The organism is Duganella sp. AC237 (genome assembly GCF_979254035.1).
On record NZ_CEEDEW010000003.1, the window covers coordinates 3,258,737 to 3,316,407 of the forward strand.

Here is a 57,671-nt window from a genome sequence, read left to right on the forward strand (position 1 = left end):
GCTTTCCGCACAGTTGAACGCTATGGGATCAGTTCAAACAGCAGCAGTTGCGTAACCTGGTCCTTGCCGAAATTGTCGTCCGAGACCAGCACCAGGCTGGCGTGGCCGTTCGGCAGCACCGGGCCGAGGGAGATGCCCTCCAGGTTGTCCACCCGCGGCAGATTGAGCGCATTCACGTCCAATACCAAACGCTTTTTCAGCGGCGTGTAGGTGGCGCCGTTGATGCTCGCGAGGTTCTGGATATCGCTGGCGCCATCGGTGGTGATCTCGTAGATGCGGACGAAATCCTGAAAGGTGCCGTCGTCGGCCTGCACGCCGGAGCGCTCCATCACCAGCACCCGGTTGTCGCTGAGGGCGAGGATTTCCGAGATGCCGTTGTCGGCGAACTTGCCCTTGCCCGGCGCGGCGGGAATCGCCTCGAGCGGGTAGGCGAACTGCCCGAGTACCTTGCCGTCGCGGGCGAAGTGGGTGATGCGGTTGACGGCGCCGGTGCGCGGGTCCGGCAGCGCGCCATCCTGGATCATCGGTCCCTCCATCGACACCCACAGCGTATTGCCGTCCGGCGCGAAGCTCAAGCCTTCGAAGCTCTGGTTGTTGCGCGGTCCGGCCTTGCCGTCTTCGGGCACGTCGAACATGGCCGGCAAGGGCAGCTCCGCCAGGAAGCTGCCGTCGGCTTTGGCCTGACGCACGAACGGCGGCAGGCCGGCGGGCACGTCGCCTTCGCTGGTGTACCAGATGCTGCCGTCGCGGGGATCGACGCGGGCCGACTCCAGGTCGGGCACCACGCCGCCGTGCCGTTTGAAGTTTTCCTTCGACGGATAGGCTTTGCCGTCCGGTTGCAGCAGTGTGACGACGCTGGTCAGCTCGACGGACTTGAACGCTTTGTCATCGTACGCGAGCCGCGCGCGGTAGTAGCGCGCCGGATTGTGTTCGGAGCGGTCGTCGCAGATCATCACCCAATCGCCACGGGCGGCGTCGTAGTCGATGCCGGACAGGCCGCCCACCATCGTGCCGTGGAATTGCGCGCGCCACGGCAGCCGCTGCTCGCCGATGAAGCGCAGCGCCGATACCGTGTCGGGCGTGGTTTTGGCCGTCGGCAGCTGGGCGCAGCCGCCGAGCGCCAGAAGCAGGGAGAGCGCGCCGGCGAGGGGCCGGACGGAGCGGCGGGATGGGTGGTGAGCCTTCATATTCTCTTGTCGTGAGCAGAAAATGCAGCAGTATAACGGAGCCGGCGTCAGCCTCGCCGAATGCGCACCATCAAGCCTGCCGCGATGGCCAGCAGCGCGGCGATCCACACCGGCAGCGCCGCCAGTTGCGGCGGTGCGTCCGGCACCTGAGCCAACGCCGTGGAGGCGCCAAAGCGCGGTACCTGGTCGAAGTCTCGGAAGCCGTAGCCGCCAAGGCAGGCGGCGGGGCAGGGCTTGCGTTCGTCGCCCAGCGCCGCCAGCTGGATCGCGCGCTGGAAGTAGTCGCGCAGCCGTACCTGATGGCGCTGCACCTCCTCCATGAACTGTCGGTGACGCTCGCCGTCATTGCCGGCGATGGCCGACAAGGTTTGATACACCAAGGTCACCGGGCTGAAGACGATCGCCTGGTCGAACAGGTGTTGCTGGCGCATCCGCGCCTGTTCGAACTGGTGGTCGACGCCGGCCATGATGCGTTCCAGCTCCTGCGCGCGCTGCAGCCGCGACGCGCTGGACGAGACCTTGGAAAGCGGAGTGACGGTGGGCTTCCATTCCGGGTGGCTGTCGTAGAAGCGCGCCAGGCTGCCCAGTTTATCGGCGTTGACCTGGTCGCCGGCGTCGCGCAGCGCCTGGATGTAGCGTTCCCGCACCGGCACCGGCGCGCCCATTTGAATGGCGGCCGTCATCGCGCCCGGCAGTAGCACCGCCAGCATCAGCCATGCGCCGAAGCCGGCGAAAGCGGCCGTCATGCGGTTGCCGCACACGGCGCAAATGACGACGGTGACCGCCGCCCAGAACATCGAATACAGCAGCACCACCCCGGCCCACGACGCCAGAGCGGTCATGCCGGCGCCATCGGGCGGTATGGTGCCGGCGGCGAGCGACGCGATGCCGACGGCCAGCACCAGCACCAGGCTGGCGGACAGCGCGCGCGCCGCGACTTGTGCCGCCAGCATGCGGCCGAGTCGCACGCCTTGCAGTTGCAGGGCGCGCAAGCGGTGGCTCTCGCGGTCCTGCGTCAGCACGGAAGTGCATAGCGCGAGCAGGATCAGCGGCCAAAGATAGACCACGAAGAACATCAGATCGAAACGTCCGACCGCCAGCCGACCCGGATGCTCGATCTCCAGCGCCGTTCGCGCCAGTTCCATCGATTCCGCGCGCACGCGGACGTAGGCCGGCAGCAGGTCGGCCTGGCCGATCGCCAGCGCGGCGCCTGGAATCTCCGGTTTGCCGGCGAAGCCGACATGTGCGCGGAAGGCGTAGCCGCGCACGTCCACCGGCGTCTTGTACCATTGCAGCGACTTGAACTCGGGCGCCGCCGGATCGGCGAAATAGCGCGTGGCCAGCGCGTTGGCTTCGGCGCGCGCGGCGGCTTCCTGCGCGGCGGCGTCGGCAACCGCCCGCCGCTGGTCGCGCTCGAAGCGGGCGCCTTCGAACAATCCGAATCCCGCCAGGGCGAGGGCGACCAGCACCAGGGCGATCGTGCCGCGCTCGCGCAACTGGCTGCGCAAGTCGTAGGCGATCAGTGTGAACATCTGTGTCATCGTAAGTTTCCGCTACGTAGGTGGCGCAAGCCGGCGCCGCACAGCAGCAGGCTTGCGATGAAGAGGGCAACCAGGGGCAGGCCCTGGCGCAGCGCCAGCGCCTTCAGGTCGAGCGCCTCGAAGGTGAATTTGAACGGCGGGATCTGGTCCCATAGCGCCCGGTCGCCGTCGTGGCGCACGCCATCCTGTTCCGGATGATCGGTGATCGCCTGGTTCAACACCTGCTGCATGCGGCGCCGCTGGCGCTCGGCGCCGTCGATGAATTGCAGGTGGTGGTGGGTGTCGCTGCCCGCCGCCGCGCTGGAAAGACCGGCTATCGCGACCGCCGGCGAGAGCCACCCGGCCAGCGCCGAGGCGTCGCTTTGCCGCCGCATCGCGTCGAACAGGCGGCCGTAATGGTCGTCGAAAATGCGGTCGCCGTGCTGTTCGCCGCGTTGCAGGCTGATGCCGGCCCAGTTGACCGGCAGGTCCTTGACGTCCTTGACGCCATATTCGCGCAGCAGTTGCTGTTTGTCGCGTTCCGCCTGTTCGGGATCGTCCGGCATGCCGAGTTCCGCGTCCATGCCGGCGCGGAACTGCTGCATGGTCGGCAGCGGCGCGGCCATCCGCGACAGTTCCACCGCCGCGCGCGGAACCACCAGTGTGGTCGCGGCCCACAAGCCGATCAACACCGCCAGGCTGGCGCGCAGCGTGGCGGCGCGCGCCGACACCGCCGCGATCAAGGCGGCCCAGGTGCACAGGTAGACCAGATAGCCGGCGCCGAACAGCAATGCGCGCGGCAAGCCGTCGCTGAACGGACTGCGGGTCCATTCGAGCACGCCGACCGCGATGCAGGCCGGCAGCGCGAGCACCATCGCCAGGCAAAGCAGCACCGCGCTGCGCGCCAGCGCCAATGCGCCCAGCGGCGCGGCGTTGATGCGCAGCGCGGCCAGCGTGCCGCGTTCGCGCTCCGCCGCGAACATGCCGAAGCCGAGGAAGATCATCGCCATCGGCGCCAGCACTTGCAGCACGAAGGCCGGATTCAACCGGAACTGGCGCGTGACACCCGGTTCATCGTTGGCCGGACGGTACACCAGCTCATTCTGTTTGTGCGCCTCCAGCCACACGCTGGCGCCGACGTAGTGCTCGACGCCGGGATCGAGCGCCGCCAGCGCCGATAGCGGCTTGAAAACATACACGCCGTAGTGGGCCGCCGAATGCGGATACTTTTTACCCTGCTGCGACCAGCGCTGTTGCTCCGCCTGCTGAGCGATGGCGCGGCCCTCCAGTGTGGCGCGCAGCTCCATCGACGACAACAGCGCCGCGCATACGGCCAGTGCCAGGCCGACGCCCACCACCAGCCATACGCGCCAGTCGCGCCGGCGTTCGCGCCAGTCGGCTTGCCAGGCGCCGTGCAGCGCGCGCAGCCACCGTTGGCGATTTGATTGTGCGTCTCGGGCGACCACGTCAGGCGCGGCCGGCGAGGATGCCAAGGTAGTTGCGTTCAAGTTCGCCTGCATTCAAATCTCCCAATTTCCATTCACCGGCCAGACGGCCGCCCACCAGCATGCCGCAGCGGTCGGCCAGCTCCTGCGCGCGAAACAGATCGTGCGTCGCCATCAGGACGGCGGCGCCGTCGTCGGCCAGTGTCCGCACCAGTTCACCGAAGGTCACGCTGGCTTCCGGATCGAGGCCGGACGTGGGCTCGTCGAGCACCAGCACCTGCGCGCCCTTGGCCAGCGCCATGACGATGCCGACTTTTTGACGCATGCCTTTCGAATAGCCGGAGGCCATGCGGTGCCACGCGTGTTCCGGCAGGCCGGCGCGTTCCAGCAGCGCTTCGATCTCCTCGCGGCGCGGCTTCCTGCCTAATAGCCGCATGAAGAATTCGACGTTCTCGACGCCGGTCAGGCGTTCATAGAGCGCGACGTTTTCCGCGATATAGGCCGCGTGCTGGACGGCGGCGCGCGCCGGCGGCAGGTTGGAGCCGGCCAGGCGGATGTTGCCGGCGTCGGCGTCGACGAATCCCAGCAGGCAGCCGATGGTGGTGGATTTTCCGGCGCCGTTGGGGCCGAGCAGCGCGTAGATCTCGCCGCCTTGCACATGCAGGTCGAGGCCATCGACCACGGTTCTGCCTTCGTAGCTTTTGCTTAGTTTTTCAATGTGTATCATCCGTGCTCCGTGCTGGATACTAAAAAACGTAACGCATCTCCGCAAACAGCGTGCGGCCCGGGTAGGGATGCATCTGGTAAGCGTGATCGTTATTGAGGTTGTCGATGCCGACAGCGAGTTCCGTGCCGGCGACAGGCTTGAATAGCAGCCGCATATCGACTTGACTGACGCGCGATATGGCGCCATAGACGTCGGTGTTGTAGTCCGAGTTGTTCATCTCGTTGAACTGGCGTCCCGAATAACGGTAGGTCGCCGAGGCGCTCCATTTCACGCCGGGGGCATAGGTCAGCGTGGTGGACCCGCGCACGCGCGGCACGCGGGTCCAGTTCTTGCCAACGGACGGCTGATAGTTGGCGTTTTCCAGCACCGTCGATTTGCTGAAGGCGATGTTGGCATCGGCGCTCAGCCCCCGAATGCCCAACTGGTCGATTTGCGCCACCAGCTCCAGGCCGCGCGTGCGCACCCGGCCCACGTTGGTGACATTGGTCACGTTGGGGAAGACGTTCAGATTAAGCTGGCTCCAGATCGCGTCGCGCACATCGTCCTGAAACAGCGAGGCGCGCAAGGTGCCGAACGATTCCCGTTGTTCGGCCATCAGCTCGAGCGCGTTGGAGCGTTCCGGCTTCAGATCTGGATCGTTGACGACGATGCTGCTGCCGACAGCCGTGCCTTGAAACAGTTCGGCAACGGTGGCGAAGCGCGTGCCGCGTCCCGCCGACAGGCGCAAGGTGGTATCGGCAGCCGCGTCCCATCCCAGCGACAGCTTGGGCGACCATGCCTGTTCGCTGCGGCGTGGGTAGTTTCGGGTCGTGCCTGGGATGCGTTGCGCGCCGTTCCTGGCCTCCCACGACTCCGCCCGCAGGCCGAGGGTGGCTTGCCATTGGGGCGCTAAGCGCCATGCATCCTGGCCGTAGAGCGCCACGATGCGCGTCTGGCCGCCGATGAACTGCGTCTCCGGCCCGACGGCGTTGCGCCAGTCGGCGGTGGCGCGGGTGGTTTGTTCGAGTTTGTAGTCGTCCGCGTGCAGGCCGATGGTCAGCGCGTGGGCGCCACCGGTCCAGTCGCCTGCGGCGGGCGCGTAGGTGGTTTGCACGTCGAGCGAATTGAAGCCGCTGCCGTCGCGCAGCACGGCGTTGCCGGCGCCGCCGCTGGCCGCGAACGGATCGGCGCTGCCGGCGTTGCGCTGCACGTCCTCCAAAATGCGGTAGGCGCTGGCCGATACGCTGGCGTTCCAGCCGTTGCCGTTGCGGCTCTTGACGGCCACGCCGGTTTGCGCGTGGCGTTCATCCCGCGTGTACGGCGCGAAGGCGGCAACCGGGATGACGAAGACGTTGGCCCCGTCGCCGACCCGCCCGGACCAGACGGTGTTGCCGGCGACGTCGCGCAGGAAGCTTTGATTGCGGGTCACGCTCTCGTTGCTCCACCACGCCACAAAGCCCTCCGCGCTCACGCTGCGATTGAAGTCGTAGCCGAAGGTGGCTTTGACGGTGTTCTGTTTTGTATGGTCGATGGCGCCGGTGTTGGCGCCGAAAATCGCCCGGGTCGTGCCGAACGGTCCCGTGTCGTAGCGGATGCCGGTGACCGGGGTCGCGGCACCGGCGCCGGCCGGCGTCGGGAAGGCGCCGGCGGTGTTGGCGGTCGCGGTGTAGTAGCCCATCGGCTGGCTGGTCGAGTCCTGATGGTTGACCATTAGCTTGTACCACAGGCCCGACGCCAGCTTGTCGCCGATCAGCGCGGAGCCCTGGTAGTTGCCTTAATGGTCTTTCAGGCCGTACTGGTCGAAGGTCTGATCCTGCATCGCCACCCGCACCGACCCTTCGAATTTGGTCGGGCGGCTGGTGGTGACGGCGATCGTGGTGCCGATGGAGTTGCCGGGGTAGAGCGCCGAGAAGGGACCGTACAGCACATCGACCCGCGTCATTTCTTCCGGCGCGATCATGTTCCAGCGGGGCGCGTCGAAGCGGCCGAGGAAGTTCGACAGCAGGTAGCCGTCCATCGTGACCAGCGCGCGCGGCGCCTGCGTGGTGGAGAAACTGCGTCCGCCCACCAGCGCGTTGCGGTCGCCGCTATAGCGTTTGCGGATGGTCATGCTGGGCATATTGCGCAGCGCATCCTCCGGATTGAAGATGTTCTGTTGCTGCCGCAGTGCTTCCTGGCTCTTGGTGACGCTGGTGGTCGGCAAATCGGGATCGAGCGCGCTGCGGGTGCTGTTGATGGTTACGCTCTGCATGGCCGCGTCGGCGGCCGTGTCGTCGGCGTAGGCGTAAGGACAGGTGGTCAGGGCGAGCGAAATCGCCGCAACCAGCGGCCGTGTCGTTGTTTTCATGGTCGGGAATCGTAAAAAAGGAATCAGGCGTGCGCGGGTTCTTCTGCTTCTTCGTCTTCCCGGCTCCAGTCCGGGAAAGGATCGCTGTAGCCGCGCCACGTCAGCATGCCGGCGGCGAATTCGACGTCGGTCAGCACGCAGGCGTTGAAGGCGGATTCGATCGCCGCGCGGTCCATGCCGCTGCCGATGAATACGAGTTCGTTGAGACGGTCGCCGTACGGCTCCTCCCAGACCGCCTCGATCGCCTGCCGATCCGGATCGCCCGGGGAAGGCCATTGCTCCCTGCCGCTGGCAGCCCACCATTGGCCGACCGGTTCCACGGCGGCGATGCGGCCGGCGCGCGAATACGCCACCGCCCAATCGGGGCGGCTGGCGAGCCAGATGTAGCCTTTGGCGCGGATCAGGCCAGGCAGCGCCTCGTCGAGGAAGGCGTTGAAGCGCTCCGGGTGCAGCGGTTTTCGCTGGCGCAGCACGAAGCTGTCGATGCCGTATTCCTCGGTCTCCGGCATGTGTTCGCCGGCCAGCTCGCGCGCCCAGCCGGCCATCTGGCTGGCCTGCTCCAGATCGAATTTGCCGGTACCCAGTATCGTATGCAGCGGCACGTTGCCTTTTTCGGCAAGGACGATGGTGGCCGTCGGATTGAGCGCCTTGATGACGGCGCGCACTTCGGCCAGTTGCGCGGGGCCGACCAGGTCCGATTTGCTGACCACGATGACGTTGGCGAATTCGATTTGCTCTGACAGCAGTGCCGCCAGGGTGCGGTCGTCGCCCTCGCCGGCGGTCTCGCCGCGCTGGGCCAGGAAGTCGGTGCTGTGGTAGTCCTTCAGCAGGTTGAGCGCGTCGACCACGGTGACCATCGTGTCGATACGGGAGACGTGGTTCAGCGAGTCGCCGTTTTCATCCTCGAAATCGAAGGTGGCCGCCACCGGCATCGGTTCGCCGACGCCGGTCGACTCGATCAGCAGGTAGTCGAAGCGGTTTTCGGCGGCCAGCTTGCGCACCTCCAGCAACAGGTCCTCGCGCAACGTGCAGCAGATGCAGCCGTTGCTCATCTCGACCATCTTCTCCTCGGTGCGGGACAGCGCGGCGCCGGCGTTTTCCGCGCCCTTGCGCAACAGCGACGCATCGATATTCACCTCGCTCATGTCGTTGACGATCACGGCCACACGCAGCCCTTCACGATTGGCCAGCACGTGATTGAGCAGGGTGGTTTTGCCGGCGCCGAGGAAGCCGGAAAGGACTGTGACGGGTAGACGGTAGTCCGGATTGGCGGAGGGAGAGGTGATAGACATGGGACGGCTCACTGAAAAGGGCGCGGGGGCGCAAAATTTATTAATGCAATTGAGTTGCATAATAAGTCCGATCAGCCGTTAATGCAACTATGTTGCGTTAACTATTTTGTCGTCTTGTTATTTTTTAGGCGCGCAGTGCGGGCAGGTGCCCTTGATCAGGAAGTCGATTTCCTGGCTTTGAAAGCCGTCCGGCAGCTTGATTTTGCGGGGCAGGGCGACATCGGTGAAACACGTCACTTCCTCGCACTTGGTGCACTGGAAATGCGCATGTTCGTGCGAATGGTGGCCGGCCCCCGCGCTGAAGCGCCAGACCTGGTCGGCGCCGGCGATGCGGTGCACCAGTTCATTTTCGGTCAGCCATTCGAGCACGCGGTACAGCGTGACCGAATCGAGCGCCTCGTCCGACAGGTGGTCCTGGATCTCATGGTGGGTCAGCGACTTTTCCTGGCCCAGCAAGAAGTCGAGCACCGTCACGCGCTGTCGCGTGACGCGCGCGCCGGTGGCGCGGATCAGCGTTTCTGCCTGGTCTGTGGTGGAGGTTTGCATCATGAGCGCGATTTTACCAGTTCTGACGGCGCGTCGCACATCCGGCGAGTGGTGACTTTTTGATCAGATGGCGTGCACCGCGTGCAATCGATCGATGATGGAGGACTTCAATGTGGCCAGCACGACATCGCCACGTCCGCGTGGCCGGGGTGGCGGCTGGAACTCCGTCACGGCCGGCGACCCCACGCCATCCAGCAGGAGGATCCTGTCGCTCAGATACAGCGCCTCGTCGATATCGTGCGTCACCAGCAGCACGGTCAGTTCGCGCTGGCGTGCCACCTTGAGCAGCAGATCCTGCAATTTCATGCGCGTGAAGGCATCGACGGCGGAAAATGGCTCGTCGAGCAGCAGCACCTGTGGATGGCTGAACAGCCCGCGCGCGATCGCGGCGCGTTGCGCCTGGCCGCCGGACAGCTGTTTGGGCAGCGACTGCGCTTGCTGGTGCAAGCCAACTTCCGTCAACAGGCGGGTGGACAGCTTTTGGGCGGCGGCGTCGTTGCCGCTGTCGAAAGCGACGTTTTGCGCCACCGTCAGCCAGGGAAACAGGCGCGGTTCCTGAAAAATGAAGCCGATGTCGCGGTGCACGCCATCGAGCGGCTGGCCGTGCAGCTTGATCCCGCCTTGAAAATCCCGATCCAGGCCGGAGGCGATCGACAGCAGACTGCTTTTGCCGCAGCCGCTGGCGCCGATCAGGCTGACCACTTCTCCCTGACGCAGGCCGATGTGAACGTCGCGCAGCACCGTGCGGGCGCCATAGCGCTTTTCGGCGATGTGGATGTCAAGTGCGGGTCTCGTGTTTTTCATGCCCCACCCGCGCTGGAAAAGCTGTCGCGCCAGGCCAGGCCGCGCCGTTCGATGGCCGCCATCAGGCTGTCGCTGATTTTTCCGAGTATCGCCAACAGCACGATCGCCGCCAGCACGATGTCGGCGCGGCTGGTTTCGCGGCCGTCGGACAGCAGGTACCCCAGTCCCTGGCTGGCGGCGATCAGTTCCGCCGCCACCATGAACATCCACGCCAGACTCAAACCGTTGCGCAGGCCTGTGAGGATGGACGGCATGGCGGCCGGCAGCAGCACGCGCCGGGTCAGCGCCACGCCGCCCAGGCGATACAGACGCGCCACTTCGATCAGCTTGCGGTCCACGCCGCGTATGCCGGAAGACACGCCCATATAGACGGGGAAGAAGGCGCCGATGGCGATCAGCACCACCTTGGGTGCCTCGTCGATGCCCAGCCACAGGAGCAGCAGCGGCACCCAGGCCAGCGAGGGAATGGCGCGCAGCGCCTGGAAGGTCGGATCGAGGATCGCCTCGGCGCGCCGGTTCAAGCCGACGGCGGCGCCCAGCAGCACCGCCAGCGCGGCGCCAATGCCGAAGCCCGCCGCCACGCGCAGGGTGCTGGCGCCGATGTGGCCCAGCAGGCCGCGCGCGCCGAGATCGGCCAGCGTTTCCAGTATCTGCGTCGGCGCGGGCAGCAAGTTGGATGGAATCCAGCCGGCGCGCGCGCCAACTTCCGCGCCGATCAACACCGCCGATGGCAGCAACAATCCAAGCAGGCGACGCGGGATGAGTCCCGGGCGCCGCTCGCGACGCGTGCGCGGGGAGGGCGCCGCAGCGTCACCATCAAAATCGGTTTGCGCACCCACCGCCAGTTGACTGCTCATATCCGGTCGGCTCCTAAGCGCGGGCGATGAACGGTTGCGCGAAGCGCGTGTCCACCAGGTCGAGGATGGCGCGGTTCAGATCCGTGCCGCTCTTGACCAGCGCCTCGTCGCGCAGGATGGGCGCGGCGACCTGCAAGGCTTTCACATGCTCGCTACCCGGCTGCGGGTTGGTGAAATCCGTGCGCAGCTTGATCTGCAAAAGCGCCACCGGCAGCGACACCTTCGCTTCCTCCGACAGTATCCTGGCCGCTTCCGACGGATTGGCGCGTATCCACGCGCGTGCCTTCTCGTAGGCTTTGATCACGCGCCCCAGTTCCGCCGGATGCGCGGCCAGGAAGTCCTCGCGCACGTTGAGAAAACCGTAGGTGTTGAAGGCGACGTTGCGGTAGATCAGCCGCGAGCCGCTTTCCAGCTCACTGGCGGCCATATGCGGGTCCAGGCCCGCCCACGCATCGACCTTGCCTTGCTCCAGCGCCGCGCGTCCGTCCGCGTGTTGCAAGCCGACGTGTTCGATATCGCTGCGTTTCAATCCAGCCGTTTGCAAGGACCGGAGCAGGAATAGATAGGGATCGGTGCCCTTGGTGGCGGCGATCTTCTTTCCCTTCAAATCCGCCAGCGTACGCACGGGAGAATCCTTGCGCACCACCAGCGCCGTCCATTCCGGACGGGAGAATATATAGGGTGTTTTGATGGGATTGCCGTTGGCCTTGGCCAGCAACGCGGCCAGGCCGGCGCTGGAGCCGATGTCGATGCTGTTGGCGTTCAGGTATTCGAGCGCGCGATTGCTGCCGGCGCTGAGCACCCAGCGCACGCTGGTGCCGTCGGCCTTGAATTCCTCTTCCAGCCAGCCGAAGCGGCGCAGCACCAGGCTGGCCGGCGAATAGTAGGCGTAGTCCAGGCGCAGCTCCTTGAGCGGGGCGGCGCCGAACACCAGCGGCGAGACCCCGCCAAGGGTGGCAAGGGCGGCGCCGTTGGCCGCCAGTTTCAATACAGTCCTGCGCTTCATGGTTTCCTTCGGATAGGCGTGATGCAAGCAGTATTGCATCGGTGCCCTCCGTCGTACACGAAGATATCCGGCTTTACATATCCGGAAAACGCATCAGGCCAGCGCCTCGGTCGGGCCGAAGAACTCGTAGTGCGTCTGCGCCCGCGGCACGCCCAATTCCAGCAGATGCGATTTGACGGCCTTCATGAACGGCGTCGGTCCGAGGAAGTAGGCGTCGACATCGCGCGTCGCCGGCAGCCACTCGCCGAGGCGCTGCCGATCCAGGTAGCCGGTGGCATGCGGCTGCGGGCCGGTGTCGCTGGCCATCTCGTAGCAGTAAAAGCGCTGGAGCTGCGGATACTCGCGCGCCAGCGTATCGATTTGGTCGCGGAAGGCGTGTACCCCGCTGTGGCGGGCCGCGTGGATGAAGTGGATGGCGCGGCCGGTCGACAGGGCGGACGTCAGCATCGCCAGCGTTGGCGTGATGCCGACGCCGCCGCTGATCAGCACCAGCGGTTTGTCGCCGTCTTTCAGCACGAATTCTCCCGACGGCGGAAACAGCTGGATGCTGTCGCCGACATTGACCCGATCGTGCAGGAAGTTCGACACCACGCCACCGGCCTCGCGCTTGACGCTGATGCGGTAGTTGGCGCCATTGGCGGCGGCCGACAGCGAATACTGGCGGCGCGCCTCTTCGCCATCGATTTTTACGGACATGCCGATGTATTGGCCCGGCTTGTGGGCCACAACGGCGCGGCCGTCGGCCGGCTCCAGCACGAAGGAAGTGATCTCGTCGCTTTCCGCCCTCCTGGAGGCGACCTTGAATGCGCGGGCGCCGCTCCAGCCGCCGGCGGCGCGGGCGTTTTCATCGTAGACGTTTTGTTCGGCGCCGGCCAGGATATCGGCAAGTTGACCGTAGGCCGCCGCCCAGGCGTTGATCACAAAGTCGGTCGCGGTATCGGCGCCGAGCACTTCGCGTATCGCCTTGAGCAGCGAGGCACCCACCAGCGGATAGTGCTCGCGCTGGATTTGCAGCGAGACGTGCTTGTTGACGATGGTCGACACCAGCGGTCCGAGTTGTTCCAGACGATCGATATTGCGGGCGTACATCAGCACCGCGTTGGCCAGGGCGCGCTGTTGGTTGCCGTCCTGCTGGTTGGCCTGGTTGAAGAATGGCTTCACCTGCGGGAAGTCGCGGAACAGCGTCAGGTAGAAATGGCGCGTCAACGCTTCGCCGCCTTGTTCCAGCAGGGGTACGGTGGCGGTGATGATGGCTTTTTGTCCTACGCTCAGCATGATGGTCTCTCGTCGTTGGGAAATGGTGATGTAAAGAAGTATAGCGGATACATCTTTAAAGGCGGTAGAGGCATTTTGTCCCAGTGCCCGCTGGTCGATGAGAATGAGAAGTGTTATCATCTTGCGCTTTAACGCCAACCAGATCACATCCATGTCCGAATTCGCCTTGTCCGCGCCGCGCCCTGCGCATATCCCCCTGACCGCGATGGCCGCCGCCATCTCCCTGCTGCTGGCGCCGTCCGCGCTGCACGCCCAGGAGAGCGGCGCCGCCGCGACTATCGAATCGATCCAGGTGACGGGAAGCTGGCTCGGCTCGGGCTTGCAGAACAGCGTGAAGAATTTTCCCGGCGCGCGCACCGTCGTCGGCAAGGAGGAGATCGAGAATTCCGGCGCGCTGGACATCGGCGACGTCCTGCGCCGCATTCCGGGCGTGCAGGCGACCGACAACTCGGGCACGGCGGGCAGCGCCATCTCGCTCAACATCGGCGTGCGCGGGCTGACCGGACGCTACTCGCCGCGCTCGACCATCCTGCTCGACGGCATCCCGCTGGCGGTCGCGCCGTACGGCCAGCCGCAGCTGTCGTTCGCCCCCGTCAGCCTGAACAACATCGAATCGATCGACGTCGTGCGCGGCGGCGGCGCGGTGCGCTACGGCCCGCAGAACGTCGGCGGCATCATCAACTTCCGCAGCCGCGCCATTCCCGACGGCCCCGGCATCAGCGGCGACGTCTCGGTGCGCTACAACGACTTCAGCGAAACCGGCCACAGCCGCCAGTACAGCGCCTTCGTCGGCAGCACGCTCGACAACGGCCTGGGCCTGGCGCTGATGTATTCGGGCATGGACGGCTCGGGCTGGCGCGTGGGCAGCGATGAAAAGGTCAACGACGTCGCGCTCAAGTTCCGTTACAAAATCGATCCGCAAAGCGAGGTGTACGGCAAGCTGACGTACTTCGACGTCAACTCGCGCACGCCCGGCGGCCTGACGGTGGCGCAGTACAACGCCAACCCGTTCCAGAACACCCGTCCGACCGACTTCTGGAGCGGCGACCGCAAGGGCGCCGACGTCGGCTACCTGAACACCTTGTCGGCCACGCAGGAAGTCGAGATCAAGGCCTACTACAACGAAAGCTTCCGCCAGAGCGCGCTGATCAACGCTGCGCGCGCGCAGCTAACCTACCAGCCGCGCAACTATCAGGTGCTGGGCATCGAGCCGCGCTATACGCAGCGCTTCGCCGCGTCCGGCATGACGCATGACGTCACCGTCGGCTACCGCTTCCTGCGCGAGCGGGGCGACGACAACAATTATGTGCAAAACGTCGCCACCGGCGTCAACGGCGCCACCGCCACCTTCGTCAACAGCACCGACGCGCACTCCGTCTACATCGACGACCGCATCGCGCTGGGCGCCTGGCGCATCACGCCGGGCGTGCGCTACGAGCGCATCCGCTCCGAGCGCGACGACATCGTCGGCCGCAACACCTTCGAATCGAACAACAACAAGGCGCTGCCATCGCTCAACGTCGCCTATCTGGTGAACAAGGCGCTGACCGTGTTCGCCAACTACACGACCTCGTTCGGGCCGGTGCAGAACACGCAGCTGAACTCGCAGACACCATCGAATCCGCTCAAGCCCGAGCTGGCCAAGACGGCCGAAGTGGGCGCGCGCTGGAAGACCGGCGCCGTCAGCGCCGAGCTGACCGCGTTCAAGCTCAAGTTCGACAACCAGATCATCCAGGTGCCGGGCATCACGCCGGCGACGTTCCAGAACATCGGCGCCACCGACCACGAAGGCATCGAAACGGCGGCCGATTACACCTTCGGCGACGACAGCGCGCTGGCCGGGCTGAACGTCTACGCCAACTATACGTACACCAAGGCGATCCAGGAATCGGGCGTCACGTCGGGCATGGACGTGCCGTTCTACTCGCGCAACACGGACACGGTCGGCGCGCGCTACCGGGTTGGCGCCTTCACTGCCAATTTATCGAGCACGCATCAAGGCAAGCAATACTCGGACGCCGCCAACACCGTGGCCGAGTCCGCCAACGGCGGCGTAGGGCAGATCCCCGGCTTCCGCCTGTGGAACGCGCAGCTGGGCTGGAAGCTGCCCGGCAAGCCGGGCTACGAGGTAATGGCGGGCATCAACAACCTGTCGGACAAGCGCTACTACACGCGCAACGTCGACGGCAATGCCGGCCGCATGGTCGGCGCCCCGCGCACCGCCTACGTCCAGCTGCGCGCAACGTATTAACGCAGCTCCGGGGTCACGCAGCTCCGGGGTCAGGTCCACTTTTTCTACACGACCTTGGCTGTATTGCCGTCTGGCCGGCGCTCGTTCCAGCTTTTGACGGCGCGGCTCACCGTTGTAGGTGAGATATTGAAGTGATGCGCTATTTCTTTGAACGAATAGGCATTCGTGGCGTACGCGCGAGCGATGGCTTCGTCGCGCTCCGCGTACTGATGTTGATATGCATGCAGCGGCAATGCCTGCGTTCCACGCTGGCAGCGCGCGATATCGTTCATTGCTTTTGCGGGATTGATTTCCTGAATTCGCTCGACAAAATCGTCGTCGCCCAGCAGCAGCTGACTTCGGGCACGCGACAATGGACTTGTTACGCCGACGCCGTCCACGACAAATTGTCGATATGCCTCGGTGGCGTCGGTGGAATTGTCGCCGAATTTCTTCAAGGTAAAGTCCGTGTCTAACCATGTGGGCGGAGATGCGGTACCCAAGGTCAAAGCGAAGCTACTCCAAGGCCAGTCCAAGGCATCTGCTACCAGCTTCGCGCGTACCGGGTTGAGCACGATATATCGCGCTAGCTCCAGCAGATAGCTTTCCTTTTGAACCAGGATCGCTTTATATCGTCCCTGAAACACGTGGCCGACCAAGTCATGACGACGATTGAAATATTGCGAGTAAATGCCGTTCAACTGCCGCATGCCTTGCGATAGATTGCCATCGACTGTTTCCAGTAGTAAATGGTAGTGATTGGTCATCTGGCAAAACGCGTGCACCATATAGTTCGACTTTGCACAGACCTCGGCCAAGGTTTGAATCCACACTGCTCGGTCTGTGTCGTCCAAGTATATGTCCACCTTACGATCACCCCGAGAAGTGATGTGGTAAAGCGCGCCAGGAAATTCGATTCTCAACGGACGGGTCATATTTCGACGATAGCTGGTGATGCGCCGACGGGTTTGTGAAGGATCAGTTGGCAGTCGGTTTTCTGTCGTACTGGCGATGAAACGGGCGGTAGCGCTGAGACCGTGTAGAAAAAGTGGACCTGACCCCGGAGTGGTCTGCTAAAGCAAGTCGGGCAATTGCACATCCTTTTTTTTGACCCGGATGTGCGCTGAACCGCTTTGCGTAGGACAAAGATGACATTTTGCAATGTTCACAGCCTACATAGGACTACAAGGTGGTCCTATACCGCAGAGTTAGCCCGCTGGATATAGTGTCATCAACGGTGCAGCACAAAGAGGCCACCGCGATCCACACGACATTATTCGAAGGATCAACACGATTTCCAGGGGCATAAACCATGAACGCTTTCGATACCACCACCTCCGCAACTCGCTCGATCAACGTCGGCGCTGCCGCGCAACCGATCAGCTTGATTGGCGCGCAGCAGAACGATTTGCTGCGCGCCTTGTCGCGTGACGATCTGCTGGCCCTGTTCAGCGATCTGGAGTTGGTGGCGTTGCCGGCCGGTAAGCATTTGTTCGACTATGGCGACAAGGTCGAGTACACCTACTTCCCGACCAATGCGATTGTTTCGCTGCAGTATGTGATGGAAGACGGCGCGACCACCGAGATCGCCGTCGTCGGCCGCGAAGGCGTGGTAGGCGTTGCCCTCTATCCAACCGAGCGCGCCAGCTACTCGGCGGTCGTCGAGGCCGATGGCTACGGCTATCGCCTGCGCACCGAAGTGCTGCGGGAAGCATTCTACGCCGGCGGCCCGTTGGCCCAGCAGTTGATGCGTTACACGAGCGCGATGTTCGCCCAACTGGCGCAGAGCGTCGCCGGCAGCCGTCACACCAGCATCGAGCAGAAACTGTGCCGCTGGTTGCTGGAACGTCTGGACCGCTCCGTGACCAGCGAACTGAAGGTCACTCAGGAAATGATCGCCAACATGCTGGGCGTGCGCCGCGAGAGCGTGACCGGCGCCGCAGGCAAGCTGGCGGAAGAGGGGTTGATCATGTACCGCCGCGGTTGCGTGACGGTGCTGGATCGTGCGGGAATGGAACGCCGCGCGGGCAGCTGCTACCAAGCCAGCCGCAACAAGGCGGCGATGCTCGAACAGCGCGCGGCGTAAAAGAGGGGATTAGTGCAGAACGCGGGAGGCCGGCGGCGTCACGATGAAGCCGCTGAAGTCCACCCGCGAAGCAGGACGGGCAGCCATATTATCCAACTTGCGCTGCACCAACTTATGCCAGGCGCTGGCCCAACGCGCGGCCAATTGCGATTCCTCGGCTGAACGCGCGTACAGCGTCCGTTCCACGGCAATTTTCTGGCGGTTCAGGGCGCGGGTAGCGGATATCAGAGTAGTCATGGCGATATGTCTTGCGGGAAAGTGGTTAAGAAGTTCGCAAGGGTATTTTGCCGCGCTCGCTGCGTTTTGAATGTGCGCCAGTTCACCCATACCGATGAGAAAACAAACGCGGCCGTGTAAAATACGCGGACTGTTGCGTTTTTACCTCGCTGACGGCGGCTTTGCCGCACGGCGTGGGCGTGTTTTCACCTCTCTTTCTCTCCTATGTGGTCATCCAATCTTTCTAAAAATGCATTAGCCGGCCTGACCACGTCCTTTGCTTTAGTTCCCGAGTGCATCGCTTTCGCGCTGGTTGCGCACCTCAATCCGCTGACCGGCCTGTATGGCGCATTCTTTATATGTACGTTGACAGCCATTTTCGGTGGGCGTCCCGGCATGATTTCCGGCGCCGCCGGCTCGATGGCCGTGGTCATCGTCGCCCTGGTGGCGCAGCACGGCTTGCAATATTTTTTGGCGACTGTTGTGTTGAGCGGTCTCATCATGCTGTTGTTTGGCGTGCTCCGGATGGGCAAGCTGGTCAGCATGGTGCCCCATCCGGTGATGCTCGGCTTCGTCAACGGCCTGGCCATCGTCATCGCCTGGTCGCAGTTGCAGCACTTCCGGGCCAACGGCCGTTGGTTGCAGGACGCCGCGCTTGTGTGGATGTGCGCGCTGGTGGCGTTGACGATGTCGATTGTCTATTTGCTTCCCCGTTTGACCAAAGCCGTGCCGCCCGCGCTCGTGGCGATCGTCGGCGTCGGCCTGTTGTCCGAGGGGCTGCGACTGCCCGCGCGCACCCTGGGCGACATGGCGCAAATCGCCGGCGGCCTGCCGGTGTTCCACATTCCCGAATTGCCGATGACGATGGAGACCGTGCGGATCGTGCTGCCGTACGCGCTGCTGATGGCGGTGGTGGGCCTTCTCGAGACGCTTCTCACCTTCAATCTGACCGACGAAATTACCGAAACGCGCGGCTTGCCGAACCGCGAATGTGTCGCCCTCGGCGCCGCCAACGTGACATCGGGCCTGTTCGGCGGCATGGGCGGCTGCGCGATGATCGGCCAGACCATGATCAACCTGAGTTCCGGCGGCCGCACGCGGGTTTCCGGCGCCGTCAGCGGCATCATGATTTTACTGTTTATACTGTTTCTGTCGCCGCTGATCGAACGCATTCCGCTGGCCGCGCTGGTCGGCGTGATGTTCGTGGTGGCGCAGCAGACCTTCGCCTGGGGTTCGCTGAGGGTGCTGGGCAAGGTGCCCAGGCATGACGCGCTGCTCATCGTGGTCGTCACCTGCATCACCGTGGCGACCGACCTGGCGGTGGCGGTTCTGTGCGGGATCGTCATCGCGGCGCTCAGTTTCGCATGGCGCCACGCCCGCGAAATCCGTGCCGACGTGACGCAGGGCGCCGACGGCGTCAAACACTACACGCCGCATGGCACGCTGTTTTTCGCGTCCATCGCCCACTTTAACGATTTGTTCGATCCGCAGGGCGATCCGCAGGAGGTGGTGCTCGATTGCCGGTATCTTCGATTGGCCGACCATTCGGCGGTGGTCGCGGTGTCGACCCTGAGCGAACGCTATGCCAAAGCCGGCAAGACGCTCCAGGTTCAACATCTGTCCAAACGTTGCGAACAACTGTTGATGCGCGCTGGCGTGACGGTCACCGCGTAGTCCTATAGCCGCTTAAGCGCCGCATCTCGCGATAAAAAGCCGCAGGCCGGAATCTCTCCGCCCTGCGGTTTTTATTTACTTCGCTTCCAGCGCGTTGATCGCCGCCGCAACTCCTGCGCCATAGGCTGGATCGGCCTGGGTACAGTTGAAGATGTGACGTTCCTGCACCGGCTTCGATACGCCATGGATCGCGCGCGCCGTGTTCTCGAACAGCAGCTGCTTCTTTTCGTCCGTCAGCAAACGGAACAGGTTGCCGGGCTGCGAGTAGTAGTCGGTGTCGACCCGGTGGTCCCAGTGCGCGGCCGCGCCTTCGAGCGACAGCGGCGGCTCGGCGAATTGCGGTTGCTGCACCCATTCGCCACGGCTGTTCGGTTCATACGAGGTGCCGGCGCCGTGGTTGCCGTCGGTGCGCATGGCGCCGTCGCGGTGGTAGCTGTGGAACGGGCATTTCGGCGCGTTGACGGGAATCGCGTGGTGATTGACGCCCAAGCGGTAGCGGGCCGCGTCGCCATACGAGAACAGGCGCGATTGCAGCATCTTATCCGGCGAGAAGCTGACGCCGGGGACCACGTTGGCCGGCGAGAAGGCCGACTGCTCGACGTCCGCGAAGTAGTTCTCGGCGTTGCGGTTCAATTCGAGGATGCCGACGTCGATCAGCGGGTAGTCCTTGTGCGGCCAGACCTTGGTCAGGTCGAACGGATTGTACGGCACCTTGGACGCCTCGTTCTCCGGCATGATCTGCACCGCCAGCTTCCAGCGCGGGAAGTCGCCGTTTTCGATGGCGTCGAACAGGTCGCGCTGCGAGCTTTCACGGTCGTTGGCGACGACGGCGGCCGCCTCGGCGTCGCTGAAATTGGCGATGCCCTGCTGGCAGACGAAGTGGAACTTGACCCAGAAGCGCTCATTGGTCGGGCTGATGAAGCTGAAGGTGTGGCTGCCGAAACCGTGCATGTGGCGGTAGCCCTTCGGGATGCCGCGATCGCTCATGACGATGGTGATCTGGTGCAGGGCTTCCGGCAGCAGGGTCCAGAAGTCCCAGTTGTTCTCGGCGCTGCGCAAGTTGGTCTTGGGGTCGCGCTTGACGACGTGGTTCAGGTCCGGGAACTTGAGCGGGTCGCGGAAGAAGAACACCGGGGTGTTGTTGCCGACCACGTCCCAGTTGCCTTGCTCGGTGTAGAACTTGACGGCGAAGCCGCGGATATCGCGTTCGGCGTCGGCCGCGCCACGCTCGCCGGCGACGGTGGAAAAGCGCATGAAGATCTCGGTCTTCTTGCCGATTTCGGAGAACAGCGCCGCGCGCGTGTACTTGCTGATGTCGTGCGTGACGGTGAAGGTGCCGAAGGCGCCCGAGCCTTTGGCGTGCATGCGGCGCTCCGGGATCACTTCGCGCGCGAAGTGGGCCAGCTTTTCAAGGTGCCAGACATCCTGCAGCAGCACCGGGCCGTGCGGGCCGGCGGTCTGGGTGTTCTGGTTGTCGACGACCGGCGCGCCGGCGGCCGTGGTAAGGTTTTTCATGGAAGTCCTTCAGTGATTTGAAGTTGAATGGAAACTTCCAGCATAACTAACACGTTGCCCCGGCGCAGCTCTCTTTCGGGAGAGCCCGCGGCAAAAAAAAAGCCCGGCTGCGAAGCCGGGCTTTCATCACGCTACCGCTACTGCTACCGCTAGCAAATTACTTGCTTGGGTAGGCCAGGTCGGCGCGGCGGTTCTGGGCGCGCGAGTCCGCGTCGGTGCCCGATGCTTTTGGCTTCTCTTTACCGAAGCTGACGGCTTCCATCTGGCTGTCTTGCACGCCTTGGGTTTTCAGGGCGGTGATGACGGCTTGGGCGCGCTTCTGGCCCAGGGCCAGGTTGTACTCGGCGCTGCCCTGGTCATCGGTGTTGCCTTCGACTTTGATCGACACGTTCGGGTTTGCGGCCAGGAATTTACCGTGGTCGGCGACAACGGCGTCGAACTCTGGCTTGACGGTGTACTTGTCGAAGTCGAAGTAGACGCTACGGTTTTTGTAGATCGAGCTGTTTGGGTCCAGGTACGCTGGCAGGGTGGCAGCGGCTGGAGCGGCAACTGGTGCGGCCGCTGGAGCTGGTGCCGCCGCTGGTGCCGGCGCAGGCGCTGGTGCAGGTGCCGGGGCTGGAGCAGGGGTCGAGCAAGCGCTCAGCAGGGCTACGGTGCAGGCTGCCAGCAGGGTGTTGATTTTTGCGTTCATGGAAATACTCCCGAATTGTATTTTGTTATTGACACATTGGTGTAGTGAGGCTGTTCAGCCAGCCGCGAGCGACATTATATAAGCATTTCTCTATTATTAATTGGCGCACTGCATTATTTTTTCAGCCAGCGTGAGAATGGTGACATATCGCGTCCCGATTCCACGTACCACGCGCGCCGGGCGATGTCGAATTGCGCGCCCAGCGCCTTGACTTCGTCCTTTTCGTGGAAGGTTGCGGTCAGATATTGACGGCCGGGCGCCTCCGCCGGCTTGGCCTGGTTGCGGGCGATGGCGGCCTCGGCGGCGGCGGCCGATTGCTGCAAACGCATATTGGCGATGAAGCCGCTGCGCAGCGCCGGATCGGCCGGCGACAGCATGGTCAGACGGGCGCGGGCGCGGGTGACGCCGACGTAGAACAGGTTTTCCTCGTCGCGCTTGGGCTGCATCGGGTGCGGGAACTCATCGGCCTGCAAAAACGGCAGGATCACGTGGTCGAACTCCTTGCCCTTGGCGTTGGCCACGCATTCGATCAGCACCGCCTTGCGTTCGCGCTTGCGGCGGATGCAGGCTTCGCGGGCGTTCATCGCCGTCCAGAACTCGCGCAGGCTCTGGCCGGAGGCGGCGGCTGAATCCAGCAGGCCAGCCACCGATTTATTGACCACGCCGGCCTCGTACGGGCGCACGAAGATGCGGCGCGCGGTCGCCACCAGCTTGACGCGCTCGCACAGCTCCGTCAGCACGGCGGCCGCCGGCATGGCCGGATCGAGCGCGGTCAGCCAGGCGATGGCGTCGATCACGGCCTTCTTGGTGGCCTGGCTGGCGACGTCGCGGTAGCTGATTTGCTCGCCGTCGCGGCGGTCGTCCTCGATCATGAACAATTCGCCCAGCAGCGCCGGGTCCTTGCTGATCTGGGCCTTGAAGTTGTCCATGCGCCGCGCCGAGAACTTCATTTCGCTGAAGGCCGTCATGGCGTCGACGATGGCCGCGCGCACCTGTTCCGATTTGACCGCGGCGAAGTCCTTCAATCCGATGGCCAGCATGCCGCGCAAGAACAGGATCTCGTCGCGCTGCAGGTAGCCTGCCATGGCAGGCGTGCGGTAGTCGATGTCGGCCTCGATCAGGGCGTTCTCGATCGCCATCGACTGGTGCCGGTCCCGGATCAGGATGGCGCAGCCGTCGTAGGCGTTGCCGTCGGCCTTCCACTGGCGGATCGCGGCGATGGCCTGTTGCGCGCATTCGGCCGGCGTGGCGTAGTGCGCCTGGCGGATCTGGGTGTGCACCGGCAGGCTCGATTCGACCGCCTTATGTTTGAATTCGGCCATCGCGTAGGCCAGGTGCGGGCCGTGGCGGTAACTGTAGGTCAGGGGATAGCGCACCAGCTTGGGATGGCGTTCGGCGAAGCGGCGGTTCAGGTACTCCTCGCTGGCGCCCAGTTTCGCGTGAATCACCTGGTCCTTGTCGCCGGCGCCGACAAAAAAGCACTGCGGGCGGCTGATCAAGGCGTCGAGGATGCGGAACGCCGCCTCGTTCAGATCGTGCAGCTCGTCGCACAGCACCAGCCGGTAGTCGGGAAAGTGCTCGGCCAGGCGCGCGCCGGTGTCCAGGTTGCAGGCCAGGTCGTAGGTGGCGTCGAACGGGCCGCGGAACACCGCGCCGGCGCCGCCGTCCAGCCGCAGCGTTTCGTATTCCACCGTGGTCAGGTAGTCGGCCAGCGGCACGCCGAGCAGCTCGGCGATCTCCTCCAACCCCATGAAGTCGACGTCGGCGGCCAGCGCCATCGTCGCTTTCAAGCCCAGTTGGACATCGAGGAACTGGCTTAGCGCGATGCTGTGGGTGTTCAGTTCCAGCGCCTCCAGCCGGCCGGCGTAGCGCGCGCCGACCCGGTCGACGGCGGCCAGCGCGTATTCCTTCAGCTGGCGCGCCTCGGCGCAGCGGCGCAGGTTGTCGCCGTCGATTGTGTCCAGCCGCCAGGCGGCGAAGTCCTCGAACGTCATCACGGCCAGGCGCGCCACCAGCGCCTGCGGCACGCCGACATCGATCAGGCGCTGGCGCATGACGTCGCGCGCCTCCGGCGTGAAGGTCAGCGCGAGGATCTGTTCGGGAGGGAGCTTGCGGGCCAGCGCCTCGCCGATGCGGATCGCCAGGGTGGTGGTTTTGGCCGCGCCGGCGTTGGCGTCGACCAGCACCACTTTGCTCTGCGACAGCTGGATGGCTGTTTGTTCCGGCGTCGGGATCAGGCCTTGCGGCGTAAATCGGATGGGATTTGGAGGTTGGGCTGCGTTCATCCGCTACATTATAGCGACCGGCGTGCGCATGCCGGTCGCCAATGTGCCGCCGAGCGCCGGCATCGGCGTCAATCGGGCCGTCGCGCCTTCGATGAACTGGGCGCTGAAGACGCGCCGCTGCGGCTGCGAATCGGAAGGGTGCTCGTGGCCGTCGATGACGGCGCACAGCAGGTCGGCCGCCGACGCCGCCATTTTGGGCATCGGCTGGCGCAAGGTGGTGAGGTTGTAGCTCAACCAGTTGGACGGCTCGACGGCGTCGAAGCCGGCCACCGACAGCTGTCCCGGCACGTCGATGCCCAGTTCGTGGCGGGCGTAATCGAGGCAGCCGATAGCCATCACGTCGCTGCCGCAGATGATCGCATCGGGCACGTCGCCCAGTTGCGCGATGATGGCTTTGAGGCCGGCGCCGCCGCTGCGATAGTCGGATTGGCCGGGGACCACCACCGGCGGCGGCAGGCCCAGTTCGGCAAGGCGTTCGCAGGCGCCGCGCCGGCGTTCGTTGGCGACCGAGGAGTCCTCGGTGCCGGCGATGATGCCGAAGCGGCGATGGCCGGCGGCGGCCAGGCGCGCAACCAGCATGCGGCCCGCTTCCAGGTGATCGCAGGTGACGGTGTTGACGACGCGGTTGCGCAAGGCGCGGTTGAACAGCACCAGCGGCATGTGGCGGCGCTCGAATTCGGCGATGTGCTCGTCGCTGAGGCGGGCGGCGGCGATCACGCCGTCGACCTGGAATTGCCAGACGTCGGTCAGCACGCGGTCGACATCGGTCTCGCGCGCCAAGGTGAACAGCAGAACGCGCTTGCCGCGCGCGGTGATCTGCTGGCTCAGCTCGGCAAGCAGCTCGGGATAATAGAGATTGGCCTGGTTGGTGATGATCACGGCCACCATGTTGGAGCGGCGGGTGATCAGGCTGCGGGCGGCGGCGTTGGGAATGTAATCGAGCAGCGAGGCCGCTTTCATGACGCGGGCGTAAGTTGCCTTGGAGACGCTGGCGCCCGGCTTGAAGCAGCGCGAGACGGCCGATTGGGACACGCCGGCGACGATCGCCACGTCGTACGAGGTGACGCGGCGCGCTTCGCGGGCGATGGTGGCTTTGTGTTCCGTGGCGCTGATCTCAACTGTCGGCTTGGATGTCGTCATTATCTCGTTATCGTCGTGGGGACCCGGGCAGTTTCCATGGGTCATGTCGAGGATAATCAAAAGCTTACTCTAGGGCAATACTTATTGTGTTTCTATGTGGAAATTACGTATTCGGTGTGGTGGCACAGCAATTTTCCCTGATGAGGGCGTTTTTCTGATAGCATAACGCCCCTTTATTACGTGTGAAGGGTCGACATGGCCAATGCTTGCGGCGTCGATTTCGGCACGTCAAATTCCACGGTCGGCTGGGTGCGTCCCGGCCAGTCCGTGATGTTGGGGCTTGAGGACGGCAAGACCACCTTGCCGTCGGTCGTCTTCTTCAACGCGGAAGACGAACAGGTCACCTTTGGACGTGCGGCGCTGGCCGAATATCTGGCCGGCTATGAGGGGCGCTTGATGCGCTCGCTGAAGAGTTTGCTCGGGACCAGTCTGATCGACGGTCAGACCGAGGTGGGCGGCCGCGCGCTGCCGTTCCGGATGTTGCTGGCCCAGTTCATCGGCGAGGTCAAGCTGCGCGCAGAGCAGTCGGCCGGGCGCGAATTCACGTCGGCGGTGTTCGGCCGGCCGGTGCATTTCATCGACGACAGCAAGGAAAACGACCGGTTGGCCGAGGATACCTTGGCCGAGGTCGCCCGTTCGGTCGGCTTCAAGGACATCGCCTTCCAGTTCGAGCCGATCGCCGCCGCGTTCGACTACGAGTCGCAGATCGACCGCGAGGAACTGGTGTTGATCGCCGACATCGGCGGCGGGACGTCGGACTTTTCGCTGGTGCGCCTGTCGCCCGCGCGCGCCAAAAAGACCGAGCGGCGCGACGACATCCTCGCCAACGGCGGCGTGCACATCGGCGGTACCGACTTCGATAAATACCTGAGCCTGTCCGCGGTGATGCCGTTGCTGGGCTACGGCAGCCGCCTGCGCAACAACAGCGAAGTGCCGTCGAGCTATTTCTTCAACCTGGCCACCTGGCACACGATCAACCAGGCCTACACCAAGAAGATGTGGACCCAGTTGTCTGACCTGTTGCGCGATTCGGCCGAGCAGGAAAAGCTGGGCCGCCTGCAGCGCCTGATCGACGAGCGCGCCGGCCATTGGCTGGCGATGAAGGTGGAGGAGGGCAAGATCGCCTTGTCCGGCGACGTCAAGGTGCGGCTCGAGCTGGACCGCTTGTCGCCGGCGGTCAACCTGGAGCTCGACCGCGCGCAGTTCGACGCGTCGATCGACCATCTGGTGGGCTCGGTTGAAAATACCGTGCTGAGCTTGCTGCGCGACGCCGGCGTCGGACCGGCCGATGTCGACACCGTCTTCTTCACCGGCGGTTCGAGCGGCGTGCGCATGCTGCGCGAGCGCATCGGCGCGCTGGTGCCGGCCGCGCGCAAGGTCGAAGGCGACCTGTTCGGCAGCATCGGCGCCGGGCTGGCGCTCGACGCCGTGCGCAAATTCGGCTAACTAGATAGACAGGGACGCAAATGCTCGACAAATCCATCGTCATGCTCGACTTCGAGACCACCGGCCTGTCGCCCGACATGGGCGACCGCATCACCGAGGTGGCGGCGTTGCGCATCGTCGGCGGACGCATCGTCGAGCGCTACGTGTCCCTGATCAACTGCAACGTGCGCATTCCCTCGTTTATCACCGGCCTGACCGGCATCACCCAGTCCATGGTCGACAACGCGCCGCCGGTCTCGCGCGTGGTCCCCGACCTGCTCGACTTTATCGGCGGCGACGCGCTGTCGGCCCACAACGCCAGCTTCGACGAGAAGTTCCTGCGCGCCGAGGCGGCCCGGCTGAACCTGACGCCCGGCCATCAAGCGCTGGTCTGCTCGCTCAAGCTGTCGCGCCGGGTGTTCCCGAACCTGGCCAGCTACAAGCTCGGCAATCTGTCGGGGCAGTTGGGCATCCGTTTCAAAAGCGCGGCCCACCGGGCCGAGTCCGACGCCGAAGTGGCGGCCGAAGTGCTGATACACATCGGTAAACACATCGGTTCGACCTATGGCATCGCCGGCGTCGATCCGGCCCTGCTCGTCTCGGTAAACAAGCTGGCGGCCGCCAAAGTCCACCAATTCCTTCAAAAACAGTCCCCTCAGTAAGTTTAGGCTTAAACGATAGCATTTCATCATCACTCGTTTGACGACGCTCAAATCTGAAGTCACTATCGAGCTTACACTTTAGCCAACATAGTTGCAGTGTTGGCAAGGGGTGCGCGATGAAAAACCAGAGCTCCGCCAGAGATGGCTACGACAGTTATGTGTGGTACAAGGAGGCGGCCGAGCGAGGTAATCCCTACGCGCAATTCAATCTTGCCATGGTCTATAAAAAAGGCCAGGGGGTGGCGCGGGAAGACAATCGGGCCTTCCATTGGATGCACAAGGCTGCGGAGCAGGGGCTGGCGTTCGCCCAGAATCATCTCGGTGTGATGTACTACAACGGCCGGGGCGTCCCCAATAACGACAAGGAGGCGGTGCGCTGGTTTCGCGCCGCCGCCCAGCAAGGCGACGCCTCGGCCCAGCAAAATCTCGGGCAAATGTATAAAAGGGGGCGCGGCGTCGCGCGCAGCGACGAGATCGCGCTGTCCTGGTTCTACCGCGCGGCGGAGCAGGGCATCGCCAGCGCGCAAACCTTGCTGGGCGAGGCCTATGTGCACGGCACCGGCGTGCGCCGCAACTATCCGTTGGCGCTGGCGTGGTTCCGCAAGGCCGCGCTGCAAAACGACGCCAACGCCCAGCTCAATCTCGGACTGATGTACAAGCATGGACACGGCGTGGCGCGCAACGATACGCAGGCGCTGGCGTGGTTCCGGCAAGCCGCCGCGCAAGGCGACGCGGTGGCGCAGCGCCTGGTCGGGGTCGCGTATTCGGAGGGCTTGGGCGTGCCGGCCGACCAGTTGCGGGCTTATGCATGGTTGACGCGCGCGGCCGAGCAGGAGGACGCCGACGCCCAGTTCAATCTGGGCATCATGTTGGCCAACGGCAAGGGCGTCGACCGCGACGACGAGCTGGCTTTTTCGTGGTATCGGCGCGCGGCCGAGTCCGGCCATGTGCTGGCGCAGTACAACCTGGGCGGCATGTATGCGCGCGGACGCGGCGTCTGCCGCGACGAGCAGCGCGCGCTGGAGTGGTACCGGATGGCGGCCGAGCAGGGCGCGCCGAACGCGCAGTTCAATGTCGGCGTGATGTACGCCAATGGTCATGGCGTGGCCAAGGACGAGGCGCGCGCGGTGGCCTGGTATCGCAGCGCGGCCGACCAGGGCGACGCCAGCGCCCAGAACAACCTGGGCGTAATGTACGCCAACGGCCTGGGGGTGGCCCAGGACGATGTGCACGCCGTCAAATGGTATGGCAAGGCGGCCGAGCAGGGTCACGCGTTGGCGCAGTTCAATCTGGGCGGCATGTATGGCAGCGGGCGCGGCGTCAAACGCGACGCGTCGCGCTCGTTCATGTGGCTGACGTTGGCGGCCGACGCCGGCGATGTCGCGGCAGCCAGCAACCGCAAGAAGGTGGCGCTCGACATGACGCCGGAAGCGATCGTCGAAGCGCAGGAGCTGGTGCGCCGCTGGCGCGCGCAGCACCGCAGGGCCGTGCCGGTGCGCGAGCGACCGCGATGATGCAACCGTTTAGCTAACCCTGCGGCTGCTGCCGGCGGTCGAGGAACAGGCTGTTGCCGTGGATTTTCTTGGCTTGGCGCTTGGATTCGGCCGCTGCCGTGGCGATCTGGTGGTGCGTGTAATACTGGCGCGGATCGACGCGGATCACGCCGATTGACAGACTCATCAACGAATAGAACACTTTCTTTCCCTGCCGGTCCTCGCTCAGGTAGCCGCCGCGCTCGCGGTCCTCGAGGCTGTAGAACGCCTGCACATTCTGCTCGAAATCCGCCAGGATGCCCTGGCAGCGCGTCTCCCAGTCTTCGCTCTGGAACAACACCATGAAATCGTCGCCGCCGATATGGCCGACGAAGTCGCGGTTGGCGTCGCAGCGCTCGCTGAGCATGTTGCCAGTCAGCTGGATGACGTCGTCGCCCCGCCGGTAGCCGTAGACATCGTTGAACGGTTTGAAATGGTCGAGGTCGACATAACAGGCCCAGAAACGCGTGCCGCTCTCCAGCAGCCGGTCGATGTGTTCGTTGATCGGCACATTGCCCGGCAGTTGGGTCAGCGGATTGGCGTAGCGCGCCGCGTTGATCTGCATCTGCGTGATCTCGCGCATCAGGTCGTGGCCGGTGCCCAAGCCCAGGTAGCGGCCCCGGTCGGTGATGATGAAGCCGTTGAACAGGTGGTGGGCGTCGGCCTGCACCATGCGGAAGCTCAGCTCTTGCAAGGTGGTGTCCTGCTCGGCGATCAAGGACGTGGCGTCCATGAACTGCCGGCACGACTTCTTGCCGTACAGCTCGCGCTGGTAGGGCCGGGCGAAGTGGTCGATCATCTCGAAGCGGCTGATCAGTCCCTGCGGCTCATCGCCGTCGACCACCGGAATGATCAGCAGCTTGGGTTCCTTCAAGAAGATCTCGTAGACCTCGTTGTTGGTCATGCTCGACGGAACGGTCTGGACTTCGTTGAGCAGTTTGAGGATGGTGGCGGCGTTCTTTTCGGCGCCGCGCCGGGGATACACGGCGACACCGGTGCGCGCCAGCGCCTTGACCACCTCGGCCGGGGCCGAGCGCGCCGGTTGCGGGTGCGGCCGTCCCAGATGATAGCCCTGGCCGTTGGCGACGCCGACATCGCGGATCACCAGCAGTTCGGCCTGGGTTTCGATGCCTTCGGCGATGACCAGGGTGTTCGACTTCTCGGCGATCTCCTGGATCGAGCGCACGAATTGCAGCTTCACCGGATCGTTATTGATCCCCTGGATGAAATGCATGTCGATCTTGACATACTCCGGCCGCAACTCGGACCACAGGCGCAGGCTGGAGAACCCTTCGCCCAGATCGTCGATGGCGATCTGGAAGCCCATGTCGCGGTAGTGCCGCACCGCCTCGCGCATCAGCTCATAGTCGTAGGTCGGCTGGTTCTCGGTCAGCTCGATGATCACGCGCTCGGGGTTGATGCCGATGTGATGGATGTATTCCAGCGTCTCGCCGGGGCGCGCGTCGCGCTGCAGCAGGCATTCCGGGCTCACGTTGAGAAACAGCTTGCCCGGCAGTTCCAGCTCGGCAAAGCGCTCCAGGATCACCTGGCGGCACAGGTGTTCGACCTGCACCGTCAGCCCGCTGGCGCGCGCCACCTTGAACAGGCTCATCGGCGAGTGCAGGGGGCTGTCGGAGGGGCCCCGTATCAACCCCTCGTAGGCGATGATGTCGCCGTTCTGCAGGTTGACGATCGGTTGGAACAGCGCGTTGAGCTGGCGGCGCGCGAGGATATCGTATAAATGGGCGCGCAACACTGCCTCCTCGTCCTCGAGTTCGGGCCTGATGTAGGTCACCACGGCGGGTGAGGCGTTGCTACGATGCAGCGGTTTGCTGGCGGTTTTCACGATTAGCGCTTGCGAAATGTGGGTTTAACTGTACGATTCTATGATGTGTTTGTGACGGCCTCATGAATTTTGTCCTGTGGCGCAATAAGTATTTCCATGTCACATTGTTGTCGCGCTACAATAGTCAGACCAAGTGCTCCCCGGGCCTACCATGTACAGTCTTAATAGCCGTCGCCTCGTTTTTAGTCTGATGTTCTTGAGCACCGCTTCGGCGGGGGCGACCGGCGTCACCGTGCAGGTACAGGACGCGGCTGGCAATCCGCTAGCCGATACGGTGGTCTATATCGAGGCGGAGACCGCCCCGGCCGCCGGCAAGGCGCCAGCCAGCGGGCAGATCGAGCAAAAGAGTTTGAAGTTCATGCCGCTGGTCACCGTCGTGCAGACCGGCAGCAAAGTATCCTTTCCGAATAACGACAAGGTCCGCCACCACATCTATTCGTTTTCGGCCGCCCACAAGTTCGACCAGAAACTGTATTCGGGCGAGTCGGCGGCGCCGCAGGTGTTCGATAAGGCCGGCACCGTGGTCCTGGGCTGTAACATCCACGACAAGATGCTCGCCTACGTCAAGATCGTCGACACGCCATACTTCGCCAAGACCGACGCCGCCGGCGCGGCGCGCATCGCGCTGCCGGCCGGCGGCAAGTACGTGGTCAAGGCCTGGCACTACAACACCGTCGGCGGCGCCACACCCGAGCAGGTGTTGACTGTGAAGGCGGGCGACGCGATGTCGACGGCCACGTTCAAGCTGCCGATGAAGCCTCCGGCTGCCGACGCCACGTCGTCGGCCTACTAAAGGATCGCCCCGAGCATGCGTATGCGTTTTCGCAGCCTGGAAAGCCGGATCGTCGCGCTGTTCCTGGTCCTGATCGTCGCCGTGCAGCTGGTCGGCCTGGTGGTGATCCAGCGCGGCATCGACAACAACGCGCGCCTGGCCATCGCCGGGGAACTCAATAACGGCACCAAGGTGTTCCGGCGCCTGCTCGATCAAAACGCCCAGAGCCTGCGCTTCGGCGCCCGCCTGCTGGCGCGCGACACCGCGTTCCTGGCCGCCATCGGCAACAACGACGAAGGCGACCGCGCCACCATCGAATCGGCGCTGGCCAACAGCGGCCGCCGCATCAAGGCTTCGTTGACGATGCTGATCAGCGCCGAGCGCAAGATCAGCGTATCGACCAATACCACGCAGGCAGCGGGCCTGGAGAAAATGGCCGTCAGCATGCTCGACGCGGCCGAAGCGGCCGACGGCGCCAACGGCATCGCCATCATCGAGCGCCGCCCGTACCAGATCGTCGTCATGCCGGTCAAGGCGCCGGTCACCATTGGCTGGATCGTGATGACATTCCCGATCGACCGCCAACTGGCCAGCGAGATGCGCGAGGTCAGCTCCCTGCACACCACCGTGCTAACGCGCGACCCGCAGGGCAAATGGATGTCGGCAGGATCCACCTACGTCGGCGCTTCGGCGCAATCGGTGGTCGACCAGTTGCAGGCCTTGCCGGCCGCGCCCACCGGACCGTTCGACATCGAGGTGGAAACCGGCCGCTATAGCGCGCGCCTGATGTCGATCGGCCAGGACGGCGGGCAGACCGCCAGCGTGCTGCTGGCGCGCTCGATCGACGAGGCGACCGCCGAATACGCGCGCCTGGAGCGCTGGCTGATCCTCCTCACCGCCGGCGGCATCGCCATCTCGGCGCTGGCCATCATCTTCACCGCCAAGCGCATCGCCCAGCCGATCAGCGAGTTGGCCGACACCGCCAAGCGCCTGGAGCGGGGCGATTACAAGGGCCAGATCGACACCAGCCGCGAAGACGAAATCGGCGCACTGGCGCAGGCCTTCGATGCGATGCGCGAGGGGATCGCCAAGCGCGAACAGGAAATCCGGCGGCTGGCGTATTGGGACACCTTGACCAATCTGCCCAACCGCGCCCAGTTCCTGCTGCTGCTGAACGACGCGATGGAGGATGCCCGCAAACGCGAGGAAGCCGTGTTCGTGCTGATGATGGACCTGGACCGCTTCAAGCACGTCAACGATGTCATGGGCCACAGTTTCGGCGATGCGCTGCTGCGCCAGGTGGCAGGCCGGCTACAACTGCTGCTGGCGAACCGGCGGCAATCGTCGGCGCAGGTGGCGCGGCTGGGCGGCGACGAATTCGCGGTGCTGCTGCCGGCGTCCGACGTCGACGCGGCGCAGCGCATGGCGGCCGATATCCTGCAGGCGCTGGAGACGCCGCTGTCGCTGGAGGAGCAGATGGTCGACATCGGCGCCGGCTTGGGGATCGCCGGTTATCCCATGCACGGCAGCGACGGCGAGGCCTTGCTCAGCATGGCCGAGGTGGCGATGTACACGGCCAAGCAGCGCAACGACGGCGCCGTGGTCTACGACGCGGCGATGGACAAATCCAGCGAAAAGAGCCTGTCGCTGCTGACGGAGCTGCGCAACGCCATCGAGCGCAACGAGTTCCGCCTGCACGTGCAGCCCAAGATCATGCTCGATACCGGCAAGGTGGTCGGCATGGAGGCGCTGGTGCGCTGGGTGCATCCGGAACGCGGCAACGTGTTTCCGGACGAGTTCATTCCGTTCGCCGAGCAGACCGGCTTTATCCGCGTGCTCACGCGCTGGGTGATGGAGCGCTCGGCGGAGCTGTGCCAGGAACTGGCGGCCAAGGGCCATCATCTGAAGATATCGGTCAACCTGTCCACGCGCGATTTGCTGGACCAGGACCTGCCGGCCAAATTCGCCGACCTGCTGGTGCGCCACAAACTGGCCCCCGGCTCGTTCTGCCTCGAGATCACCGAAAGCGCCATCATGGACGATCCGGTGCGGGCGCAAACCACGCTGGAGCGCCTCAGCGCCATGGGTTTCGATCTGTCGATCGACGATTTCGGCACCGGCTATTCGTCGCTGGCGTACCTGAAACGGCTGCCGGTCAATGAGCTCAAGATCGACAAATCGTTCGTGCTCAATATGGAGCACGATGAAGGCGACACCAAGATCGTGCGCTCGACCATCGACCTGGGTCACAACATGGGCTTGCGCGTGGTGGCCGAGGGTATCGAGAGCGAAGCGGTGTGGCGACTGCTGGCGGGCCTCGGTTGCGACCAGGGGCAGGGCTACTTCATGAGCCGCCCGATCCCTGGCGACCAGTTGATCGCGTGGCTCGAGAAGTGGCAGGCGCCGGCTGTGTCGGCGGCCCCGAACCACGTGTTCATCTAAGTCACGCTTTCGGCCTGTCGCCGATATTTGCATTTCATGCAAGCGATTTTGCCGTGCGTCGCAAGCCCTGCCTCGACGCAGCCGTCTCTCGCATACACTGCCCGAATCCCATTTCAGGAGCCTGTATGCACCGTCTATTCACGACCGTATTGATCGCCGCCGCCTGCCACGCCCCGGTCTTCGCCGCCAACACCGCGCCGCCGTTCGCGCCGGGTACCCACAAGCTGAAAAACGGCCGGCCCAACGAGGTGATGGTGCTTGGCTCGCCGCACCTGTCCCAGATGACCAAGACCGTCGACATGACCAGGTTCGGATTATTGACAGACAGGCTGACGGAATGGAAACCGCAAGCCGTGGCGATCGAATCGCTGTCCGGCATGCAGTGCGCGTATCTGCGCAGCTATCCGCAACGCTATGCCGATTCGGTCAAGACCTATTGCTGGGACCCGGCGCCTGCCAACGCCGCGACCGGCGTGAATGTGCCGGAAGCGAATGCCCAAGCCGAACGCCTGCTGTTGGCATGGCCGGCGGCGCCGTCGCCGGCGCAGCGGCGCAAGCTGGCCGCCTTGTTCCTCGCGGGCGGCGAGCGGGCCTCCGCCCTGGTGCAGTGGTTGCGTCTTCCGGACGCGGAGCGCCATGCCGGCGACGGCCTGCCGGAAAGCCTGGTGCCGATGTTGAATGGGCTGTCGGAACGGCGCGATGAGAGCTATCGGATCGCCGCCGTGGTGGCCGCGCGCAGCGGGCTGGAACGCGTCTGGGCGATGGACGACCACACGGCGGATGGTCCGACTGAAGATGAAAAAGCCGCCGGCGAGGCGATTTCCAAGGCGTGGGACAACCCCTATACCGCCGCCCGTGGAAAGCAATCGGATCAACTTGAAAGCCGACTCAATACCCCCGGGGATATATTGACCATGTATCGCGCCTATAACGACGCCGCTTACCCGGAGCAGGCCTTCCGCAGCGACTTCGGCGCGGCGCTGGAGGAACCCTCACCGCGGCACTATGGGCGCGGCTACGTCGCCTACTGGGAGACGCGCAACCTGCGCATGGCGTCCAACATCCGCGATGCGATGAGCATGCGTCCCGGCGTGCGCATGCTGGTGGTGGTCGGCGCCTCCCACAAAGCGTATCTGGAAGCTTACCTCGACCAGATGCACGACGTCCGCATCGTCACCACGGACCGGGTGCTGCGCGCCGAATAAAACACGATGAGATCGCCTGCCTAGCGTTGCTTATTTGTCACAAGGCAAGCTATCATCGATATATCAACTCACGACCCACGGAATTACGCATGAAGCAATTGAAACGCGCCGCACTGGCGGCCGCCGTCCTGCTGGCACAAGGCGCCATGGCGCAGACCTGCGCCACCACCGGCGCCGCGCTGACCTACCCGACCACCCGCACGGTCGACCAGACCGACGATTACCACGGCGTTAAAGTGGCCGATCCGTATCGCTGGCTGGAGGACGCCAACAGCGCCGACACCAAGGATTGGGTCGACGCCCAGAACAAGCTCACGCAAGGCTACCTGTCGCAGATCCCCGGCCGCGAGGCGATCAAGACGCGCCTGACCAAGCTGTGGAACTTCGAGCGTTTCAGCGTCCCGTTCAAGGAAGGCGGACGCTATTTTTATAGCCGCAACGACGGCCTGCAAAACCAGTCGGTGCTCTACACGATGAAAACGCTGGCCGACGTGCCGCGCCTGCTGCTCGATCCGAACAAGCTGGCCGCCGACGGCACCGTGGCCCTGGCCGGACTGGCCGTGAGCCCGAACGGCAAATACCTCGCCTACAGCACCGCCGCATCGGGCTCCGACTGGAACGAGATCAAGGTGCGCGACATCGACAGCGGCAAGGACGTCGAAGACCATATCAAGTGGGTCAAGTTCTCCAACACCGCTTGGCTGCACGACGGTTCCGGTTTCTTCTACAGCCGCTACGACGAGCCCAAGGAAGCGACCAAACTCGCCGACGTGAACTACTTCCAGAAGCTGTACTTCCACAAACTGGGCACGCCGCAAAGCGCCGACACGCTGGTCTACGACCGCCCGGACCACAAGGACTGGGGCTTTAGCGCCGACGTGACCCAGGATGGCCGCTATCTGATCATCACGGCGTCGCAAGGCACCGAGAACAAGAACCGCGTGTTCTACAAGGACTTGAGCCGCAAGGATTCCAAGGTCGTCGGCTTGCTTGAGGATTTCGACGCCGTCTACAACTTCGTCGGCAACGACGGGCCGGTGTTCTGGTTCCACACCGAGCGCAACGCGCCACGCGGCCGTATTGTCAGCATCGACACGCGCAAGCCGGCGGTGCTGAACTGGAAGCAGATCGTGCCGGAAAGCTCCAACACGCTGGTGTCGGCGTCCGTCGTCAACAACCAGCTGCTGGTGGACTACCTGAGCGATGCGCACAGCCTGGTGAAGGTGTTCGACCTGAAAGGCAAACCGCTGCACGATATCGAACTGCCGGGCCTCGGCACGGCCGGGGGCTTTAGCGGCAAGCGCGTCGACACCGAGACCTTCTACTCGTACACCAGCTTCACCACGCCGACGACGATCTACCGCTACGACCTGAAGGCCAACAAGAGCAGCGTGTACCGCCAGCCGAAGGTCGACTTCGATGCGGCCGGCTTCGAGACGCGCCAGGAGTTCTTCACCAGCCGTGACGGCACCAAGGTGCCGATGTTCATCGTCGCCAAAAAGGGTTTGAAGCTCGATGGCAGCAATCCGACCTACCTGTATGGTTACGGCGGCTTCAATGTCTCGCTGACGCCGTCGTTCTCGGTCGCCAACCTGGCGTGGCTGGAGATGGGCGGCGTCTACGTCATGGCCAATCTGCGCGGCGGCGGCGAGTATGGCGAATCGTGGCACGAGGCGGGCACCAAGCTGCAAAAGCAGAACGTGTTCGACGACTTTATCGGCGCGGCCGAATGGCTGATCGTGCACAAGGTGACGTCGCCGGCCAAGCTGGCCATCGGCGGCGGCAGCAACGGCGGCCTGCTGGTCGGCGCGGCGATGACGCAGCGTCCGGAGTTGTTCGCCGCCGCGATCCCGCAGGTGGGCGTGCTCGATATGCTGCGCTTCCACAAATTCACCATCGGCTGGGCGTGGACATCGGACTACGGCTCTTCCGACAACGCCGAGGAGTTCAAGGCGCTGGTCAAGTATTCGCCGCTGCACAACCTGAAAAAGGGAACCTGCTATCCGGCGACGATGATCACCACCGCCGACCATGACGACCGCGTGGTGCCGGCGCACAGCTTCAAGTTCGCCGCCACCGCGCAGGCCGACCAGGCCGGTGCTGCGCCGATCCTGATCCGGATCGACACCAAGGCCGGCCACGGCGCCGGCAAGCCGACCACCAAACAGATCGAGGAAGTGGCGGATCGCTGGGGCTTCCTGAGCCGCGCGCTGCAAATGGATGGCGCGACGCCGGCGGTGCAAACCACCGCAGGGCCGGCGACGGCGGCTGTCAAGGCGGCGGGCTCGCAATGAGGGCCGCGCCAGCCGCCGGGCCACTGCTGCTCGCTCTCATAATGTTGGGCGCTGCGCCGGTGGCGCCGGCGCTGGCGCAATCCAACAATTCCGGCGGCGCGTCGGCGTCCGCCAAATCGGTTGCGGACGTCACGCGCGGCCTGCAATCGCAACCGGGCTTCATCGACGTCTGGCGCGACGCGGCCAAGGGCAGGGTGCTGCTGTCGGTGGCGTCGCTGGAGCAGCCATTCCTGCTACTGAGTTCCCTGCCATACGCACTGGGCTCGAATGATGTCGGCCTTGATCGGGGCCAGGCCGGCGACATGCGCATGGTCCGTTTCGAAAAGCATGGCGCCAAGCTGTTTCTGGTTCAGGACAACACGGCCTACATCGCTGCGTCGGCGGACAAGGACGAACGGGCCGCCGTCAAGGAATCGTTCGCCAGCGCCGTGCTGTGGTCGGGCGAGATCCTCGCCAGCGACGGCGGCGCGCACCTGGTCGACTTCTCCAGCTTCCTGCTGGCCGACCGCCACGGCATCGCCGCCCGGCTGGCGGCTGCCAAACAAGGCGCCTATCAGGTCGATGCGGCGCGCAGCGCGGTGCTGGCCGAACAGGCCAAAGCCTTTCCCGACAATGTGGAACTCGAATCGCTGCTGACCTTCGCCGGACCTGGCCAGGCGGAATACGTGCGTCAAGTCGCCGCCGATCCCGCCAGCCTGTCGATGCGCCAGCGTATCAGCATGGTGCGCCTGCCGAAGATCGACGGCCAGGCCGGCTGGCGGCCGCGCAGCTATCATCCGTTCTCCGGCGGCTTCGACGTCAACTACTACGACTTCGCCACGCCGCTTGCCAGCAGCATCGACGTGCACTGGCAGGTGCGGCACCGGCTCGAAAAGACCGATCCGTCGGCGGCGGTCAGCACGGTCAAGAAACCGATCGTGTACTACGTCGACCGGGGCGCGCCGGAACCGGTGCGCAGCGCGCTGCTGCAGGGTGCCTCATGGTGGGCCAGCGCCTTCGAAAAGGCCGGCTTCAAGGATGCCTACCGGGTCGAGCTGCTGCCCGAAGGCGTCGACGCCATGGACATCCGCTACAACGTGATCCACTGGGTGCACCGCGCCACGCGCGGCTGGTCCTACGGGAACGCGCTGGCCGATCCGCGCACCGGCGAGATTATTCGCGGCGCCGTCACGCTCGGATCGCAGCGCGTGCGGCAGGACATCCTGATCGCCGAAAGCCTGCTCGCGCCTTACGGAAAAAACGCACCGGCGGACAAACACAAGCTGGCCGAGGAGATGGCATTGGCGCGCCTGCGCCAATTGTCGGCGCACGAAGTCGGTCACACACTGGGCTTCGCGCACAACTTCGCCGCCAGCCGCACCGGCAATGGCAACGGCTCGGTGATGGACTATCCGCATCCGATCCTGAAACTCAACGCCCAGGGCGAAGTCGACCTGGCCGACGCGTATGGCGTGGGCGTCGGCCCGTGGGACGATTACATCGTCAAATACGTCTATGGAGATTTCGGCGGCGGCGCGCAGGAGGAGGCCGCGCTGGCCAAACTGCGGGGCGACGCCAAGGCCGCCGGCCTGTTGTACTCCAGCGATCAGGACGACCGCACGCCGGGCGCCAGCCACCCGGACGGCCTGCTGTGGGACTTCGGCCCGGATACGATCAAGACTTGGGATCAACTGGGCGCCGTGCGCCAGCGCGCGCTGCAGACCTTTTCGGTCGACGTGCTGCCGGATGCGCGCCAGATCGGCGAGCTCGAAGCGCGCCTGGTGCCGGTCTACCTGCTGCAACGCTACCAGGGCGAGGCTGTGGCGCGCCTGATCGGCGGTGGCGATTTCGACTACACCACCAGCGGCGACGTCAAAGCAGGCATCGGCAAGGCGGGCGTCAAGGTCACGCCGGCGAACGTGCAGCGCCAGGCGTTGAACCGGCTTGCCGACAGCCTGCGCGCCGAATATCTGTCTCTGCCCGCCAACGTGCTCGATGTGCTGACGCCACCGGCGATGGGGCATGATCGTGGCCGCGAATACTTCACCACCCGCATGGGTTCCGTGTTCGACGCCTTCTCGATCGCCGAGGCGGGCGCCGCGCAAACGGCTGGATTCCTGCTGGACCCGGGCCGCGTCAATCGTCTCTCCTGGCAGCATGCGCGCGACGCGCAGCAGCCCGGCGTGCAGGAGGTGCTGTCGCTGCTGCTGCAAAAGACCTGGAAGCGCGAGCCTGTGCCGGCATCGGTGGTTGGCGGCGAGGCGGTGCAGCTGGCGTCCAACTGGGTGCTGGTCGACGGGGTACTCAATTTACTGGACGGTGGCAAGCTGCATCCGAATGTGGCGGCCGAAGTCACGCAATCGGTGCGCGAACTGGCGCAATGGCTGCAAAAGAATCCCGGCAAGGGCGTGACAGCCACTAGCCGCAAGGAAGCGGCCGAGATGATTACCGCCTACCTGAAGGACCCGCGCAGCGTCAAATTGCGCGCGGCGCCCCCGGTGCCGCCTGGCGCACCGATCTAGGCGGCAGGTAATTCCACAACGTGCGCACCAAAATGATGCCATTTTTCGGTGCGCACGTGCATGGTGCGTTCGCCACCGCCAAAACAAAATATAGTTAAATCATGGACTTAAAATCTGCACCAATCTGGAACAAATATTGCTTATAAGCGTATTGGTTTTCAGATCGTGCATTATTTTGGGGAGTGATTTTGATGGGATTACACAAAGACGGCGCCGATGCATTGTTCATTTTGCTAGGCGCCATCATGATTTTGGCGATGCACGCCGGCTTCGCGTTCCTGGAGTTGGGCACCGTGCGCAAGAAGAACCAGGTCAACGCGCTGGTGAAGATCCTGGTGGATTTCGCGGTGTCGACCATCGCTTACTTCTTCGTCGGTTACAGCATCGCCTACGGCGTCAATTTCTTCTCCTCGGCCGACGTGCTGGCGGCCAAAAACGGCTATGAGCTGGTCAAATTCTTCTTCCTGCTGACGTTCGCGGCGGCCATCCCGGCCATCATCTCGGGCGGCATCGCGGAGCGCGCGCGCTTCCATCCACAGCTGATCGCCACCGCGCTGCTGGTCGGCTTCGTGTATCCGTTCTTTGAGGGGATCGTCTGGAACCGCCGCTTCGGCATCCAGGAGTGGCTGCTGCAGGCCTTCGGCGCCGAGTTCCACGACTTCGCCGGTTCGGTGGTGGTGCATGCCGTGGGCGGATGGATCGCGCTGCCGGCGGTGCTTTTACTTGGCGCGCGGCGCGGGCGCTATATGAAGAACGGCGCGATCGCCGCGCATCCGCCGTCGTCGATTCCGTTCCTGGCGCTGGGCGCGTGGATTCTGACGGTCGGCTGGTTCGGCTTCAATGTCATGAGCGCGCAGTCGCTGGACAAGATGAATGGCCTGGTGGCGGTCAATTCGCTGATGGCGATGGTTGGTGGTACGCTGGTTGCGCTGCTGATGGGGAAAAACGATCCCGGCTTCGCTTATAACGGGCCGCTGGCCGGATTGGTGGCGGTGTGCGCCGGATCGGACCTGATGCATCCGATGGGCGCTCTGGTGACGGGCGGTATCGCCGGCGCCATCTTCGTCTGGATGTTCACGCTCGCACAAAACAAGTGGAAGATCGACGATGTGCTCGGCGTTTGGCCGCTGCATGGCCTGTGCGGCGCCTGGGGCGGGATCGCCGCAGGTATCTTCGGGTTGAAGGCGCTGGGCGGGATGGGCGGTGTGTCGTTCGCCGCGCAGTTGTCGGGGACGGTGTTGGGCGTGGTGATCGCGCTGGCGGGCGGCTTTGCCATCTATGGCGTGTTGAAAGCCACGATGGGTTTGCGCCTCGATCCCGAGGACGAGTTCCAGGGGGCCGACCTGGCCATCCACCGCATCAGCTCCACGCCGGAGCGGGAGTCGAACTGGTAGGCGTGGTAGTTTTCCAGGCCGGTGGCGGCTCGTGGCGGATTACGCCGTTCCGGCTAATCCGCCCTACGTGTCTCCGTGGATCATTGAGTTAGCGTGCCTGAGGAGACACGTAGGGCGGATTAGCGAAGCGTAATCCGCCACGAGCCGCCACCGCAGCGATCCCTGTCACCGATGTATAACAACCAGCAGCGCCTTCGCCTCGGTCTTGCCGACGTTGCGGATGGTGTGCTGCTGGTCGCCCGGGTAGCGCGCGGTGCCGCCCAGTTTGACCTTTTTCTTGGTGTTACCCACTTCCACTTCGACCGACCCATGCAGCAGCGTGACATGCTCCTGCGCCCCGGGATCGTGCCCTTGCGACGCCAGCTCCCCACCGGGCGACAAGGTCAGCTCATACCATTCATACTTACCCGCCAGCTCCATCGGCCCGAGGATGCGCAGCACGTAGCCGGCATGATTGCCGGGCAGCGTGGGGGTTTCGTGGGCGTCGAGCACGCGGATGGTCTCGGATTCCTTCTCCGCCGTCGCCAGCAGTTCGCCGATCTGCACCCCCAGCGCGTTCGATAGCCGCCACGTGATGGCGATGGTCGGATTGGCCTTCTCGCGTTCGATCTGCGACAGCATCGACTTGGAGACCCCCGCGATGCGAGACAGGTCTTCCAAAGTGAGGCCTCGCGCGAGGCGCAGACGTTGCAGGGCGGCGCCGACCTCGGGTGGTGCGTTCGTCGAAACAGGTGTTTTCATTGTTTTATTCGGCGGATAGGCTAAATTCTAAGTAAATCTGTCGGAAAAACGCGGCCAGAACCGCATGCTTCCGTCTTGCGCAGTTCACTGGTTCTCTGTAAGATTCGATATATTGAATTTGAGTTCGACATAACGGATTTCTTATAACGCAGTGAAAATCTGCTGAAATCGTACCACATACAAGGACCATCATGAGCGACCAAGCAAAAAGCACCTTCTTCAGCGGCCTGCAGCAAAACCTCGATCAATTGCGCGATCAGGGCCTGTACAAGCCGGAGCGCGTGCTTGCTTCGCGCCAGGGTTCCGAAGTGGTCGCGCAGGATGGCCGTACGCTGATCAATATGTGCGCCAACAACTACCTGGGCCTGTCCGGCGAGGAGTGGGTCGCCAAGGCATCGATCGAGGCGACCGAAAAATACGGCTATGGCCTGTCGTCGGTGCGTTTCATCTGCGGTACCCAGACCGTGCACAAGCAACTGGAACAGGCGATCTCCAAATTCCTCGGCACCGAAGACACGATCCTGTACGCGGCCGCCTTCGACGCCAACGGCGGCGTGTTCGAGCCGCTGTTCGACGAGAACGACGCCATCATCTCGGACGCGTTGAACCACGCCTCCATCATCGACGGCATCCGCCTGTGCAAAGCCGCGCGCTTCCGCTACGCCCACAACGATATGGCCGACCTGGAAGCGCAGTTGCAAGCGGCCGCCGACAAGCGCCATAAAGTCATCGTGACCGACGGCGTGTTCTCGATGGACGGCACCATCGCCCAGCTGGACAAGATCTGCGATCTGGCCGACAAATACGGTGCGCTGGTGATGATCGACGAGTGCCACGCCTCCGGCTTCATGGGCGCGACCGGCCGCGGCACCCACGAGCACCACAACGTCATGGGCCGCGTCGACATCATCACGGGTACCCTGGGCAAGGCCCTGGGCGGCGCGATGGGCGGCTTCACGTCCGCCCGCAAGGAGGTGATCGACATGCTGCGCCAGAAATCTCGTCCTTACCTGTTCTCCAACACGCTGGCGCCATCGATCGCCGGCGCCTCGCTGGCGGTGCTGGAGCGGCTGTCGCAGTCGACCGAACTGCGCGACCGCCTGCACGAGAACACCGCCTACTTCCGCAAGGAGATCGAGCGTATCGGCTTCACTATCAAGCCGGGTACGCACCCTGTGGTTCCTGTCATGTTGTTCGATGCGCCCGTCGCCCAGAAATTCGCGGCACGAATGTATGAGCTGGGCGTTCTGCTCAGCGGCTTCTTCTACCCGGTGGTCCCGATGGGCCAGGCGCGCGTGCGTGTCCAATTGTCTGCCGCGCATACCCGCGAACAGCTGGACACCGTGCTCAAAGCATTCGAACAGGCGGGCACAGAGCTTGGCCTGCTTAAAAAATAAAACAGTCAGGAATCAAAATGGAACAACAACGCATCCTCGTCATCGGCGCCAACGGCCAAATCGGCAGTGAACTGGTGGAGGCGCTGGCCGCCAGACACGGTGAGCAGAACGTCATCGCCAGCGACATCAGCCCGACCAATCTGTATAACGCGGCGCGCTACACGCCGCTCAATGTGCTGGACAAGCAGGCGCTGGCCACCCTGGTGACGGAGGAGGGCATCACCCAGGTGTACCAACTGGCGGCGATGCTGTCGGCCACCGGCGAAGCGGCGCCGCTGAAGGCCTGGACGTTGAACATGGACGGCTTGCTGAACATTCTGGAGGTGGCGCGCGAGCGCGGCATCATCGGCAAGCCGCTCAAGGTCTTCTGGCCGTCGTCGATCGCCGCCTTCGGCCCGAACACGCCGGCTGTGAACACGCCGCAAACGACGGTGATGGACCCGACCACGATCTACGGCATAAGCAAGCTGGCCGGCGAGCGCCTGTGCGAGTATTACTTCATCAAGTACGGCGTCGACGTGCGCAGCATCCGCTACCCTGGCATCATCAGCTACAAGTCGCCACCGGGCGGCGGCACCACCGATTATGCGATCGCGATCTTCCATTCCGCGCTGCGCGGCGAGCGCTATGAGTGCTTCCTCGGCCCGCAGACCACGCTGCCGATGATCTACATGCCCGATGCCATCCGCGCCACCATCGAATTGATGGAAGCGCCGGCCGGACAGGTGAAGGTCCGCTCGGCCTACAACGTCGCCGGCGTGTCCTTCAACCCGGAGCAGCTGGCCGCCGCCGTCACGCGCGCCGTGCCTGATTTTAAGATCGGCTACAAGCCGGATAGCCGCCAAGCCATCGCCGACACGTGGCCGCAAAGCCTGGACGACGCCACCGCGACGGCCGACTGGGGCTGGAAGGCCCGCATCGGCATCGAGGAGATGGTGACCGACATGCTGGCCAATGTCGACGTCAGTCTGAGCAAAGCGGCGTAATGCGGCCGCGTAAATCTATACTATAAAAAAGAGAGACAACTGATGGACATGAGCGTATTCGATTTGTTCAAGATCGGCATCGGGCCGTCGAGCTCCCACACGGTGGGACCGATGGTGGCGGCGCGCCGCTTCCTGCTCGACTGCGCTCCGCTGGACGATGTCACCGAGGTGAGTGCCGAGTTGTATGGCTCCTTGGCGCTCACCGGCATTGGCCACGCGACCGACAAGGCGGTGATTCTCGGCCTGATGGGCGAAACCCCGCAGGACGCGGTGCCAACCCGGGTCGACGCCCAACTGGCCGACGCCGAAGCGGCGGGAGAGTTAAAGCTGCTGGGTACCCGCACGGTGCCGTTCAAGCGCGGCAAGCACCTGGTCTTCCATATGGCCGAGTCGCTCGCCGAACACCCCAACGGCATGCGTTTCACGCTGAACCGCGCCGACGGTTCCACCACCAGCAAAGTATATTACTCGGTCGGCGGTGGCTTCATCAAGGAGGAGGGCGAAGCGCCGCAGATGCCTTCGAGCGGCGAAGGCGCAGATCACACTCCGTCGATTCCGTACCCGTTCGATACGATGGACCAGCTGCTGGCGCATGGCGAGAGAAGCGGCCTGACAATCCCGCAAATGCTGCGCGCGAACGAACGCCGCAAGCGCAGCGAGGATGAACTGAACGCCGGCATCGACAAGATCTGGCACGTTATGCGCGACTGCATCGCCCATGGCCTGGACACGGCCGGCCGGTTGCCGGGCGGTTTGAACGTCAAGCGGCGCGCGGCCGATTTGTGGACGCAATCGCAATCCAGCGCCAGCCAGGCGAACCAATTGCCGCACGACGCGCTGCACCAGGTCAGCCTGTACGCGATGGCCGTCAACGAGGAAAACGCGGCCGGCGGGCGCGTGGTCACGGCGCCGACCAACGGCGCGGCCGGCATCATTCCGGCGGTGCTGCGCTACTACGCGGAGGACTGCAAGCCAAGCGACCCGGTCACCGGTATCCGCGACTTCATGCTGACCGCTGCGGCCATCGGCATGCTGTGCAAGCGTAACGCGTCGATCTCGGGGGCGGAAATCGGTTGCCAGGGTGAGGTTGGCGTGGCGTGCGCGATGGCGGCGGCGGGCCTGGTGGCGGCGCTGGGCGGTTCCAACAACCAGATCGAGAACGCCGCCGAAATCGGCATCGAGCACCATCTCGGCATGACCTGCGACCCGATCGGCGGGTTGGTGCAGATCCCCTGCATCGAGCGTAACGGCATGGGCGCGGTCAAGGCGATTACGGCGGCGTCGCTGGCATTGAAGGGCGACGGCACCCATTTCGTCAGCCTCGATGAAGTGATCGAAACGATGCGCCAGACCGGCGCCGACATGCAGGCCAAGTACAAGGAAACCTCGCTCGGCGGCCTGGCGATCCACGTCATCACCGTCAACCACGCGGCCTGCTGACGCGCAAACTTACGCGACCAGCTCCAGCATCAGCTGCCGGAACGCCTGTTCCGGCACCGGCTTGCTGAAGTAATATCCCTGCATCTCGTTGCAATGCTGCTGCTGGAGGAACTCCAGCTGTTCGGCCGTTTCCACGCCCTCCGCAATCGTCTTCAGGCCCAGGCTGCGCGCCATGTTGATGATGGCGCTGACGATCGCCTTGTCCTCCGCGTCGGTGCTGATATCGCGCACGAACGACTTGTCGATCTTCAGCTTGTATACCTTGAACTTCTTCAAGTGACTGAGCGACGAATAGCCGGTGCCGAAATCGTCGATCGACATCCTGATTCCGCGCTCGTGCAGGTTGTTCATCATGGCGATCGCGCCTTGCGGATCGTTCAGCGCCACGCCCTCCGTAAGCTCCAGCTCCAGATACTCGGGCGGCAAACCTTCCTCCTGCAGGATCTGCGTGATCAACTCCGGCAGATCGGTATTGCGGAACTGCGTCGCCGACAGGTTGACCGCCATGACCAGCGGCGGCAGGCCGTCGTCCAGCCATGCGCGCGCCTGCCGCACCGCCTGGCGCAGCACCCACGCGCCGATCGGCAGTATCAGCCCGCTTTCCTCTGCGGCGGGGATGAACTCGGTCGGTGACACCACGCCAAGCTCCGGCGTCGACCAGCGCAGCAACGCCTCGGCGCCGATGATGCGCTGGTCCGGCAGCGACACCTGCGGCTGATACACCACCTGCAGCTGGTCGCGCTCCAGCGCGTAGCGCAGCGCATTGACCAATTGCAGATGCCGCGCCGCCCGCTGCTGCATGGCGGCGGTGAAGAAGCGGAAGTCGGCCCGCCCCGCGTGCTTGACCTGGTACATGGCGGCGTCGGCGCGCTGCAGCAGCGTTTCCATGTCGGCGCCGTCGGCCGGATACAAGGCGATGCCGATCGACGCTGTCACCTTCAGGTCGTGCGTGCCGACGCGGAAAGGCTGGCCGATCAGTTCCATCAGCTTGCGCGCCACTTCGGCGGCGTCCTGCGACTCCGCTTTTTGCAGCACGAAGATGAATTCGTCGCCGCCCAGGCGCGCCACGATGTCCTCCTCGCGCAGGCCCTGGCGCAGCCGCTTGGCCAGCTCGCACAGCAGGCCGTCGCCGACGCTGTGGCCGAGCGAGTCGTTGATGTCCTTGAAGTGATCCAGGTCGAGCATCATCAGCGCCATCGATTCGCGGTTGCGGCGCGCCAGCGCCAGCGAGTGCAGCGTGTGCTCCTGCAGCTGCGCGCGGTTCGGCAGGCCGGTCAGCGGATCGAAATGCGCCAGGTACTGAATCCGCTCGTCGGCCAATTTGCGGTCGGTGATGTCGCGCGTGATACCGAGCAGCATGCGCTGCTCGCCGTCGGCGCCGTTCATCGGCGCGGCGTGAGTCTCGAGCCAGCGCTGGCCGCCCTTCAGGCCCTGGACCCGGAATTCCAGATGGCCGTTCTCGCCGTTGATCACGCGCTGGTGCAGGGCGATGAAGGCGTCGCGGTAGTCGGGCAGGATCAGGTCCGTCAGCACGTGCTTCTGTAGCTCCTCCAGCGATTCCGCCTCGAGGATCTTCAGGCCCGCCGCGTTCATCTCCAGCAGCCGGCCGTGCGCATCCACCACCTTGATGCATTCCGGTTCGGTCTCGATGATTGTGCGCAGATGCTGCTCGCTTTTGCGCAGCGAGGCCTCGGTCAGCTCGCGTTTGCGTTCGTGGTCGAAGTTCTTCAGCGCGAATTCGATGTCGAGCGCCATTTCGACGAACAGGTCGCGCACCTCGGCGTCGAATACCTCCGGGGTGGTGGAATAGGCGGAGAAGAAGCCGACGATCCGGCCCTGGCGCCGCAGCGGCAGGTGGGCCGACGCCGCCCAGCCATAGCGCGCCGCGCGCGCGTGCCATGGCGCGGTTTCCGGCGACTTCAGGAAGTCCTGGCACCAGTACGGCTCCCCGCTGCGGTGGCACACGCCGATCGGCCCGCGCCCTTCCGGCAGCTGTTCGTCGAGCGAGATGCCAAGATTGTTCAGGTACTCGGTGCCGTCGCCGGCGCTTGCCGCCGGCGAGACGTTGTGCGGCTGGCCATCGCCGGCGGCGTCGATCATGCCGATCCATGCCATCGACATGCCGCCGTAGGTCACCACCGCGCCGCAGATGTCGTCGAACAGTTCCTGCTCGCTGGTGCTGCGCACGATGGACTGGTTGCATTGGCTCAGGGCCGCGTACAGGCGGCCGACGCGCTGCGAGCGCGCCAGCGCCAGCCCGCGCTCCGAATCGAGCCTTGCCAGGTTTTGCTGCATGCCGGCCAGCCAGGTCCAGACGCTTTCCCTGGCGCCATCGCGCACCGCCAGCGGTTCGCTGACGTCGCCGTGTCCGAGGCGTTCGATGGCGCCTTGCAGCTGGCCGACCGAGCATCCCAGCGCCGAATCCAGATTGCGCTTGGCGCGCCATAGCAGCGCCAGCATCGCCAGCGCGAACAGCATGAAGGCCGCCCTGGCCAGGTTGGCCGCCGACGATGCCGATTCGACCGCCTGGCGTGTGCGTCGCTCGACACTGTCGTTCACCTGGGCGATCGGCTCCATGATCGCCGCCTTGGCGTGGTGATAGGTGTCGTCGTAGAGCAGCGCCAGGGCGGCGGCGACGGCCAGCGCGTCGTCGCCGCCGAAGTCGCGCATCGCCAGCGCCTTGTTCTCGATCGCCGTCAGGCGGTCCGATTCGTCCTTGGCGCGGGTTAGCAGAGACAATTCGGCAGGCGTGAAATTGGTTTCCTGTATCCGCACCATGAGCGCGACGGGCTGGCCAGCCTCCCGGGGGCGCTGCTGCTCATCGATTACCAGATCCCAGTAGACGTTGTCGTAGCGTTGCGGGCGCGGCTTGCGGCCGTCGCGGATATCGATGATTTCTTGATAATTTTGCCGGTAACGCGGGTCCCCGGTCGCCACGTAGGTACGCGCCATGCGGGTCATGTCGTCGGAGGACTGGCGCAGCTCGTCGACCAGGTTGCGCGACACGTAACGCAGCTCGTTGGCTTCGTCGATGCGTTTTTCGGTCCACACGTAGAGCAGGAAGGCGATGGTGACAATGAACAGGGCGCTAAAGCAGGCCCACAGGATGCGGGCGAACGGGGCGGCTTTGCGGCGTGCGGGGGACTTCATCATCATCGATTGCGGCGGCGGCGGAAAATGGCGGGGGTGGCCTGCCCAGTATATTGCCGGAATGACAGACAAACCAGTGCGGGACAACCGAACATGCCAGTCCGGGCCTGCGCATAACCATAAAACAACGGCAATCGCACCGGAAACGGCGAGGCGCACTATAATATCCGCTCGCTTTGTAACGTTCTGCCAATAGCTGCCAGCCAACCTTGTCAGCCCAACCGGACTTTCTAATCTATGCAATACGTGTCTACCCGCGCCGCCGCATCGGCCGCTTCGTCGTCTCCCCAACAATTTTCGGACATTCTGCTTGGCGGCCTGGCCGCCGACGGCGGCCTGTTCCTGCCGTCGGCCTACCCGCAGGTGACCGGCGCGGAACTGGACGCATGGCGCCAGCTGTCCTACGCCGACCTGGCGTTCGAGATTTTGAAGAAGTTCGCGACCGACATTCCGGAAGCCGATCTGCGCGCGCTGACCGCCAAGACCTACACCAAGGAGGTCTACCGCAACGCCCGCGCCGGCGAAAAGGCTAGCCAGATCACGCCGTTGCGCGTGCTGGAAGAGGGCGACAATGGCACTAAACTGGTGCTGCAGGCGCTGTCGAACGGCCCGACGCTGGCCTTCAAGGACATGGCGATGCAGTTGCTGGGCAATCTGTTCGAGTACACGCTGGCCAAGCAGAACGCGGAACTGAATATTTTCGGCGCCACCTCCGGCGACACCGGCAGCGCCGCCGAATACGCGATGCGCGGCAAGAAGGGCATCCGCGTCTTCATGCTGTCGCCGCACCAGAAAATGAGCGCCTTCCAGACCGCGCAAATGTTCAGCCTCCAGGACCCGAACATCTTCAACATCGCCATCGAAGGGGTGTTCGACGACGCCCAGGACATGGTCAAGGCGGTGTCCAACGACCTGCCGTTCAAGACCAAACAGAAGATCGGCACCGTCAATTCGATCAACTGGGCGCGTGTCGTGGCGCAGGTGGTGTACTACTTCCGCGGCTACCTGTCGGCCACCACGTCGAACGAGCAGAAGGTCTCGTTCACCGTCCCGTCGGGGAACTTCGGCAACATCTGCGCCGGCCACATCGCCCGCATGATGGGCCTGCCGATCGACAAGCTGATCGCCGCCACCAACGAAAACGACGTGCTCGACGAATTCTTCCGCACCGGCGTGTACCGCGTGCGCAAGTCGGCCGAGACCTATCACACCAGCAGCCCGTCGATGGATATCTCCAAGGCGTCCAACTTCGAGCGCTTCATCTACGATCTGGTTGGCCGCGACGGCGAGCGCACCCGCGCGCTGTTCCACAAGGTCGAGACGCAGGGCGGCTTCGACCTGTCGGGCAAGCCTGGCAGCGACGGCGACGAATTCAAGCTGGTGTCCAAGTACGGCTTCAAGTCCGGCAAGTCGACCCATGACGACCGCCTGAACACCATCCGCGACGTCGCCGACGACTACGGCATCGTCATCGACACCCACACCGCCGACGGCATCAAGGTCGCGCGCGAAAACCTGGAACCCGGTGTCACGATGATCGTGCTGGAGACCGCGCTGGCGGCCAAGTTCAACGAGACCATCCTCGATGCGCTGGGCGAGGACGCGGAACGTCCGGAAGGCTTCGAGAACATCGAAGACCTGCCGCAGAAATTCGTGGTCATGAAGCCCGACGTCGAGAAGATGAAGGCTTACATCGCGGCCAACACCGGTCTGTGATCATGAGCGCACCGCTGTCCCCGTCCAAGCATCAACCGAGGCCGATGCTGGCTGTCGCCGAGGCGCAGGCCCTGATGCTGGCCGCCGCGCGTCCCGTGGCCGACATCGAAACGGTGCCGACGCTGAACGCCAACGGCCGCATCCTGGCCCACGCTCAAGTGTCGGGCATGAATGTGCCGGGGATGGACAACACGCAGATGGACGGCTACGCGGTACGCGCCGCCGATTGCGCCAGCGGCGAGGCGGTGTTGACGGTGTCGCAGCGGATACCGGCCGGCCATGTCGGCCAGCCTTTGCTGCCGGGGACCGCCGCGCGCATCTTCACCGGCGCCCATATACCGGAGGGCGCGGACGCCGTCGTCATGCAGGAGCAGTGCGAGTTGGTCGGCAACCTGGTCACCGTCAAGCACGCGCCCAGGTCCGGCGAATGGATACGCCGCGCCGGCGAGGACATCACCAGCGGCAGCGTGATCCTGCCGGCCGGCGCGCGGCTGCGCAGCCAGGAGCTGGGGCTGGCCGCGTCGGTCGGCCTGGCCGAATTGCCCGTCAAGCGCAAGCTGCGCGTGGCCGTGTTCTTCACCGGCGACGAGCTGGCCATGCCGGGCGAGCCGCTGGCGCCGGGCGCGATCTACAATTCCAACCGCTTCACCTTGCGCGCGCTGCTGGAGAACCTGGGCTGTGAGATCACCGATTTCGGCATCGTGCCCGATTCGCTCGAGGCCACGCGTTCGGTGCTGCGCGAAAGCGCCCAAGGGCATGATCTGATCATCACCTCCGGCGGCGTGTCCGTCGGCGAGGAAGACCACATCAAGCCGGCGGTCGAGGCGGAGGGCAAGCTGAATATGTGGCTGATCGCCGTCAAGCCGGGCAAGCCGCTGGCGTTCGGCGAGGTCAAGGACGCCTTTTTCCTCGGCCTGCCGGGCAATCCGGTGGCCAGCTTCATCACCTTCCTGATGTTCGTGCGGCCGTTCATCCTGCGCTTGCAGGGCGTCTCCGGCGAGATCGCGCCGCGCGCATTCCAGATGCGCGCCGATTTCGACATGCCAAAGGCCGACAGGCGCAACGAGTTCCTGCGGGCGCGTGTCAACGCGGGCGGCGGACTCGAATTGTTCAGCAACCAGAGTTCCGGCGTGCTGACATCGACCGTCTGGGGCGATGGCGTGATCGACAACCCTCCCGGCACCACCATCTCCGCCGGAGACATGGTCCGGTTTATTCCGTTTAGCGAGTTAATGTACTGATGGCTGTTACCGTAAAATTTTTCGCCAGTGTTCGCGAAGCCGTGGGCGCCTCGTCCGAGACGCTGGACCTGCCGGCGTCCGTGACGACGGTCGGCCAGCTGCGCGCGCACCTGGCGGCGCGCGGCGACGCCTGGCAGCAGGCTTTGGGTAGCCCGGCCTTGCGCATGGCCTGCAACCAGGTCATGTGCGGCGCGGAGAGCGCCGTCGCCGACGGCGCCGAGGTGGCGTTCTTCCCGCCGGTGACCGGCGGCTGAGTCAACAGGCGGCCAGGCAAACCCGCACCGCCACCCGGGGTCTGACCCCTTGGGGTCAGACCCCATCGGCTTAGGGTTTGCGGGGTTGCGCTGCTGCGGCGCGCTCGGCTTCGCGATTGCGGCGCCACGCGCTCCATGTGAACAGCGCGGCCGCCATCAACGCCCAGACTGCGGCGCTCAGATAGTCATTGCGCGAGGTCGAGCCCTTGAACCATTCGACGGCGGCCAGTATCGCAAACAACGGCACGGCGGCCAGCAGATAGCGTTTAATCCAAAAAGCAGTGCCCATCATGTCTCCATTAATATTGTTCTTCATCTCGATCGTATCGGACCGAATGCATGCAGTCTAGTTTGACACCTTTTCGCGTCGCCGTCATCGGTGGCGGGCCCGCAGGGCTGATGGCCGCGCAAACGCTGGCGCAGGGCGGCGCGCAGGTGGACGTGTATGACGCGATGGCGTCGGTCGGCCGCAAGTTCCTGCTGGCCGGACGCGGAGGGATGAACATCACCCACGCGGAGCCGTATGCGGACTTCGTGCCGCGCTACGCCGGCGCCGCCGCCGCGTTGCGGCCGATGCTGGATGCCTTCGGCCCGCAGGCCGTGCGCGACTGGGTGCATGGCCTTGGGGTGGAGACGTTTGTCGGCACCTCCGGCCGGGTTTTTCCGACCGATATGAAGGCCGCGCCTTTGCTGCGCGCGTGGCTGCACCGGCTGCGCGAGGACGGCGTGAGGTTTCACATGCGTCACCGGTGGCTGGGCTGGCGCGATGGCGCCTTGCTGCTGCAGACGCCCGACGGCGAGTTGACGGTGAGCGCGGACGCGGTGGTGCTGGCGTTGGGTGGCGCCAGCTGGGCGCGACTGGGTTCGGACGGCGCCTGGGTGCAGCTGCTGGCGGGCCGCGGGGTCGACGTGGCGCCGCTGGCGCCGGCCAACTGCGGCTTCGATGTCGACTGGAGCGAGCATTTCAGCGGCCGTTTCGCCGGGGAGCCGCTGACCACTGTTGCGATCATCTCCAAAGGCGCGGATGGCGTGCAATTCCGCAAGCAGGGACAGTTCGTCGTGACTGCCGGTGGCGTCGAGGGGAGTTTGATTTATGCGTTGTCGGCGGCTTTGCGCGAGCAGATCGTCGCCGATGGCAGCGCGACGATCTATCTGGATTTGCTGCCGGATTTGTCGGCGGAGCGGGTTGCCGATGAAGTCACGCGGCCGCGTGGCGCGCGGTCGCTGGCCAGTCATCTGCAAAGCCGGTTGGGGATCAAGGGCGTTAAGGCGGGGCTGCTGCGCGAATGTTTAAGCAAGGACGAATACGGTGATCCGGATATGCTGGCGCAGGCGATCAAGATGCTGCCGGTGCGGCTGGTGCGGCCACGCCCGATCGACGAGGCGATCAGCAGCGCCGGCGGGGTGCGTTGGGATGCGCTGGAGGGCACGATGTTGAAGGCCGCGCCCGGAGTGTTCGTGGCCGGCGAGATGATCGATTGGGAGGCGCCGACAGGTGGGTATTTGCTGACGGCGTGTCTGGCGAGCGGGCTCGCCGCCGGACGCGATGCCCTGGCCTGGAAAACCGTTCGTTCTATTCCCAGCTGACGTCACCCGAACCGCTGCGGTTCACATTGCGCTGATCCGGATTGCCCAGCACCCGGATGTCGCCGCTGCCGCGCAAGGTCAAATCCGCCGACTGCTTGGCGAAGACATGGCTGGTGCCCGAACCCTTCAAGTCCACCGTCACTGTGTCCGCCGCCAGATGGCGCGCATCCAGGTCGCCGGAGCCGGTCAACTGCGCGTCCAGCGTCTTGCAGCTGCCCGACGACTTGATCTCGCCCGAACCGACCAACTCCAGCTCCACATGCTCGCTGCTGCCGGCGTTCAGATGCAGGTTGCCGCTGCCATGCGCGCCGGCGACCAGATTGCGATAGCGCCCCGAAAAGTTCACGTTGCCCGACCCGTGCAGCCGCAGCTCCAGCCTGTCGCCGCTGAATCCGGACACCTTGGTGTCGCCGCTGCTGCGCACCGTCAGCTCCTCCAGCATCGGCAGCACCAGCTCCACCTGCAAGCGGTGTTTTGGATTGAGCAGCATGCCCTTGGTGCCGATGTGCAGATCGCGCCCGTCCTGGATGGTTTCGATATTGGCCAGCGAGCGCTGTTCGCCGCGCACCTTCATCGATGCCGTCGGCCCCTGGGTCAGTATCAGGTCGATCGGCCCCTCCAACACCACGGTCACCGCCATCGCGTCGACCTTGCGGGTTTCGCCGCTCAAGGTGCGGCCCGCCACGCTGGTCGGACTGGTGGTGCCGTAGGCCTTGAGCATGCTGTAGGTCACGCCGATCAGCAAGAACGACAGCAGCAACAGCCCGATTCCGATTTTGAGTAATGCACGCATTTGATTCCTCCCTAGCGTCCGCGCAGCAGCGACATGTTCATCGCCGCATACCGTCGCAAGCCGATCACGGTGTAGCGCGTCAGCACGATGCTGATCAAACACAGTCCGATGCCAGCCAGGATCAAGCCGAAACCGATGAAAGTCTGCGTGGTGCGGGCGCCGCTGTCGAAATCGGTGGTGATGTGGACGTCGCCCGAGGCCACCGCCTCGGCGCGGTCGAACAGGCGGCTGGCGCGGCTGGTTCCCTGCACGGTCTCGGCGCCGGCTTCGTCGTCGCCGTCCGGCGCTTTGCTGACCTGGATGCCCATGTCGTTGATGGCGATGCGCCAGCTCTTGGCCTCGGCTTCCTCTTCCTTGGTGTCGAAACGGGAATGGGTCAGGGCCATGACGTGGTGCAGCGGACCTTCAAGCGACAGTTCGTTCTGGCCCGACAGGCCGCTGGCCGTCACCGCCACGCCGCCGATGTAGAACGCGAAGGCCGACACATAGACGGCCAGCAACATCGCGGCGTACACCATTGCCGGAATGACCATGAACAGGTTGAAAATCGCCAGGCCGACAAACGACACCAGCATGCGGACCAGGTTGGTCGGCGTTTTCTTTTGCTGAAAAGAATTTAAGTGGGCCGAGGCGCGCAGGGTCATCGCGATCTTGCGCGGCTCGTCGAGCTCCTTGTAGACCTCGGCTTCGCTTCTGCCGGCCACCAGGCCGTCGATAAAGCGCTGCTCGTAATAGGCCAGGGTCTTGGCCACCGTCTCCGGTGGCAAGCCCTGCATCGCCTGCTTGAGCGCATCGAGGTATTGCTGCTTGCTCATGATGTGTTCCAATAACGTCTTTGTCGATGGTGCAACTGTACGCAGATCGCCGTCCCCATGCCAACGCCATGTGACAGGCTGCACAAATAGCGGGGCAGGCGACGGAAACCGGGCACCGGACGGGAAGGCTTAGGTGACGCCCTTCAAATGGGCCGCCGCCGCGACGCCGCTGCGCACCGCCGATTCCAGGGTGGCCGGGTAGTCGCCGGCCGTGTAATCGCCCGCCAGCGCCAGCCCCGGCAGGCCGCTGGCATTGCGTGGACGCACCAGACCAGGCGAACTGGCGTAGGTGGCGCGCTTTTCGGTGATGACTTTGAACCAGCTCGGCCGGCCCAGTTCGGGCCGTTGGAACGCCGCCGCCAGCTGCACCGCGACCGCTTCGGCCAGCAAATCCTGCGCCTGCGCGGCCACGCCGGCCGAGGCGCTGATGACCACCGCCAGCAGCCCGGCCTGGCTGGCGTCGAGCTGGCCACGGTCGAACACGAACTGGCCCCACTGGTAATTGTGCGGGTCTTCCAGCAGCGCGAAGAACGGCAGCGCCAGCCGGGTGGCGGCGTCGTATTGCAAGTACACGGTGGTGATGGCTTCGGACTCGAACGCCGTCAACTGGGCGCACACCCCCGTGGTGTCGCAGTCGGGCACGGCATGCAGCAGCGCGGCGGCCTGGGCGGCGCCGGTGGCCAGCACCACGCCGTTGAAATAGGTGCTCCAGGTGCCGCCGACGGCCGCGCCGCTGACGTCGACCTGCCACAGCCGGCCTTCGATCGAACGCAGCGCCTGCACCTTGGCGCCGGTGCGCACGGCACCGCCATGCGCGCGCAGGAAGGCCGAGGCCGCATCCGGGAACAGCGCCGACAGGTCCGCGCGCGGCAGCAGCATGTCCGAGGCGTGGCGTTTGGCGCCCAGGCTGTCGCGCAGCACGTTCAGGAAGATCTGCGCGGAGGCGCGCTCTGGCGGCGTGTTCAGCGCCGCCAGGCACAGCGGGCGCCACATCAGCTGGATCAGGCGCGGGGTCTGGTCGAAACGCTCCAGCAGCTCGCTGACGCTGCAGTCGGTATTGAGCTGCCAGCGCATCCAGCGCGCCGTGCTCGAGAAGCGCGCCAGGCTCATTTTGTCGGCGCGGTCCAGGCCTTTGCTGCGCAGCAGCGCGATCGCCAAGTGCAGCGGGGCGGGCAGGCGCGGCGCGACGAAGTCCATGCCCCCGCCGCCGGGCGGATAGCGCATTTGCAGCGGCAACGTCAGCAGGGTTTGGTCGCGGTCGACGCCGACCAGCTTCATCAGGCGCAAGGTCTCGCTGTAGGCGCCGAGCAGGATGTGCTGGCCGTTGTCGAGCAGCTTACCGTCCGTTTCGACGCGGCGCGCGCGCCCGCCGAGCGTGCGCGCCGCCTCGAACAGGGTGACCTTGAAGCCGGCCCGCGCCAGCTCGACGGCGGCGGCGCAACCGGCCCAGCCGCTGCCTATGACGGCAACCGAGCGCACATTGGACGGTTCGGCCTTCGCGGCCGAGCGTTTTTCTCCCGGCGACCCGGTCACGGCGTCGTCGTTAACCACGAATATAGGTCTTCCAGGCGAGCCACAGTTTGCGGATGGGCGTGAGCGAAATGCGCTGGGTGAGCACGTGGTAGCCGTCGTCCCGCACCTCGGTCAGCAGGGTGCGGTAGATGGCGGCCATCATCAGGCCGGGACGCTGGGCGCGCCGGTCTTCCTTCGGCAGCAGCGCGAAGGCGTCGTCATAGGCCTGCTGGGCGCGTGCGACCTGGAAGGCCATCAGCTTTTCGAAGTTCTCGCTGTGGCGGGCGTTGAGCAGGTCGGCGGCGGTCACGTTGAACTGCTGCAGCTCGTTGATCGGCAGATAGATGCGGCCCTTGCGCGCGTCCTCGCCGACGTCGCGGATGATGTTGGTCAGCTGGAAGGCGTGGCCCAGTTTTTCCGCGTACTTCAGCGTCTCTGGCCGGGTTGCCCCAAAGATGCTGGCCGACAAGATGCCGACCACCGAGGCCACGTGCCAGCAATACGTCGTCAGGGCCGGATAGTCGAGATAGCGTGTCTGGTTGAGGTCCATCTCCATGCCGTCGATGATGGCTTGCAGATGCTGCTGTTCCAGGTTGTAGATCGCCAGGTGGGGGTGCAGCGCCTGCGTGACGGGATGGCTTTGCTTGCCCTCGTACATGTTGGCGATTTCCTTGCGCCACCACGCCAGCTTGATGCGGGCCACCGATTCGTCGGTGCATTCGTCGACGGTGTCGTCGACCTCGCGGCAAAAGGCATACAGGGCGGTGATGGCTCGGCGACGTTCCGGCGGCAGGAACAGAAAACTATAATAAAAACTGGAGCCGCTCTGGGCGGTCTTTTGCTGGCAGTAGTCGTCGGGGGACATGAATAAAAAAGCAAGGAATGACTATCGAAGCCGCTATTCTATAGTGTTAGGCACGCGAATGGGGGCTGGGTACCAGTCGCCATTTCCTTATTTGGCGGGAGGGGCAGGACGAGACGGATCTGAGAAAGCTCGGCCGTGGCACAACGTGGTCGAGCTTAAAGGCCCGCCGGCATCCGGTTGGCGCGGCGTCGGCCCGGCGGATCGGACAGCACGCGGACAATAACGTTGACCGGGATCGCCCGGCGCACCAGGAATTCCGACGCGAACGCCTTGCCGTGG

47 protein-coding genes (2 of these 47 running past the window's edge) are annotated in these 57,671 nt (G+C 64.4%); 20 read left to right on the forward strand and 27 right to left on the reverse strand.

Annotated elements, in window-relative coordinates:
- Positions 1-55, forward strand: partial view of a RecQ family ATP-dependent DNA helicase gene (locus tag AC0IYS_RS14710; protein ID WP_471705842.1) — the 3' portion only. 1,529 nt of this gene lie to the left of the window's left edge; the window shows 55 of its 1,584 coding nt (coding positions 1,530-1,584); the start codon falls outside the window, past its left edge; it ends in the stop codon at positions 53-55.
- Here the strand turns inward: AC0IYS_RS14710 and AC0IYS_RS14715 are convergent.
- The 12 genes from AC0IYS_RS14715 to hmpA form a co-directional block, all read right to left on the reverse strand.
- Positions 21-1,187 carry an esterase-like activity of phytase family protein gene (locus AC0IYS_RS14715; RefSeq protein ID WP_471705843.1) on the reverse strand — a complete coding sequence of 389 codons (1,167 nt, stop codon included), beginning with the start codon at positions 1,185-1,187 and terminating at the stop codon, positions 21-23. The two genes, AC0IYS_RS14710 and AC0IYS_RS14715, sit on opposite strands and share 35 nt — an antisense overlap.
- Before the next feature lie 47 nt (positions 1,188-1,234).
- The gene (locus AC0IYS_RS14720) at positions 1,235-2,728 is read right to left on the reverse strand and encodes a DUF3526 domain-containing protein (protein ID WP_471705844.1); all 1,494 of its coding nucleotides are present in this window, start codon (positions 2,726-2,728) and stop codon (positions 1,235-1,237) included.
- A complete protein-coding gene (locus AC0IYS_RS14725; RefSeq protein ID WP_471705845.1) occupies positions 2,725-4,227 on the reverse strand; it encodes a DUF3526 domain-containing protein in 1,503 nt (500 codons plus the stop codon). Before AC0IYS_RS14725 ends, AC0IYS_RS14720 begins: the two co-directional genes overlap by 4 nt.
- On the reverse strand, positions 4,175-4,879 hold the full coding sequence (locus AC0IYS_RS14730; protein ID WP_471705846.1) for an ABC transporter ATP-binding protein: 705 nt from the start codon (positions 4,877-4,879) through the stop codon (positions 4,175-4,177). Before AC0IYS_RS14730 ends, AC0IYS_RS14725 begins: the two co-directional genes overlap by 53 nt.
- 19 nt (positions 4,880-4,898) lie before the next feature.
- On the reverse strand, positions 4,899-6,569 hold the full coding sequence (locus tag AC0IYS_RS14735; protein ID WP_471705847.1) for a TonB-dependent receptor: 1,671 nt from the start codon (positions 6,567-6,569) through the stop codon (positions 4,899-4,901).
- Between the two features lie 63 nt (positions 6,570-6,632).
- The gene (locus tag AC0IYS_RS14740; protein WP_471705848.1) at positions 6,633-7,205 is read right to left on the reverse strand and encodes a TonB-dependent receptor plug domain-containing protein; all 573 of its coding nucleotides are present in this window, start codon (positions 7,203-7,205) and stop codon (positions 6,633-6,635) included.
- A gap of 23 nt (positions 7,206-7,228) precedes the next feature.
- Positions 7,229-8,497, reverse strand: coding sequence for a GTP-binding protein (locus tag AC0IYS_RS14745; RefSeq protein ID WP_471705849.1), 1,269 nt, complete (start codon positions 8,495-8,497; stop codon positions 7,229-7,231).
- Positions 8,498-8,614: 117 nt separating this feature from the next.
- Positions 8,615-9,046 carry a Fur family transcriptional regulator gene (locus AC0IYS_RS14750; RefSeq protein WP_471705850.1) on the reverse strand — a complete coding sequence of 144 codons (432 nt, stop codon included), beginning with the start codon at positions 9,044-9,046 and terminating at the stop codon, positions 8,615-8,617.
- 60 nt (positions 9,047-9,106) lie between these two features.
- The gene (locus AC0IYS_RS14755) at positions 9,107-9,847 is read right to left on the reverse strand and encodes an ABC transporter ATP-binding protein (RefSeq protein ID WP_471705851.1); all 741 of its coding nucleotides are present in this window, start codon (positions 9,845-9,847) and stop codon (positions 9,107-9,109) included.
- Entirely contained in the window at positions 9,844-10,704 is an 861-nt protein-coding gene (locus AC0IYS_RS14760) for an ABC transporter permease (RefSeq protein WP_471705852.1), read from the reverse strand. Before AC0IYS_RS14760 ends, AC0IYS_RS14755 begins: the two co-directional genes overlap by 4 nt.
- Before the next feature lie 13 nt (positions 10,705-10,717).
- Positions 10,718-11,710 carry an aliphatic sulfonate ABC transporter substrate-binding protein gene (locus AC0IYS_RS14765; protein WP_471705853.1) on the reverse strand — a complete coding sequence of 331 codons (993 nt, stop codon included), beginning with the start codon at positions 11,708-11,710 and terminating at the stop codon, positions 10,718-10,720.
- Between the two features lie 93 nt (positions 11,711-11,803).
- Complete coding sequence (gene hmpA, locus AC0IYS_RS14770) at positions 11,804-12,985, reverse strand: NO-inducible flavohemoprotein (RefSeq protein WP_471705854.1); 1,182 nt, start codon at positions 12,983-12,985, stop codon at positions 11,804-11,806.
- 151 nt (positions 12,986-13,136) lie between these two features.
- Between hmpA and AC0IYS_RS14775 the strand changes: the two genes are divergently transcribed.
- A complete protein-coding gene (locus AC0IYS_RS14775) occupies positions 13,137-15,236 on the forward strand; it encodes a TonB-dependent receptor family protein (RefSeq protein WP_471705855.1) in 2,100 nt (699 codons plus the stop codon).
- Positions 15,237-15,280: 44 nt separating this feature from the next.
- Here AC0IYS_RS14775 and AC0IYS_RS14780 read toward each other — a convergent pair whose 3' ends face one another.
- Entirely contained in the window at positions 15,281-16,150 is an 870-nt protein-coding gene (locus tag AC0IYS_RS14780) for a transposase (RefSeq protein ID WP_471705856.1), read from the reverse strand.
- Between the two features lie 377 nt (positions 16,151-16,527).
- Between AC0IYS_RS14780 and AC0IYS_RS14785 the strand changes: the two genes are divergently transcribed.
- Positions 16,528-17,301: a Crp/Fnr family transcriptional regulator gene (locus AC0IYS_RS14785; protein WP_471705857.1), complete on the forward strand. Its 774-nt coding sequence runs from the start codon at positions 16,528-16,530 to the stop codon at positions 17,299-17,301.
- A gap of 9 nt (positions 17,302-17,310) precedes the next feature.
- Here AC0IYS_RS14785 and AC0IYS_RS14790 read toward each other — a convergent pair whose 3' ends face one another.
- Positions 17,311-17,538, reverse strand: coding sequence for a hypothetical protein (locus AC0IYS_RS14790; protein ID WP_471705858.1), 228 nt, complete (start codon positions 17,536-17,538; stop codon positions 17,311-17,313).
- Between the two features lie 204 nt (positions 17,539-17,742).
- Between AC0IYS_RS14790 and AC0IYS_RS14795 the strand changes: the two genes are divergently transcribed.
- Positions 17,743-19,191, forward strand: a complete 1,449-nt coding sequence (locus tag AC0IYS_RS14795) for a SulP family inorganic anion transporter (protein ID WP_471705859.1) — start codon at positions 17,743-17,745, stop codon at positions 19,189-19,191.
- 75 nt (positions 19,192-19,266) lie between these two features.
- Here AC0IYS_RS14795 and AC0IYS_RS14800 read toward each other — a convergent pair whose 3' ends face one another.
- The 4 genes from AC0IYS_RS14800 to AC0IYS_RS14815 form a co-directional block, all read right to left on the reverse strand.
- Entirely contained in the window at positions 19,267-20,706 is a 1,440-nt protein-coding gene (locus AC0IYS_RS14800) for a catalase (RefSeq protein ID WP_471705861.1), read from the reverse strand.
- 157 nt (positions 20,707-20,863) lie between these two features.
- Positions 20,864-21,397 (reverse strand): peptidoglycan-associated lipoprotein Pal, encoded by a 534-nt coding sequence (gene pal, locus AC0IYS_RS14805; protein ID WP_471705862.1) that lies wholly within the window; start codon positions 21,395-21,397, stop codon positions 20,864-20,866.
- A 113-nt stretch (positions 21,398-21,510) separates the two neighbouring features.
- Entirely contained in the window at positions 21,511-23,682 is a 2,172-nt protein-coding gene (locus AC0IYS_RS14810; protein WP_471705863.1) for a 3'-5' exonuclease, read from the reverse strand.
- Between the two features lie 3 nt (positions 23,683-23,685).
- On the reverse strand, positions 23,686-24,822 hold the full coding sequence (locus tag AC0IYS_RS14815; RefSeq protein ID WP_471705864.1) for a LacI family DNA-binding transcriptional regulator: 1,137 nt from the start codon (positions 24,820-24,822) through the stop codon (positions 23,686-23,688).
- A 195-nt stretch (positions 24,823-25,017) separates the two neighbouring features.
- Here AC0IYS_RS14815 and AC0IYS_RS14820 point away from each other — a divergent pair, with 195 nt between their 5' ends.
- From AC0IYS_RS14820 to AC0IYS_RS14830, 3 genes are all read left to right on the forward strand, one after another.
- A complete protein-coding gene (locus AC0IYS_RS14820) occupies positions 25,018-26,268 on the forward strand; it encodes an Hsp70 family protein (RefSeq protein WP_471705865.1) in 1,251 nt (416 codons plus the stop codon).
- Positions 26,269-26,288: 20 nt separating this feature from the next.
- The gene (locus AC0IYS_RS14825; protein ID WP_471705866.1) at positions 26,289-26,909 is read left to right on the forward strand and encodes a 3'-5' exonuclease; all 621 of its coding nucleotides are present in this window, start codon (positions 26,289-26,291) and stop codon (positions 26,907-26,909) included.
- Positions 26,910-27,025: 116 nt separating this feature from the next.
- Positions 27,026-28,423, forward strand: a complete 1,398-nt coding sequence (locus tag AC0IYS_RS14830; RefSeq protein WP_471705867.1) for a tetratricopeptide repeat protein — start codon at positions 27,026-27,028, stop codon at positions 28,421-28,423.
- 13 nt (positions 28,424-28,436) lie between these two features.
- Here the strand turns inward: AC0IYS_RS14830 and AC0IYS_RS14835 are convergent, their stop codons facing one another.
- A complete protein-coding gene (locus AC0IYS_RS14835; protein WP_471708874.1) occupies positions 28,437-30,194 on the reverse strand; it encodes a GGDEF domain-containing protein in 1,758 nt (585 codons plus the stop codon).
- 283 nt (positions 30,195-30,477) lie between these two features.
- Between AC0IYS_RS14835 and AC0IYS_RS14840 the strand changes: the two genes are divergently transcribed.
- From AC0IYS_RS14840 to AC0IYS_RS14865, 6 genes are all read left to right on the forward strand, one after another.
- Positions 30,478-31,080, forward strand: coding sequence for a methylamine utilization protein (locus AC0IYS_RS14840; protein WP_471705868.1), 603 nt, complete (start codon positions 30,478-30,480; stop codon positions 31,078-31,080).
- A gap of 15 nt (positions 31,081-31,095) precedes the next feature.
- The gene (locus tag AC0IYS_RS14845) at positions 31,096-33,501 is read left to right on the forward strand and encodes a putative bifunctional diguanylate cyclase/phosphodiesterase (protein WP_471705869.1); all 2,406 of its coding nucleotides are present in this window, start codon (positions 31,096-31,098) and stop codon (positions 33,499-33,501) included.
- Between the two features lie 125 nt (positions 33,502-33,626).
- On the forward strand, positions 33,627-34,706 hold the full coding sequence (locus AC0IYS_RS14850) for a DUF5694 domain-containing protein (RefSeq protein ID WP_471705870.1): 1,080 nt from the start codon (positions 33,627-33,629) through the stop codon (positions 34,704-34,706).
- Between the two features lie 89 nt (positions 34,707-34,795).
- Positions 34,796-37,000, forward strand: coding sequence for a prolyl oligopeptidase family serine peptidase (locus AC0IYS_RS14855; RefSeq protein WP_471705871.1), 2,205 nt, complete (start codon positions 34,796-34,798; stop codon positions 36,998-37,000).
- Positions 37,001-37,041: 41 nt separating this feature from the next.
- Positions 37,042-39,501 carry a zinc-dependent metalloprotease gene (locus AC0IYS_RS14860; protein WP_471705872.1) on the forward strand — a complete coding sequence of 820 codons (2,460 nt, stop codon included), beginning with the start codon at positions 37,042-37,044 and terminating at the stop codon, positions 39,499-39,501.
- A 191-nt stretch (positions 39,502-39,692) separates the two neighbouring features.
- The gene (locus AC0IYS_RS14865; protein WP_471705873.1) at positions 39,693-40,895 is read left to right on the forward strand and encodes an ammonium transporter; all 1,203 of its coding nucleotides are present in this window, start codon (positions 39,693-39,695) and stop codon (positions 40,893-40,895) included.
- Positions 40,896-41,060: 165 nt separating this feature from the next.
- Here AC0IYS_RS14865 and AC0IYS_RS14870 read toward each other — a convergent pair whose 3' ends face one another.
- Complete coding sequence (locus AC0IYS_RS14870) at positions 41,061-41,636, reverse strand: helix-turn-helix domain-containing protein (RefSeq protein ID WP_090319117.1); 576 nt, start codon at positions 41,634-41,636, stop codon at positions 41,061-41,063.
- A gap of 191 nt (positions 41,637-41,827) precedes the next feature.
- Between AC0IYS_RS14870 and kbl the strand changes: the two genes are divergently transcribed.
- The 3 genes from kbl to AC0IYS_RS14885 are packed head-to-tail and all read left to right on the forward strand — an operon-like array spanning position 41,828 to position 45,459.
- Positions 41,828-43,033, forward strand: coding sequence for a glycine C-acetyltransferase (gene kbl / locus AC0IYS_RS14875; protein ID WP_363509289.1), 1,206 nt, complete (start codon positions 41,828-41,830; stop codon positions 43,031-43,033).
- Between the two features lie 17 nt (positions 43,034-43,050).
- Positions 43,051-44,019 (forward strand): NAD-dependent epimerase/dehydratase family protein, encoded by a 969-nt coding sequence (locus AC0IYS_RS14880; RefSeq protein WP_471705874.1) that lies wholly within the window; start codon positions 43,051-43,053, stop codon positions 44,017-44,019.
- Positions 44,020-44,061: 42 nt separating this feature from the next.
- Positions 44,062-45,459: an L-serine ammonia-lyase gene (locus AC0IYS_RS14885; protein WP_471705875.1), complete on the forward strand. Its 1,398-nt coding sequence runs from the start codon at positions 44,062-44,064 to the stop codon at positions 45,457-45,459.
- A gap of 9 nt (positions 45,460-45,468) precedes the next feature.
- On the opposite strand, the gene AC0IYS_RS14890 is transcribed toward AC0IYS_RS14885, so the two are convergent.
- Positions 45,469-48,612, reverse strand: a complete 3,144-nt coding sequence (locus AC0IYS_RS14890; RefSeq protein WP_471705876.1) for a bifunctional diguanylate cyclase/phosphodiesterase — start codon at positions 48,610-48,612, stop codon at positions 45,469-45,471.
- Between the two features lie 234 nt (positions 48,613-48,846).
- Between AC0IYS_RS14890 and thrC the strand changes: the two genes are divergently transcribed.
- The 3 genes from thrC to moaD are packed head-to-tail and all read left to right on the forward strand — an operon-like array spanning position 48,847 to position 51,820.
- A complete protein-coding gene (gene thrC / locus AC0IYS_RS14895; RefSeq protein WP_471705877.1) occupies positions 48,847-50,325 on the forward strand; it encodes a threonine synthase in 1,479 nt (492 codons plus the stop codon).
- Between the two features lie 2 nt (positions 50,326-50,327).
- A complete protein-coding gene (locus AC0IYS_RS14900) occupies positions 50,328-51,566 on the forward strand; it encodes a molybdopterin molybdotransferase MoeA (RefSeq protein ID WP_471705878.1) in 1,239 nt (412 codons plus the stop codon).
- Complete coding sequence (moaD, locus tag AC0IYS_RS14905; protein ID WP_471705879.1) at positions 51,566-51,820, forward strand: molybdopterin converting factor subunit 1; 255 nt, start codon at positions 51,566-51,568, stop codon at positions 51,818-51,820. Before AC0IYS_RS14900 ends, moaD begins: the two co-directional genes overlap by 1 nt.
- A 70-nt stretch (positions 51,821-51,890) precedes the next feature.
- Here the strand turns inward: moaD and AC0IYS_RS14910 are convergent, their stop codons facing one another.
- The gene (locus AC0IYS_RS14910) at positions 51,891-52,109 is read right to left on the reverse strand and encodes a hypothetical protein (protein WP_471705880.1); all 219 of its coding nucleotides are present in this window, start codon (positions 52,107-52,109) and stop codon (positions 51,891-51,893) included.
- A 50-nt stretch (positions 52,110-52,159) separates the two neighbouring features.
- On the opposite strand from AC0IYS_RS14910, the gene AC0IYS_RS14915 reads away from it, so the two are divergent.
- The gene (locus AC0IYS_RS14915) at positions 52,160-53,407 is read left to right on the forward strand and encodes a TIGR03862 family flavoprotein (RefSeq protein ID WP_471705881.1); all 1,248 of its coding nucleotides are present in this window, start codon (positions 52,160-52,162) and stop codon (positions 53,405-53,407) included.
- Here AC0IYS_RS14915 and AC0IYS_RS14920 read toward each other — a convergent pair.
- From AC0IYS_RS14920 to AC0IYS_RS14940, 5 genes are all read right to left on the reverse strand, one after another.
- On the reverse strand, positions 53,394-54,200 hold the full coding sequence (locus AC0IYS_RS14920; protein WP_471705882.1) for a head GIN domain-containing protein: 807 nt from the start codon (positions 54,198-54,200) through the stop codon (positions 53,394-53,396). The genes AC0IYS_RS14915 and AC0IYS_RS14920 overlap by 14 nt on opposite strands.
- A gap of 11 nt (positions 54,201-54,211) precedes the next feature.
- The gene (locus tag AC0IYS_RS14925) at positions 54,212-55,015 is read right to left on the reverse strand and encodes a DUF1700 domain-containing protein (protein WP_471705883.1); all 804 of its coding nucleotides are present in this window, start codon (positions 55,013-55,015) and stop codon (positions 54,212-54,214) included.
- Positions 55,016-55,144: 129 nt separating this feature from the next.
- Positions 55,145-56,548 carry a hydroxysqualene dehydroxylase HpnE gene (gene hpnE, locus AC0IYS_RS14930; RefSeq protein WP_471708875.1) on the reverse strand — a complete coding sequence of 468 codons (1,404 nt, stop codon included), beginning with the start codon at positions 56,546-56,548 and terminating at the stop codon, positions 55,145-55,147.
- 10 nt (positions 56,549-56,558) lie between these two features.
- Complete coding sequence (hpnD, locus tag AC0IYS_RS14935) at positions 56,559-57,392, reverse strand: presqualene diphosphate synthase HpnD (protein WP_471705884.1); 834 nt, start codon at positions 57,390-57,392, stop codon at positions 56,559-56,561.
- Positions 57,393-57,547: 155 nt separating this feature from the next.
- Positions 57,548-57,671 carry the 3' portion of a hypothetical protein gene (locus AC0IYS_RS14940; protein WP_229210457.1) on the reverse strand. It continues 104 nt past the right edge of the window, so the window shows 124 of its 228 coding nt (coding positions 105-228); its start codon lies off the right edge, out of view — the gene reads right to left on this strand; the stop codon is at positions 57,548-57,550.

Excerpts from the sequence above, each read along its gene's own strand:
- AC0IYS_RS14715 (WP_471705843.1), bottom strand. The coding sequence starts at position 1,187 with ATGAAGGCTCACCACCCATCCCGCCGCTCCGTCCGGCCCCTCGCCGGC.
- AC0IYS_RS14720 (WP_471705844.1), bottom strand. The coding sequence starts at position 2,728 with ATGACACAGATGTTCACACTGATCGCCTACGACTTGCGCAGCCAGTTG.
- AC0IYS_RS14725 (WP_471705845.1), bottom strand. The coding sequence starts at position 4,227 with ATGCAGGCGAACTTGAACGCAACTACCTTGGCATCCTCGCCGGCCGCG.
- AC0IYS_RS14730 (WP_471705846.1), bottom strand. The coding sequence starts at position 4,879 with ATGATACACATTGAAAAACTAAGCAAAAGCTACGAAGGCAGAACCGTG.
- AC0IYS_RS14735 (WP_471705847.1), bottom strand. The coding sequence starts at position 6,569 with ATGGTCAACCATCAGGACTCGACCAGCCAGCCGATGGGCTACTACACC.
- AC0IYS_RS14740 (WP_471705848.1), bottom strand. The coding sequence starts at position 7,205 with ATGAAAACAACGACACGGCCGCTGGTTGCGGCGATTTCGCTCGCCCTG.
- AC0IYS_RS14745 (WP_471705849.1), bottom strand. The coding sequence starts at position 8,497 with ATGTCTATCACCTCTCCCTCCGCCAATCCGGACTACCGTCTACCCGTC.
- AC0IYS_RS14750 (WP_471705850.1), bottom strand. The coding sequence starts at position 9,046 with ATGATGCAAACCTCCACCACAGACCAGGCAGAAACGCTGATCCGCGCC.
- AC0IYS_RS14755 (WP_471705851.1), bottom strand. The coding sequence starts at position 9,847 with ATGAAAAACACGAGACCCGCACTTGACATCCACATCGCCGAAAAGCGC.
- AC0IYS_RS14760 (WP_471705852.1), bottom strand. The coding sequence starts at position 10,704 with ATGAGCAGTCAACTGGCGGTGGGTGCGCAAACCGATTTTGATGGTGAC.
- AC0IYS_RS14765 (WP_471705853.1), bottom strand. The coding sequence starts at position 11,710 with ATGAAGCGCAGGACTGTATTGAAACTGGCGGCCAACGGCGCCGCCCTT.
- hmpA (WP_471705854.1), bottom strand. The coding sequence starts at position 12,985 with ATGCTGAGCGTAGGACAAAAAGCCATCATCACCGCCACCGTACCCCTG.
- AC0IYS_RS14775 (WP_471705855.1), top strand. The coding sequence starts at position 13,137 with ATGTCCGAATTCGCCTTGTCCGCGCCGCGCCCTGCGCATATCCCCCTG.
- AC0IYS_RS14780 (WP_471705856.1), bottom strand. The coding sequence starts at position 16,150 with ATGACCCGTCCGTTGAGAATCGAATTTCCTGGCGCGCTTTACCACATC.
- AC0IYS_RS14785 (WP_471705857.1), top strand. The coding sequence starts at position 16,528 with ATGAACGCTTTCGATACCACCACCTCCGCAACTCGCTCGATCAACGTC.
- AC0IYS_RS14790 (WP_471705858.1), bottom strand. The coding sequence starts at position 17,538 with ATGACTACTCTGATATCCGCTACCCGCGCCCTGAACCGCCAGAAAATT.
- AC0IYS_RS14795 (WP_471705859.1), top strand. The coding sequence starts at position 17,743 with ATGTGGTCATCCAATCTTTCTAAAAATGCATTAGCCGGCCTGACCACG.
- AC0IYS_RS14800 (WP_471705861.1), bottom strand. The coding sequence starts at position 20,706 with ATGAAAAACCTTACCACGGCCGCCGGCGCGCCGGTCGTCGACAACCAG.
- pal (WP_471705862.1), bottom strand. The coding sequence starts at position 21,397 with ATGAACGCAAAAATCAACACCCTGCTGGCAGCCTGCACCGTAGCCCTG.
- AC0IYS_RS14810 (WP_471705863.1), bottom strand. The coding sequence starts at position 23,682 with ATGAACGCAGCCCAACCTCCAAATCCCATCCGATTTACGCCGCAAGGC.
- AC0IYS_RS14815 (WP_471705864.1), bottom strand. The coding sequence starts at position 24,822 with ATGACGACATCCAAGCCGACAGTTGAGATCAGCGCCACGGAACACAAA.
- AC0IYS_RS14820 (WP_471705865.1), top strand. The coding sequence starts at position 25,018 with ATGGCCAATGCTTGCGGCGTCGATTTCGGCACGTCAAATTCCACGGTC.
- AC0IYS_RS14825 (WP_471705866.1), top strand. The coding sequence starts at position 26,289 with ATGCTCGACAAATCCATCGTCATGCTCGACTTCGAGACCACCGGCCTG.
- AC0IYS_RS14830 (WP_471705867.1), top strand. The coding sequence starts at position 27,026 with ATGAAAAACCAGAGCTCCGCCAGAGATGGCTACGACAGTTATGTGTGG.
- AC0IYS_RS14840 (WP_471705868.1), top strand. The coding sequence starts at position 30,478 with ATGTTCTTGAGCACCGCTTCGGCGGGGGCGACCGGCGTCACCGTGCAG.
- AC0IYS_RS14845 (WP_471705869.1), top strand. The coding sequence starts at position 31,096 with ATGCGTATGCGTTTTCGCAGCCTGGAAAGCCGGATCGTCGCGCTGTTC.
- AC0IYS_RS14850 (WP_471705870.1), top strand. The coding sequence starts at position 33,627 with ATGCACCGTCTATTCACGACCGTATTGATCGCCGCCGCCTGCCACGCC.
- AC0IYS_RS14855 (WP_471705871.1), top strand. The coding sequence starts at position 34,796 with ATGAAGCAATTGAAACGCGCCGCACTGGCGGCCGCCGTCCTGCTGGCA.
- AC0IYS_RS14860 (WP_471705872.1), top strand. The coding sequence starts at position 37,042 with ATGTTGGGCGCTGCGCCGGTGGCGCCGGCGCTGGCGCAATCCAACAAT.
- AC0IYS_RS14865 (WP_471705873.1), top strand. The coding sequence starts at position 39,693 with ATGGGATTACACAAAGACGGCGCCGATGCATTGTTCATTTTGCTAGGC.
- AC0IYS_RS14870 (WP_090319117.1), bottom strand. The coding sequence starts at position 41,636 with ATGAAAACACCTGTTTCGACGAACGCACCACCCGAGGTCGGCGCCGCC.
- kbl (WP_363509289.1), top strand. The coding sequence starts at position 41,828 with ATGAGCGACCAAGCAAAAAGCACCTTCTTCAGCGGCCTGCAGCAAAAC.
- AC0IYS_RS14880 (WP_471705874.1), top strand. The coding sequence starts at position 43,051 with ATGGAACAACAACGCATCCTCGTCATCGGCGCCAACGGCCAAATCGGC.
- AC0IYS_RS14885 (WP_471705875.1), top strand. The coding sequence starts at position 44,062 with ATGGACATGAGCGTATTCGATTTGTTCAAGATCGGCATCGGGCCGTCG.
- AC0IYS_RS14890 (WP_471705876.1), bottom strand. The coding sequence starts at position 48,612 with ATGATGAAGTCCCCCGCACGCCGCAAAGCCGCCCCGTTCGCCCGCATC.
- thrC (WP_471705877.1), top strand. The coding sequence starts at position 48,847 with ATGCAATACGTGTCTACCCGCGCCGCCGCATCGGCCGCTTCGTCGTCT.
- AC0IYS_RS14900 (WP_471705878.1), top strand. The coding sequence starts at position 50,328 with ATGAGCGCACCGCTGTCCCCGTCCAAGCATCAACCGAGGCCGATGCTG.
- moaD (WP_471705879.1), top strand. The coding sequence starts at position 51,566 with ATGGCTGTTACCGTAAAATTTTTCGCCAGTGTTCGCGAAGCCGTGGGC.
- AC0IYS_RS14910 (WP_471705880.1), bottom strand. The coding sequence starts at position 52,109 with ATGGGCACTGCTTTTTGGATTAAACGCTATCTGCTGGCCGCCGTGCCG.
- AC0IYS_RS14915 (WP_471705881.1), top strand. The coding sequence starts at position 52,160 with ATGCAGTCTAGTTTGACACCTTTTCGCGTCGCCGTCATCGGTGGCGGG.
- AC0IYS_RS14920 (WP_471705882.1), bottom strand. The coding sequence starts at position 54,200 with ATGCGTGCATTACTCAAAATCGGAATCGGGCTGTTGCTGCTGTCGTTC.
- AC0IYS_RS14925 (WP_471705883.1), bottom strand. The coding sequence starts at position 55,015 with ATGAGCAAGCAGCAATACCTCGATGCGCTCAAGCAGGCGATGCAGGGC.
- hpnD (WP_471705884.1), bottom strand. The coding sequence starts at position 57,392 with ATGTCCCCCGACGACTACTGCCAGCAAAAGACCGCCCAGAGCGGCTCC.